Annotated in this window: 52 protein-coding genes, 1 tRNA gene and 3 pseudogenes (2 of these 56 only partly in view); 37 read left to right on the top strand and 19 right to left on the bottom strand. The window is 57.0% G+C overall.

The features are described 5' to 3' along the window. Together hpxA and puuE are read left to right on the top strand one after the other, a co-directional pair. On the top strand, nt 1–182 hold the 3' end of the coding sequence (hpxA, locus tag C1Y43_RS18365) for an allantoin racemase (RefSeq protein WP_021507303.1). It extends 550 nt beyond the left edge of the window; only the last 182 of its 732 coding nucleotides appear in the window; the start codon falls outside the window, past its left edge; the stop codon is at nt 180–182. Nucleotides 183–217: 35 nt separating this feature from the next. Then, a complete protein-coding gene (gene puuE / locus C1Y43_RS18360; RefSeq protein WP_104189168.1) occupies nt 218–1,171 on the top strand; it encodes an allantoinase PuuE in 954 nt (317 codons plus the stop codon). A gap of 74 nt (nt 1,172–1,245) precedes the next feature. On the opposite strand, the gene hpxZ is transcribed toward puuE, so the two are convergent. The 4 genes from hpxZ to C1Y43_RS18340 are packed head-to-tail and all read right to left on the bottom strand — an operon-like array spanning nt 1,246 to nt 4,809. Beyond that, nucleotides 1,246–1,629 (bottom strand): oxalurate catabolism protein HpxZ, encoded by a 384-nt coding sequence (gene hpxZ, locus C1Y43_RS18355; protein WP_058769325.1) that lies wholly within the window; start codon nt 1,627–1,629, stop codon nt 1,246–1,248. Between the two features lie 2 nt (nt 1,630–1,631). Then, complete coding sequence (locus C1Y43_RS18350; protein ID WP_104189166.1) at nt 1,632–3,029, bottom strand: AtzE family amidohydrolase; 1,398 nt, start codon at nt 3,027–3,029, stop codon at nt 1,632–1,634. Then, nucleotides 3,026–3,211 (bottom strand): oxalurate catabolism protein HpxX, encoded by a 186-nt coding sequence (gene hpxX, locus C1Y43_RS18345; protein ID WP_010616983.1) that lies wholly within the window; start codon nt 3,209–3,211, stop codon nt 3,026–3,028. The genes C1Y43_RS18350 and hpxX overlap by 4 nt, the downstream gene beginning before the upstream one ends. An 11-nt stretch (nt 3,212–3,222) precedes the next feature. Then, nucleotides 3,223–4,809, bottom strand: a complete 1,587-nt coding sequence (locus C1Y43_RS18340) for a gamma-glutamyltransferase family protein (RefSeq protein WP_104189164.1) — start codon at nt 4,807–4,809, stop codon at nt 3,223–3,225. Between the two features lie 192 nt (nt 4,810–5,001). Between C1Y43_RS18340 and hpxU the strand changes: the two genes are divergently transcribed. The 10 genes from hpxU (at nt 5,002) to katG (ending at nt 14,767) form a co-directional block, all read left to right on the top strand. Next, nucleotides 5,002–5,841 carry a MurR/RpiR family transcriptional regulator HpxU gene (hpxU, locus tag C1Y43_RS18335; RefSeq protein WP_021507298.1) on the top strand — a complete coding sequence of 280 codons (840 nt, stop codon included), beginning with the start codon at nt 5,002–5,004 and terminating at the stop codon, nt 5,839–5,841. Between the two features lie 194 nt (nt 5,842–6,035). Continuing rightward, nucleotides 6,036–6,821 (top strand): transporter substrate-binding domain-containing protein, encoded by a 786-nt coding sequence (locus tag C1Y43_RS18330; protein WP_031279673.1) that lies wholly within the window; start codon nt 6,036–6,038, stop codon nt 6,819–6,821. A 12-nt stretch (nt 6,822–6,833) separates the two neighbouring features. Then, nucleotides 6,834–7,502, top strand: coding sequence for an amino acid ABC transporter permease (locus tag C1Y43_RS18325; RefSeq protein WP_021507296.1), 669 nt, complete (start codon nt 6,834–6,836; stop codon nt 7,500–7,502). Continuing rightward, entirely contained in the window at nt 7,499–8,155 is a 657-nt protein-coding gene (locus tag C1Y43_RS18320) for an amino acid ABC transporter permease (protein WP_021507295.1), read from the top strand. Before C1Y43_RS18325 ends, C1Y43_RS18320 begins: the two co-directional genes overlap by 4 nt. Continuing rightward, nucleotides 8,136–8,867: an amino acid ABC transporter ATP-binding protein gene (locus C1Y43_RS18315; protein ID WP_104189162.1), complete on the top strand. Its 732-nt coding sequence runs from the start codon at nt 8,136–8,138 to the stop codon at nt 8,865–8,867. The genes C1Y43_RS18320 and C1Y43_RS18315 overlap by 20 nt, the downstream gene beginning before the upstream one ends. A gap of 21 nt (nt 8,868–8,888) precedes the next feature. Next, nucleotides 8,889–10,124: an alanine--glyoxylate aminotransferase family protein gene (locus C1Y43_RS18310; RefSeq protein WP_058769328.1), complete on the top strand. Its 1,236-nt coding sequence runs from the start codon at nt 8,889–8,891 to the stop codon at nt 10,122–10,124. Beyond that, nucleotides 10,121–11,380: an allantoate amidohydrolase gene (gene hpxK, locus C1Y43_RS18305; protein ID WP_058758022.1), complete on the top strand. Its 1,260-nt coding sequence runs from the start codon at nt 10,121–10,123 to the stop codon at nt 11,378–11,380. Before C1Y43_RS18310 ends, hpxK begins: the two co-directional genes overlap by 4 nt. A 12-nt stretch (nt 11,381–11,392) precedes the next feature. Continuing rightward, complete coding sequence (uraD, locus tag C1Y43_RS18300) at nt 11,393–11,887, top strand: 2-oxo-4-hydroxy-4-carboxy-5-ureidoimidazoline decarboxylase (protein WP_104189161.1); 495 nt, start codon at nt 11,393–11,395, stop codon at nt 11,885–11,887. Next, a complete protein-coding gene (gene uraH, locus C1Y43_RS18295) occupies nt 11,884–12,219 on the top strand; it encodes a hydroxyisourate hydrolase (protein ID WP_058758020.1) in 336 nt (111 codons plus the stop codon). Before uraD ends, uraH begins: the two co-directional genes overlap by 4 nt. A gap of 349 nt (nt 12,220–12,568) precedes the next feature. Further along, entirely contained in the window at nt 12,569–14,767 is a 2,199-nt protein-coding gene (gene katG, locus C1Y43_RS18290; protein ID WP_104189159.1) for a catalase/peroxidase HPI, read from the top strand. Between the two features lie 47 nt (nt 14,768–14,814). On the opposite strand, the gene C1Y43_RS18285 is transcribed toward katG, so the two are convergent. The 3 genes from C1Y43_RS18285 to fadE form a co-directional block, all read right to left on the bottom strand. Next, nucleotides 14,815–15,585 (bottom strand): amidohydrolase, encoded by a 771-nt coding sequence (locus C1Y43_RS18285; protein ID WP_104189157.1) that lies wholly within the window; start codon nt 15,583–15,585, stop codon nt 14,815–14,817. Further along, nucleotides 15,573–16,733: a pyridoxal phosphate-dependent aminotransferase gene (locus tag C1Y43_RS18280; RefSeq protein ID WP_104189155.1), complete on the bottom strand. Its 1,161-nt coding sequence runs from the start codon at nt 16,731–16,733 to the stop codon at nt 15,573–15,575. Before C1Y43_RS18280 ends, C1Y43_RS18285 begins: the two co-directional genes overlap by 13 nt. 184 nt (nt 16,734–16,917) lie before the next feature. Then, a complete protein-coding gene (gene fadE, locus C1Y43_RS18275) occupies nt 16,918–19,368 on the bottom strand; it encodes an acyl-CoA dehydrogenase FadE (RefSeq protein WP_104189153.1) in 2,451 nt (816 codons plus the stop codon). 229 nt (nt 19,369–19,597) lie between these two features. On the opposite strand from fadE, the gene lpcA reads away from it, so the two are divergent. Both lpcA and C1Y43_RS18265 read left to right on the top strand, forming a co-directional pair. Further along, complete coding sequence (gene lpcA, locus C1Y43_RS18270; protein ID WP_021507284.1) at nt 19,598–20,176, top strand: D-sedoheptulose 7-phosphate isomerase; 579 nt, start codon at nt 19,598–19,600, stop codon at nt 20,174–20,176. A gap of 48 nt (nt 20,177–20,224) precedes the next feature. Next, on the top strand, nt 20,225–20,992 hold the full coding sequence (locus C1Y43_RS18265; protein WP_021507283.1) for a class II glutamine amidotransferase: 768 nt from the start codon (nt 20,225–20,227) through the stop codon (nt 20,990–20,992). On the opposite strand, the gene dpaA is transcribed toward C1Y43_RS18265, so the two are convergent. Then, nucleotides 20,963–21,706 (bottom strand): peptidoglycan meso-diaminopimelic acid protein amidase, encoded by a 744-nt coding sequence (gene dpaA / locus C1Y43_RS18260; RefSeq protein ID WP_021507282.1) that lies wholly within the window; start codon nt 21,704–21,706, stop codon nt 20,963–20,965. The genes C1Y43_RS18265 and dpaA overlap by 30 nt on opposite strands. Before the next feature lie 244 nt (nt 21,707–21,950). Here dpaA and dinB point away from each other — a divergent pair, with 244 nt between their 5' ends. Next, nucleotides 21,951–23,006: a DNA polymerase IV gene (dinB, locus tag C1Y43_RS18255; RefSeq protein ID WP_058758014.1), complete on the top strand. Its 1,056-nt coding sequence runs from the start codon at nt 21,951–21,953 to the stop codon at nt 23,004–23,006. Between the two features lie 109 nt (nt 23,007–23,115). Here dinB and pepD read toward each other — a convergent pair whose 3' ends face one another. After that, nucleotides 23,116–24,576, bottom strand: coding sequence for a beta-Ala-His dipeptidase (pepD, locus tag C1Y43_RS18250; RefSeq protein WP_059011002.1), 1,461 nt, complete (start codon nt 24,574–24,576; stop codon nt 23,116–23,118). Between the two features lie 254 nt (nt 24,577–24,830). Between pepD and gpt the strand changes: the two genes are divergently transcribed. From gpt to crl, 3 genes are all read left to right on the top strand, one after another. Then, the gene (gene gpt, locus C1Y43_RS18245; protein WP_021507279.1) at nt 24,831–25,289 is read left to right on the top strand and encodes a xanthine phosphoribosyltransferase; all 459 of its coding nucleotides are present in this window, start codon (nt 24,831–24,833) and stop codon (nt 25,287–25,289) included. A 120-nt stretch (nt 25,290–25,409) separates the two neighbouring features. Then, nucleotides 25,410–26,657, top strand: a complete 1,248-nt coding sequence (gene frsA, locus C1Y43_RS18240; RefSeq protein WP_058769336.1) for an esterase FrsA — start codon at nt 25,410–25,412, stop codon at nt 26,655–26,657. A 109-nt stretch (nt 26,658–26,766) separates the two neighbouring features. After that, entirely contained in the window at nt 26,767–27,168 is a 402-nt protein-coding gene (gene crl / locus C1Y43_RS18235; protein ID WP_021313042.1) for a sigma factor-binding protein Crl, read from the top strand. A gap of 81 nt (nt 27,169–27,249) precedes the next feature. Here crl and ompC read toward each other — a convergent pair whose 3' ends face one another. Further along, the gene (ompC, locus tag C1Y43_RS18230; protein ID WP_021507277.1) at nt 27,250–28,332 is read right to left on the bottom strand and encodes a porin OmpC; all 1,083 of its coding nucleotides are present in this window, start codon (nt 28,330–28,332) and stop codon (nt 27,250–27,252) included. Nucleotides 28,333–28,578: 246 nt separating this feature from the next. On the opposite strand from ompC, the gene proB reads away from it, so the two are divergent. The 13 genes and pseudogenes from proB (at nt 28,579) to C1Y43_RS23690 (ending at nt 40,159) form a co-directional block, all read left to right on the top strand. Further along, complete coding sequence (gene proB / locus C1Y43_RS18225; RefSeq protein WP_058758012.1) at nt 28,579–29,682, top strand: glutamate 5-kinase; 1,104 nt, start codon at nt 28,579–28,581, stop codon at nt 29,680–29,682. A gap of 10 nt (nt 29,683–29,692) precedes the next feature. Next, entirely contained in the window at nt 29,693–30,946 is a 1,254-nt protein-coding gene (gene proA, locus C1Y43_RS18220) for a glutamate-5-semialdehyde dehydrogenase (protein ID WP_104189151.1), read from the top strand. A gap of 353 nt (nt 30,947–31,299) precedes the next feature. Continuing rightward, the gene (locus tag C1Y43_RS18215; protein ID WP_031279669.1) at nt 31,300–32,031 is read left to right on the top strand and encodes a S24 family peptidase; all 732 of its coding nucleotides are present in this window, start codon (nt 31,300–31,302) and stop codon (nt 32,029–32,031) included. Nucleotides 32,032–32,444: 413 nt separating this feature from the next. After that, complete coding sequence (locus tag C1Y43_RS18210; RefSeq protein WP_021507273.1) at nt 32,445–32,723, top strand: hypothetical protein; 279 nt, start codon at nt 32,445–32,447, stop codon at nt 32,721–32,723. 178 nt (nt 32,724–32,901) lie between these two features. After that, nucleotides 32,902–33,369: a glycoside hydrolase family protein gene (locus C1Y43_RS18205; RefSeq protein ID WP_021507272.1), complete on the top strand. Its 468-nt coding sequence runs from the start codon at nt 32,902–32,904 to the stop codon at nt 33,367–33,369. A 2-nt stretch (nt 33,370–33,371) separates the two neighbouring features. Beyond that, nucleotides 33,372–33,716 (top strand): hypothetical protein, encoded by a 345-nt coding sequence (locus C1Y43_RS18200; RefSeq protein WP_031279668.1) that lies wholly within the window; start codon nt 33,372–33,374, stop codon nt 33,714–33,716. Then, a complete protein-coding gene (locus C1Y43_RS18195) occupies nt 33,713–34,006 on the top strand; it encodes a hypothetical protein (RefSeq protein WP_058769339.1) in 294 nt (97 codons plus the stop codon). Before C1Y43_RS18200 ends, C1Y43_RS18195 begins: the two co-directional genes overlap by 4 nt. Continuing rightward, on the top strand, nt 33,954–34,157 hold the full coding sequence (locus C1Y43_RS23995) for a hypothetical protein (protein WP_125310414.1): 204 nt from the start codon (nt 33,954–33,956) through the stop codon (nt 34,155–34,157). Before C1Y43_RS18195 ends, C1Y43_RS23995 begins: the two co-directional genes overlap by 53 nt. Nucleotides 34,158–34,207: 50 nt before the next feature. After that, a complete protein-coding gene (locus tag C1Y43_RS18190; protein ID WP_021507268.1) occupies nt 34,208–35,953 on the top strand; it encodes an amylovoran biosynthesis protein AsmF in 1,746 nt (581 codons plus the stop codon). A gap of 198 nt (nt 35,954–36,151) precedes the next feature. Further along, a tRNA-Thr gene (locus C1Y43_RS18185) sits at nt 36,152–36,227 on the top strand. A 164-nt stretch (nt 36,228–36,391) separates the two neighbouring features. Beyond that, nucleotides 36,392–37,564, top strand: a pseudogene (locus C1Y43_RS18180) (tyrosine-type recombinase/integrase). A 37-nt stretch (nt 37,565–37,601) separates the two neighbouring features. Further along, nucleotides 37,602–39,257: an AAA family ATPase gene (locus C1Y43_RS18175; RefSeq protein ID WP_146068672.1), complete on the top strand. Its 1,656-nt coding sequence runs from the start codon at nt 37,602–37,604 to the stop codon at nt 39,255–39,257. Further along, on the top strand, nt 39,254–40,159 hold the full coding sequence (locus C1Y43_RS23690) for an HNH endonuclease (RefSeq protein WP_146068671.1): 906 nt from the start codon (nt 39,254–39,256) through the stop codon (nt 40,157–40,159). The genes C1Y43_RS18175 and C1Y43_RS23690 overlap by 4 nt, the downstream gene beginning before the upstream one ends. A 418-nt stretch (nt 40,160–40,577) precedes the next feature. Here C1Y43_RS23690 and C1Y43_RS18165 read toward each other — a convergent pair. The 3 genes and pseudogenes from C1Y43_RS18165 to C1Y43_RS18155 all read right to left on the bottom strand — a co-directional run. Further along, nucleotides 40,578–40,817, bottom strand: a pseudogene (locus C1Y43_RS18165) (phage polarity suppression protein); the annotation flags it as partial. 18 nt (nt 40,818–40,835) lie between these two features. Then, a pseudogene (locus C1Y43_RS18160) lies at nt 40,836–40,997 on the bottom strand (site-specific integrase); the annotation flags it as partial. A gap of 228 nt (nt 40,998–41,225) precedes the next feature. Further along, nucleotides 41,226–42,644: an aldehyde dehydrogenase family protein gene (locus tag C1Y43_RS18155; protein ID WP_104189147.1), complete on the bottom strand. Its 1,419-nt coding sequence runs from the start codon at nt 42,642–42,644 to the stop codon at nt 41,226–41,228. A gap of 104 nt (nt 42,645–42,748) precedes the next feature. On the opposite strand from C1Y43_RS18155, the gene C1Y43_RS18150 reads away from it, so the two are divergent. Next, the gene (locus C1Y43_RS18150; RefSeq protein ID WP_104189145.1) at nt 42,749–43,666 is read left to right on the top strand and encodes a LysR family transcriptional regulator; all 918 of its coding nucleotides are present in this window, start codon (nt 42,749–42,751) and stop codon (nt 43,664–43,666) included. A 9-nt stretch (nt 43,667–43,675) separates the two neighbouring features. Here the strand turns inward: C1Y43_RS18150 and C1Y43_RS18145 are convergent, their stop codons facing one another. Continuing rightward, nucleotides 43,676–45,574, bottom strand: a complete 1,899-nt coding sequence (locus tag C1Y43_RS18145; protein ID WP_158251389.1) for a flagellin — start codon at nt 45,572–45,574, stop codon at nt 43,676–43,678. A gap of 1,204 nt (nt 45,575–46,778) precedes the next feature. On the opposite strand from C1Y43_RS18145, the gene C1Y43_RS18140 reads away from it, so the two are divergent. From C1Y43_RS18140 to C1Y43_RS18130, 3 genes are read left to right on the top strand one after another with little or no spacing between them, the layout of a single operon-like run. Continuing rightward, entirely contained in the window at nt 46,779–47,756 is a 978-nt protein-coding gene (locus C1Y43_RS18140) for a glycosyltransferase family 2 protein (RefSeq protein ID WP_021507264.1), read from the top strand. A gap of 16 nt (nt 47,757–47,772) precedes the next feature. Further along, nucleotides 47,773–49,080, top strand: a complete 1,308-nt coding sequence (locus C1Y43_RS18135) for an oligosaccharide flippase family protein (RefSeq protein WP_021507263.1) — start codon at nt 47,773–47,775, stop codon at nt 49,078–49,080. Next, entirely contained in the window at nt 49,077–50,072 is a 996-nt protein-coding gene (locus C1Y43_RS18130; RefSeq protein WP_021507262.1) for a glycosyltransferase family A protein, read from the top strand. The genes C1Y43_RS18135 and C1Y43_RS18130 overlap by 4 nt, the downstream gene beginning before the upstream one ends. Before the next feature lie 166 nt (nt 50,073–50,238). Here the strand turns inward: C1Y43_RS18130 and C1Y43_RS23685 are convergent, their stop codons facing one another. Further along, a complete protein-coding gene (locus tag C1Y43_RS23685) occupies nt 50,239–50,484 on the bottom strand; it encodes a hypothetical protein (RefSeq protein WP_146068670.1) in 246 nt (81 codons plus the stop codon). Here C1Y43_RS23685 and C1Y43_RS18125 point away from each other — a divergent pair. Then, on the top strand, nt 50,472–51,761 hold the full coding sequence (locus tag C1Y43_RS18125; protein WP_021507261.1) for an HAAAP family serine/threonine permease: 1,290 nt from the start codon (nt 50,472–50,474) through the stop codon (nt 51,759–51,761). The genes C1Y43_RS23685 and C1Y43_RS18125 overlap by 13 nt on opposite strands. 99 nt (nt 51,762–51,860) lie before the next feature. On the opposite strand, the gene C1Y43_RS18120 is transcribed toward C1Y43_RS18125, so the two are convergent. The 3 genes from C1Y43_RS18120 to dbpA all read right to left on the bottom strand — a co-directional run bounded on the left by C1Y43_RS18120 (nt 51,861) and on the right by dbpA (nt 56,663). Further along, nucleotides 51,861–53,417: a methyl-accepting chemotaxis protein gene (locus C1Y43_RS18120; protein ID WP_031279667.1), complete on the bottom strand. Its 1,557-nt coding sequence runs from the start codon at nt 53,415–53,417 to the stop codon at nt 51,861–51,863. A 762-nt stretch (nt 53,418–54,179) separates the two neighbouring features. Beyond that, nucleotides 54,180–55,142, bottom strand: coding sequence for a chemotaxis protein (locus tag C1Y43_RS18115; RefSeq protein ID WP_021507259.1), 963 nt, complete (start codon nt 55,140–55,142; stop codon nt 54,180–54,182). 141 nt (nt 55,143–55,283) lie between these two features. Further along, complete coding sequence (gene dbpA, locus C1Y43_RS18110) at nt 55,284–56,663, bottom strand: ATP-dependent RNA helicase DbpA (protein WP_088516207.1); 1,380 nt, start codon at nt 56,661–56,663, stop codon at nt 55,284–55,286. A 391-nt stretch (nt 56,664–57,054) separates the two neighbouring features. Between dbpA and C1Y43_RS18105 the strand changes: the two genes are divergently transcribed. Then, nucleotides 57,055–57,252, top strand: a complete 198-nt coding sequence (locus C1Y43_RS18105; protein ID WP_010618157.1) for a hypothetical protein — start codon at nt 57,055–57,057, stop codon at nt 57,250–57,252. A 109-nt stretch (nt 57,253–57,361) separates the two neighbouring features. On the opposite strand, the gene C1Y43_RS18100 is transcribed toward C1Y43_RS18105, so the two are convergent. Continuing rightward, nucleotides 57,362–57,671: the 3' portion of an amidohydrolase family protein gene (locus C1Y43_RS18100; protein ID WP_104189143.1), read on the bottom strand. 1,052 nt of this gene lie beyond the right edge of the window; 310 of the gene's 1,362 nt are visible here — the last part of the coding sequence; its start codon lies beyond the right edge, outside the window; its stop codon occupies nt 57,362–57,364.

The raw sequence follows: 57,671 nt of genomic DNA, 5'->3' as shown, positions 1-57,671 counted from the left end.
GCATGGCGTCGCTGGCACAGGATCTGACTAAAGAGCTGGGCCTGCCGGTGATTGATGGCGTCAGTGCGGCGGTGAAAATGGTCGAGTCATTACTGGCGCTGGGCTTTGGTACCAGCAAACACGGCGATCTGGCTTACCCGATTAAAAAACCGCTCAGCGCGGCATTTCAGCACCTAAACTAAGGGCTGGTTGAGGACTGATGACAGGAACTTGCAGAATGAGTGATGTATCTGAAAAGAAAGAGTACAGCTTCAACAAAAATTATCCGCGCGATCTGATTGGCTATGCGGGCCAGCCGCCGCACGCGCAGTGGCCGGGTAAGGCGCGGGTGGCGGTGCAGTTCGTGCTCAATTATGAAGAGGGCGCTGAAAACAATGTGCTGCACGGTGACGCGGGCTCTGAGCAGTTTCTCTCCGACATCATCGGTGCCGCCAGCTATGCCGATCGCCACATGTCGATGGATTCCCTGTATGAGTACGGCTCGCGTGCCGGTTTCTGGCGCATTCATCAGGAGTTTCAGCAGCGCGGCCTGCCGCTGACCATCTTTGGCGTCGCGATGGCGCTGGCGCGGCATCCGCAGATTGTCGAGGCCATCAAAGCCGCCGATTACGATGTGGTCAGCCACGGCTGGCGCTGGATTCACTATCAGGGGATGGATGCCAAAACCGAGCGTCAGCACATGCAGCAGGCAGTGGACGTGCTCACCGAGCTATTCGGTAAAGCGCCCACCGGCTGGTATACCGGGCGCGACAGCCCCAATACGCGGCGGCTGGTGGTCGAGCAGGGCGGCTTCAGCTACGACAGCGATTACTACGGTGACGATCTGCCCTTCTGGACGCAGGTCACCTGTCAGGACGGCACGGTGAAGCCGCATCTGATCATTCCCTATACGCTGGAGTGCAACGACATGCGCTTCGCCACGCCGCAGGGATTCAACACCGCCGAGCAGTTCTATACCTATCTGCGCGATACCTTTGATGTACTGTATGAAGAGGGCGCGACGGCGCCGAAGATGATGTCGATTGGCATGCACTGCCGTCTGCTGGGGCGTCCGGGGAAATTCCGCGCGCTGCAGCGTTTCCTCGACCATATTCAGCAGCACGACAAGGTGTGGGTGTGCACGCGTCAGCAGATTGCCGATCACTGGATGAAGACGCATCCGGCTGCGTAAGCGGCCTTACCTTTCACGGATATCAGGTCGTTTTTGCCCTCTCTTGCCAGGAGAGGGCAACGCTCGCGCCTGCGTCAGCTCATCAAACTCACCTGCGCTGCCACGATGCGCCAGCCGCACGGCAGCCGTACCCAGGTCTGCTGCTGACGGCCGATCTTCTCTACGCCCTCGCGGGTGAACTCGGTGCTGCACACCGCATAGTCATCGCCAAAAGTGGTGATGACCGTATTGCGCAGCGTGCGATCGAGCCCCTTTGACGGACGCGCCGCGCGAAAGGCGCGAATCTCGTCAATCCCGTACAGATTCTCTCCCGCACCGAGTCGCACCGTACGCGCATCGTGCCAGAACAACTCGTCCAGCACGGCGACATCATTGCTCACCAGCGCCTGCTCGTAGCGGTAAAACGCGGCGGTGACTTCAGCCAGTATCGCCGGACGATCGATATGTTCAGGTGTCATCTTCAGGCATCCATAAAAGAGGTTTGTGGCAGCGTCACACCCTGCTGCTGCAGTGCCCAGGCGGCGCGCAGCGCCAGCTGTTCGTTAAACGGCGCAGCAATCAGTTGCAGGCCAATCGGTAAGCCGCTGGCGGTGAGCAGCGGTACGCTACACACCGGCAGGCCGAGGAACGAAATCGGCTGCGTGAGCATGCCCATGCTGGCGCGTGTCGGCAAATCCTGACCGTTGATGTGAATGGTTTCCTGGCCGATGGTGGTGGCGGTACAGGGCGTGGCCGGGGCGATCAGCACGTCGTAATGGTCGAACAGCGGCAGCACCTGCTGCTGGAAGTGACGGCGGAAACGCTGGGCCTGCACATACCACGCGGCGGGCAGCATCGCGCCAGCCAGCAGGCGTTCACGTGAATTCGGCTCAAAGCGTTCTGGCTGGGTGCGCAGCGCCGGCAGATAGTGATTGCCGCCTTCCGCGGCGGTCATGATAAACGCGGCCGAGCGCGCCAGTTCGGCCTGGGGCAGCGTCACTTCTTCTGTCGCGCCGAGCGCGCGGGCCGCTACCGCCACCGCCGCGCGCGCCTCATCGCTGCACCAGTCAGCAAAAAAGCCGCCCAGCACCGCGCTGCGCAGCTTTTCGCTGCCAGCAGAGAGCCTGTCACTGACCGGTTCCGCAGGCCGCGCCGCCTGAAACGCATCGCTGGCGTCGCCGCCCTGCAGCGCATCGTAGACCAGACTCAAATCTTCCACCGAGCGGGCAAACGGACCGATGTGGTCGAGGCTGGCGACAAACGGATGGCTGCCGCTGCGCGACAGACGACCAAAGGTAGGTTTCAGGCCGAAAATGCCGCACAGCGAAGCAGGCACGCGAATCGAGCCGTTGGTGTCGGTGCCGAGTGAAAAGTGCACCAGCCCGGCAGCGACGGCTGCAGCGGAACCGCCAGATGAGCCGCCGGCCACGCGCGACAGATCGCGCGGGTTGCGGGTAGCACCATAATGGGTGTTCTCGGTGGTAAAGCCGTAGGCGTAGGCGTCCATATTCAGCATGCCGGAGAGCAGCGCGCCGCTCTGCTGCAGCTTAGAGACCGCCCACGCATCCTGCTGCGCCACCGGCCGCTCGCTGAACAGGCTGGCACCGGCAAGCGTGCTGTGACCGGCGACGTCAAACAGGTTTTTTACCGCATAGGGAATGCCAGCCAGCACCGGCAGCGGCTCGCCGCGCTGACGCTGCTGATCCAGCCGATCGGCTTCCCGCAGCATGCGCTGCGCGGTGACGGCGGTCCAGGCTTTAATGGCCGGGTTATGCTGTTCAATGGCAGCCAGCGTCTGTTGTGCGATGTCGCGCGCGCTGAGATCGCCCTGCGCCAGTGCCTGCTGCAGCTGGCTTATCGATAAGGCTGCCAGCGTCATGGATGAAATACTCCCGCTACTTCCAGGCGATCATCCAGCGGCAGCGCCATCAGCGGCTGCGCCATCGCGGCGATACGGTTAAACTGCGTTAGCAGCTCGGCGCGGCGCGTGTCGTCCAGCTCCAGCGCCAGAATCTGCTCCATTTGGGCGATATAGGTTGCCCAGTCCGGTTGTGCACTCATGATTTTCTCCGTTAAAAACCGGCAGCGCTGCCGTTGCTGCGCGGATCAAACGCGCCTTCCAGCATGCCATTGTTGTGTCTGACGATGGCGCCGGCGTGGCCCACCACTTCACTGTATTCAGCCAGCAGTTCGACTTCATGACCGAGCGCGCGCAGTTGCTGCACGGTTTCAGGCGCGATGCGCGCCTCCAGCTTGAGGGAGTCCGAGGATTGGCCCCAGGTGCGGCCAAGCAGCCAGCGCGGTGCGCTGACCGCCTGCTGCAGCGGCTGGCCCTGAATGACATAGCGGGTAAAGATCGCCGCCTGGGTTTGCGGCTGGCCATCACCCCCCATCGAGCCGTACACCAGCGTGCGGCCATCTTTCAGGCGTGCCGCCGCTGGATTGAGCGTATGGAACGGCTGTTTGCCCGGTGCCAGCGTCAGCAGGTGATCCGGCTGCAGGCTGAACGCCGCGCCACGGTTTTGCCAGGTAATACCGGTGCCGGGCAGCACGACGCCGCTGCCAAATTCGTGGTAAATGCTCTGGATAAAGGAGACCGCCAGGCCGCTGCTGTCCATCACCCCCATCCACACGGTATCGCCCGGTCCGCGTCCGGTGCCCCAGGGCGCGGCGCGATCGTCCTGTACCTGCGCGGCCAGCGTGCCGAGATGATCGGCATTCAGCAGCGACTGCACATCAATCGCCATGTGACGCGGATCGGTGATGTGTTGATCACGCAGGGCAAAGGCCTGTTTGGTGGCTTCAACGATGCGGTGCACCGTCTGTGCTTCACTGGCGTCGGCCATCGCCAGACGATCGGTGATCCCGAGGATCGCCAGCGATACCAGCCCCTGCGTTGGCGGCGTCATGTTCCAGATATCGCCTTCGCTGTGCGCGAGGTGCAGCGGCGTGCAGCGCCGGGCACGCTGCCGGTGTAAATCGTCCAGCGTAATCGGCATGCCGAGCGCGCCCATTTCGCGCGCCAGATGGTGCGCCAGCTCACCGCGATAAAAGCTCTCCAGCCCTTGCTCGCTCAGCACGCTCAGCGTCTGCGCCAGCGCCGGCTGGGTAAAACGACTGCCGGCGGTGGGCGGTGCGCCATCAGGCAGAAAGGTGGCGGCAAAACCGGGCTGATGTTGCAGCTCATGCTGTTTTGCCGCCGTCGCTGCCGCCTGCGAGGCGGTGACCGGAATGCCATCGGCCGCATAGCGAATCGCATCGCGCAGCAAACGGCTCAGCGGCAGCGGCGTCGCGCCCAGTTCGTGCGCCAGCGTCAGCGCTTCCTGCCAGCCGCTGACGGTGCCGGCAACCGTCAGTGCCGCTTTAGGGCCGCGATGCGGAATATGGCTCTCACCGTGATAGAAGTCGGGGTGCGCCAGCGAGCCGGCAGCACCGCTGGCATCGATAGCAATTGGATCGCCGCTGGGTGGCACCACCAGCCAGAAGCCGTCGCCGCCAAGGCCATTCATGTGCGGATAGACCACCGCGATGGTCGCCGCGGCCGCCACCATCGCTTCCAGCGCGTTGCCGCCTTCACGCAGTACCGCCAGTGCGCTTTCACTGGCAAGGTGATGCGGCGTCACCGCCATGCCCATCGGGGCCATATTGCTTTGAATCATAATGAACTGTTCCCGGATTATTCTTTTGTAGCGGCGCGATTTGGCGCGCTGGATAGGGAAAACAAGCGCAACAAATTGCGCCGCTACCTGTCTGTACCATTGGTAAAGCAAGAGCCGTTCCAGTTTTGGTGTTACGCCAGCCTGGATCGATTTATGCTAGCGTGTGATGAAACGAAAGTTACAGGACCGATGATGAAACAGCTCGATGAACGCCTTCGCAGTCACTATCCGCAACTGTCGCCGCAGGAGCAGCGCATTGCTGACTTTGTGTTTGACCATTTTGATGATCTGATTAGCTATAACAGCGCTGAGCTGGCGCGGCTCAGCGGCGTATCAAAGGCCACGGTGAGTCGGCTGTTCAAACGCCTCGGCTATGAAAAATACAAAGACATGCGTGATGAGCTGCGCACCCTGCGCCAGAGCGGAATGCCGCTGACCGATAATCGCGACGCGGTGCAGGGCAACACGCTGCTGTCGCGCCATTACAAGCAGGAGATGGCGAACCTGACGCAGTGGGTCAACAGCATTGACGCCCGGCAGTTTAGCGAGGTGATTGCCGCGCTGGGCGCCGCACGGCGGGTGTTCATCATTGGTATGCGCAACGCGTATCCGGTGGCGCTGCACCTGCGTCAGCAGCTGCTACAGGCGCGTGCCCAGGTGCAGGTATTGCCACAGCCAGGCCAGACGCTGGGCGAAGAGCTGGTGGACATGACGCCGGAAGATGTGGTGGTGGTGATGGCGTTTCGCCGCCGGCCACGCATCATTCGTCCACTGATGCAGCAGCTGCAGCAGAGCGGCATCCCGGTGCTGGTGCTGTGCGAACCGCAGGCGCAGGGTATTCTCACCCTGGCGCGCTGGCAGCTGTGCGCACCGCTCGACAGCGTTTCCGCCTTTGACAGCTACGCCTCGGCAATGAGCCTGATCAACCTGCTGGCCAACGCGCTGCTGCACGAAATGCTGTCGCAGGGGCGTCAGCGCATCCATCAGATTGCCGATCTTTACCAGCAGCTCGACGAGCTGGAACACCGCTAAAGGGCACCGTTTTGGTGCTTTGCACCTTTTTTGATCGCGTATGCTAACGGGGTGATCCCCGTTATGATGCGCCCTTAACCGCCTTAAATCCTCCGCTTAGCCGCTGCGTTCGCTGCCCGTTGTGGTTGGCACATTAGTTGCAAATCAATTTATCAAGAATCTTTTGTTTCACCATTAACTCACCGGGGTGCATAATGAACAAAGTATTACTGGCAGTAGCAGGGGCAGCATTGCTGCTGGCGCAGGCAGGCAGCGCCATGGCCGATCAGCTGCAGGATATCCAAAAGCGTGGCGTGATTCGCGTGGCGGTGCCGCAGGACTTCCCGCCGTTTGGCTCGGTCGGTACCGATCTGCAGCCGCAGGGCTATGACATCGACATGGCGAAATACCTCGCGAAGCAGATGAAACTGAAGTTGCAGCTGGTGCCGGTGACCAGCGCCAACCGCGTACCGTATCTGCAGACCGACAAGGTCGACCTGGTGATCTCCAGCATGGGCAAAAACGCCGAGCGCGAAAAAGTGATCGACTTCAGCCGCGCCTACGCACCGTTCTTCCTCGGCGTGTTCGGCCCGAAAGGCGAGACGCTGAAAGATGCGGCGGCGCTGAGCGGTAAATCGATTGGCGTGACGCGCGGTGCGGTAGAGGACATGGTGCTGAGCGATGTCGCCCCGAAAGATGCTCAGGTGAAGCGCTACGAAGATAACAACACTACGCTGTCCGCCTATCTCTCCGGTCAGGTGCAGTATGTCGCCACCGGAAACCTGGTGGTCGCAGCGATTGCGCGCCAGAACGCGGAAAAAGCCCCGGTGCCGCAGTTTATGCTGAAAGATTCACCGTGCTTTATCGGCCTGAAAAAGAATGAGCCAGCGCTGAAAGAGAAAGTGAACGCACTAATTGAGCAGGGTATTAAAGACGGCACGCTGAACAAGCTGTCGGAAGAGTGGCTGAAAGCGCCGCTGCCTGCCAACCTCGGCGCATAACAGGAACGGCCAATGATTGGGCAACTTAACTTTGCAGATCTCTGGCCGCACTGGCCAGAGCTGCTGGCCGGACTGTGGGTCACGGTGCAGCTTACGGTGCTGGCGACGGTGGGCGGTGTCGGACTGGGTATTCTCGGCGCGGCGCTGCGCAGCGGCAAACCGGGCTGGGCCAGCCGCCTGTGGGGCATCTACGTCGAGCTGATTCGCAACACGCCGTTTGTGGTACAGCTGTTTTTTATCGTGTTTGGTCTGCCTAATCTCGGGCTGAAACTGACGGCCGGTGAAGCGGCGCTGCTGGCGATGCTGATTAACCTTGGCGCCTATAGCACTGAAATCATCCGTGCCGGTATCCAGGTCACGCCGCGCGGGCAGTGGGAAGCGGGGCGCGTGCTCGGGCTGAGCCGCACGCAAACCTTCATCCGCGTGGTGCTGCCGCCCTCGCTGCAGCGCATTTATCCGGCGCTGGTCAGCCAGTGCATCATTGTGATGCTCGGCTCGTCGGTGGTGTCGCAGGTCTCGTATGAAGAGCTGACGTTTGCCGCCAACCTGATTCAGTCGCGCACCTTTTTGAGTTTTGAAGTTTATCTGGTGACCACGCTGATCTATCTGGCGTTGTCGATTGCCATGCGTCAGCTGCTGCTGGCGCTGGGTCGCAAATGGTTTGGAGCGCAGCCGGCATGACAACGTTTACTGACTGGGACATCCTGCGCAACCTGCTGCTGGCGGCGCGCTGGACGATTTTGCTGTCGCTGGTGGCCTTTTTCGGCGGCACGCTGGTGACACTGCCGCTGCTGTTTCTGCGTCTGCTGCAGCGTCGCTGGCTCACCCGCCTGATTCGCTGTTATACCGAGCTGTTTCAGGGCACGCCACTGCTGATGCAGCTGTTTCTCGCCTTCTTCGGCGTCGGCCTGTTCGGCATCGACGTCGCGCCCTGGACGGCGGCGTCACTGGCGCTGACGCTGTATACCAGCGCGTTTTTACTGGATATCTGGTACGGCAGCATTCGCGCGCTGCCAAAAGGGCAGTGGGAAGCGTCGCGCTGCCTCGGCCTGAACTTTGGCCAGACGCTGTATCGCGTGGTGGCACCGCAGGCGATCCGCATCGCCATCGCGCCGACCGTTGGCTTTGCCGTACAGGTGATCAAGGGCACCGCGCTGGCATCGATTATCGGCTTTGTCGAGCTGACCAAAGCCGGCACCATTCTCAACAATGTGACGTATCAGCCCTTCAAGGTGTTTGGCCTGGTGGCGCTCGGTTACTTCCTGATGTGTTATCCGCTGTCGCGTTACAGCCAGTACCTGGAGAAAAAATTCAATGCCGCTCATCACCATTAATCAGGTCCAGAAGTACTACGGTGATAACCACGTACTGAAAGGGGTCGATCTGGATATCGACAACGGCGAAGTGATCTCCATCATTGGCCGCAGCGGCTCCGGTAAAAGTACCCTGCTGCGCTGCATGAACGGGCTGGAAGGTTATCAGGAAGGCAGCATTAAACTGGGCGGCATGACGATTACCGATCGTGAATCGCAGGCGCGTGAAATCAGCCGCTCGGTGGGCATGGTGTTTCAGAACTTTAACCTGTTTCCGCACATGACCGCGCTGGAAAACGTGATGCTGGCACCGCGCCGCGTGCTGAAAAAGAGCGAGGCGGAGTGCCGCACGCTGGCTACGCAGATGCTGGAAAAAGTCGGGCTCGGCGAACGCCTCAATTACTACCCGGCCAACCTGTCGGGCGGTCAGCAGCAGCGCGTGGCAATTGCCCGCGCGCTGGCGATGCAGCCAAAAGTTTTACTCTGTGACGAAATCACCTCGGCGCTCGATCCGGAGCTGGTGGGTGAAGTACTGAAAGTGCTGGAGCAGCTGGCCGCCGAAGGCATGACGCTGATTCTCGTCACCCATGAAATGAACTTCGCCCGCGACGTGGGCGACCGCGTGGTGTTTATGCATCAGGGACGCGTGTGGGAGCAGGGCGACAGCAAAACGCTGTTTGCACATCCACAAACCGCCGAGCTGAAGCAGTTTATTTCGACCGTGCGTCTGTAACCGAATAATAAGGAACCCCTCATGGATATCAGCCAGTTCTCGCAAATCAATCCGCCACAGCGTCTGCTGATGGGACCGGGCCCGATCAACGCCGACCCGCGCGTGCTGCGCGCCATGTCGAGCCAGCTGCTTGGGCAGTACGATCCGGCGATGACGCACTATATGAACGAGGTGATGGCGCTGTACCGTGGCGTATTCCGCACTGAAAACCGCTGGACCCTGCTGATTGATGGCACCTCACGCGCCGGTATCGAAGCCATCCTGCTGTCGGCGATTCGTCCGGGCGATAAAGTGCTGGTGCCGGTGTTCGGCCGCTTCGGCCATCTGCTGTGCGAAATTGCCCGTCGCTGCCGCGCGGAAGTCCATACCATTGAGGTGCCGTGGGGCGAGGTATTTACCCCGGATCAGATCGAAGATGCGATCAAAAAAGTCAAACCGCGCCTGCTGCTGACGGTGCAGGGCGATACCTCGACTACTATGCTGCAACCGCTGGAGCAGCTCGGTGCGATTTGTCGCCAGTACGGCGTGCTGTTGTACACCGATGCCACCGCATCGCTGGGCGGCAACCCGCTGGAAACCGATGCCTGGGGGCTGGATGCGGTCTCTGCCGGCATGCAGAAATGCCTCGGCGGTCCGTCCGGTACCTCGCCGATCACCCTGAGCCCGCAAATGGAAGCGGTGATCCGCCAGCGTAAGTGCGTGGAGCAGGGCATCCGTACCGACGCACATCAGGATGGCGTCGACGAGATGATCTACTCCAACTACTTCGATCTCGGCATGATCATGGATTACTGGGGACCGGAGCGGCTCAACCACCATACCGAAGCCACCTCGGCGCTGTTTGGCGCACGCGAATGTGCCCGTCTGATCCTGCAGGAAGGGCTGGATAACGGCATCGCGCGTCACAAGCTGCACGGTGATGCGCTGCTGAAAGGTATTCAGGGCATGGGGCTGGAAACCTTTGGCGATCTCACACACAAGATGAATAACGTGCTTGGCGTGGTGATCCCGCAGGGCATTAACGGCGACCAGGTACGCAAATTGATGCTGGACGATTTCGGCATTGAGATTGGCACCTCGTTCGGTCCGCTGCACGGCAAAGTGTGGCGCATCGGCACCATGGGCTACAACGCGCGCAAAGATTGCGTGATGCTGACGCTGAGCGCGCTGGAGTCCGTGCTGAATCACGTCGGTTTCCGCACCACTCAGGGCGCGGCGCTGCAGGCTGCCTGGGACCACTACGGGAGCCACGCATGAGTCATAGCCTGATGAGCGCCGGTGAGGCGCAGTCAGCGGCGGCGCGGGTGATGGCGCGCTGTGACGCGCTGGCAGCAATCAGTGAGAGCGAAGAGGGGCTGACCCGCGTCTATCTGTCGCCGGAGCAGGTGCGCGCCAACGCGCGCGTTGCTGAGTGGATGCAGGCGGCAGGTATGCACACCTGGCAGGATGCGGTCGGCAATATCTGCGGTCGCTATGAAGCGGCGGAGCCGGGCGCACCGGCGCTGCTGCTTGGTTCGCACCTCGATACCGTGCGCAACGCCGGACGTTACGACGGCATGCTGGGCGTGCTCAGCGCCATTGAAACCGTGCAGTGGCTGCACGACCATCAGCAGCGCCTGCCGCTGGCGATTGAAATTGTCGGCTTCGGCGATGAAGAGGGCACGCGCTTTGGCATCACGCTGCTTGGCAGCCGAGGCCTCACCGGCAGCTGGCCGGAGAGCTGGGTGTCACATCCGGACGGTAACGGTATTACGGTGGCGCAGGCGATGCAGGACCTCGGCCTGGACGCGGCGCTGATCCCGCAGGCGGCACGTGAGGTGAGCGACATTGTGGCTTATCTCGAACTGCACATTGAGCAGGGACCGTGTCTGGAACAGGACGATTTGGCGCTTGGTGTGGTGACGGCGATTAACGGCGCGCGCCGTCTTAACTGCCGCTTTGTCGGGGAGGCCGGTCATGCCGGCACGGTGCCGATGACGCACCGCAAAGACGCGCTGGCAGCAGCGGCAGAGTGGATGGTGTTTGTGGAACAGGCCACGCAGGATCAGGATGCGCAGCTGGTGGCCACGGTGGGCACGCTGAGCTGTCTGCCGGGCGCCGTTAACGTTATCCCCGGCGAGGTGCAGCTGTCGCTGGACGTGCGCGGACCGCAGGATGAACCGCTGGAACGTCTGCTCTCCAGCCTGCTGACCCAGGCGGAAGCCATTGCGCTGCGGCGCGGGCTCAGCTTCAGCGCTAACGAGTACTATCGCATCGCGGCCACCGCCTGTGATACGCGGCTGCAGCAGGCGCTGAGCCATGCGGTAGAAACCGTGCAGGGGCGCAGTCTGGCGCTGCCGAGCGGAGCCGGTCACGACGCGATCGCGATGGCTGAGCGCTGGCCGGTGGGCATGCTGTTTGTGCGCAACCATCGCGGTATCAGCCATCATCCGGCGGAATCGGTGCAGGTGGCCGATGTGGCGCTCGGCGTGCAGGCCTATCTGCAGGCGGTGTGCGATCTGGCGCGCAGCTAAAGGAGCCGCGAAATGGATCTGAACGATTTTAATCAGGCGAGCGCCGCGCAGGCGCAGGCGGCGATTGCCCACTGCGTGGCGATTCCCGCCTGGCAGCAGGCGCTGGTGGCGGCGCGGCCGTTCGCCAGCCTGACGGCGCTGTACACCACGGCGCAACAGCTGGCGCTGGCGTGGCAGGGCGACGCCTTGCAGCAGGCGCTGAGCGCCCATCCGCGCATCGGCGAAAAAGCGCAGGGCGCGGGCAAAGAGGCCGCGCTGTCGCAGCAGGAACAGGCAGCGATGCAGCAGGCTAACGGCGCGCTGCAGCTGGCGATGCTGGCCGGTAATGAGCGCTATGAGCAGCGCTTCGGCCGGGTGTTTCTGATTCGCGCCAAAGGGCGCAGCGGTGAACAGATGCTGGCGGAATTGCAGCGCAGGCTCAACAATGATGAAGAGACTGAGCAGCAGGAAGCGCTGGCGCAGCTGCGGGAAATTACCCTGTTACGGCTTAAGGAGAGCATCACATGAGCACCATCACCACCCATATTCTCGACACCGCGCTGGGCAAACCGGCGATTGGCGTCGCGATGTCGCTGGAGCAGAACAGCCCTGAAGGCTGGCTGCCGGTGGCCGAGGGCGAAACCGACAGCGACGGGCGCATCAAAGATCTCACGCCTGAACCGCTGGCGCCGGGCCACTATCGCTTAACCGCGGAGATCGGTGACTATTTCGCCGCCGACGGACGTGATGCGCTGTACGTCAGCGCGCAGATTGATTTTGTGATTGGCACCGCCGGCAGCCATTATCACCTGCCGTTCCTCATTTCCCCGTGGTCGTGGTCGACCTACCGCGGGAGTTAATCCAGGTCGCCATAAATGGCGTCCCTGTAAAAATCGTTATGCGGTTCCGTAGGGTGCGCATTCATGCGCACCGGCATGATGCTGTCAATTTTTGCTCACCTGTGTGACCGTTAGTCATGATGGCGACCCGGTAAGGTTGTGGTGCGGATACGTAGGGTGCGCATTGATGCGCACCGGTATAACCCGATCCATCATGAGGTGTACATCTGCGCCCTGAAATTCGTGCTCTCTATCACAAACCTCGCGCTTGAAAGCCAGTAACTATCAAAACCTTCGGTCCATCCAAATATATTCTGCAACACGGTGCGGTTATCTTAACCGGACAACGTGAAGCCAATGGAGCCGAGAAATGAGCACGCCCGAAAATAATGATAATGCAGCCGCCTCAGGAAAATGCCCCTTTCATCATGGAGCATCGGAAGAGAAAAGCGTTTTAGCGCGTGGCGCCGGAAGCGGGACCACTAACCGCGACTGGTGGCCAAACATGCTGCGCGTCGATCTGTTAAACCAGCATTCCAGCCGTTCTAACCCCCTCAGTGACACTTTCAACTACCGTGAAGAATTCAGCAAACTGGATTACGCCGCGCTGAAAGCCGACATTCGTGCGCTGCTGACCGACTCGCAATCCTGGTGGCCTGCCGACTGGGGCAGCTACATCGGCTTGTTTATCCGTATGGCATGGCACAGCGCCGGCACCTACCGCACCATCGACGGTCGCGGCGGTTCCGGGCGTGGTCAGCAGCGCTTTGCGCCGCTCAACTCCTGGCCGGATAACGTCAGCCTCGACAAAGCGCGTCGTCTGCTGTGGCCGGTGAAACAGAAGTATGGCCAGAAAATCTCCTGGGCGGATCTCTACATTCTTGCCGGTAACGTGTCGCTGGAAAACGCCGGCTTCCGTACCTTTGGCTTTGGTGCCGGTCGTGAAGATGTCTGGGAACCGGACATGGACGTGGACTGGGGACATGAGACCGAATGGCTGGCGCACCGCCATCCGGAAAGCCTGGCAAACGCGCCGCTCGGTGCGACGGAAATGGGCCTGATCTACGTGAACCCGGAAGGTCCGGAAGCCAGCGGCGATCCGCGCTCGGCGGCACCGGCGATTCGCGCCACCTTTGGCAACATGGGCATGAACGACGAAGAGATCGTCGCGCTGATTGCCGGCGGTCACACGCTGGGTAAAACGCACGGTGCCGCTGCGGCCAGCCACGTGGGCGTCGATCCGGAAGCCTCGCCGCTGGAAGCGCAGGGTCTGGGCTGGCACAGCAGCTACGGCAGCGGTGCCGGTGCCGATGCCATCACTTCCGGTCTGGAAGTGGTATGGACGCAAACCCCAACGCAGTGGAGCAACTACTTCTTCGAGAACCTGTTCAAATATGAGTGGGTACAAACGCACAGCCCGGCGGGCGCGATTCAGTTCGAAGCGGTTGATGCCGAAGCGATTATCCCGGATCCGTTCGATCCAGAGAAAAAACGCAAGCCGACCATGCTGGTCACCGACCTGACGCTGCGCTTCGATCCGGAGTTCGGGAAGATTTCGCGTCGTTTCCTCAACGATCCGCAGGCGTTCAACGAAGCCTTCGCCCGTGCCTGGTTCAAACTGACGCACCGCGATATGGGGCCAAAAGCGCGTTACATCGGTCCGGAAGTGCCGAAGGAAGATCTGCTGTGGCAGGATCCGTTACCGCAGGCCACGCATCAGCCGACGCCGGATGACATCACCGATCTGAAAGCGAAAATTGCCGCTTCGGGTCTGAGCGTCAGCCAGCTGGTCTCTGCGGCCTGGGCGTCCGCTTCCACCTTCCGTGGCGGCGACAAACGCGGCGGTGCGAACGGTGCCCGTCTGGCGCTGGCGCCGCAGAACGGCTGGGCGGTCAACGCCAGTGTCACCCGCGATGTGCTGCCGGTGCTGCAGAAGATTCAGCAGGAATCAGGTAAAGCGTCGCTGGCGGATGTGATTGTGCTGGCGGGCAGCGTCGGGATTGAGCAGGCGGCAGCGGCGGCAGGCGTCGCGGTGCAGGTGCCGTTCACGCCGGGCCGCGTGGATGCGCGTCAGGACCAGACGGATGTCGAGTCATTCAACGTATTGCAGCCGCTGGCCGATGGTTTCCGCAACTATCGCCGCGTGCAGGGCGGTTCTTCTACCGAAACCCTGCTGCTGGACAAAGCGCAACAGCTGACGCTGAGCGCGCCAGAGCTGACGGTACTGCTGGGTGGTCTGCGCGTGCTGGGCACCAACTTCGACGGCAGCGCGCACGGCGTGTTTACCGATCGCGTGGGCGTTCTGAGCAACGACTTCTTCATCAATCTGCTGGATATGCGCACCGCATGGCGCGCCACCGATGAGAGCGCTGAGCTGTTCGAAGGCCGCGATCGTCAGAGCGGAGAAGTGAAGTACAGCGCCACCCGCGCCGATCTGGTGTTTGGTTCTAACGCCATCCTGCGCGCGCTGGCGGAAGTTTACGCCAGCAGCGATGCGAAGCAGAAGTTCGTTAACGACTTCGTGGCCGCCTGGACCAAAGTGATGAACCTCGACCGGTTTGATCTGTAAGCAACTGACGTGAATAACGCGAACCCCGGCCTGGCCGGGGTTTTTTATTACTTCAGCGTATATTCATCGGCGTCGCGCCAGGCCGGGAAGCGTTCGCGATAGTCCTGCAGCGCCTCCAGTGATAACTCGGCGTCGAGGCGCGCGCGGGCGAAGGGTTCAGCGGCCGCGAGGATCTCACCCTGCGGCGAGATGATCCGGCTGTCGCCGCTGTATTGATGCTGATTGCCGTCACTGCCGACGCGGTTACACCCGGCTACATAGGCCTGATTCTCAATGGCGCGCGCCAGCAGCAGCGCCTGCCAGTGCAGCGCGCGCGGTGCCGGCCAGTTGGCGACGTACAGCGCCAGATCGTAATCATTCTGGTTGCGCGAAAACACCGGGAAGCGCAGGTCGTAGCAAATCTGCGGCAGAATACGCCAGCCGCGCCAGTGGAACACCTTGCGCGTTTCACCGGGCACATAGTGCTGGTGCTCACTGGCCATGCGGAACAGATGGCGTTTGTCGTACTGGTGCAGCGTGCCGTCGGGCTCCACCAGCAGGAAACGGTTTACCGCGCCCTGGTCGCTCTGAATCGCCGCGCTGCCGCCGACCAGAGCATTCAGGGCTTTGGCATGACCGTGCAGCCACGCCACTACCTGATCCTGCGGCAGCGAACTGGCCGCCGCCTCCATGGCGAAGCCGGTGGTAAACATCTCCGGCAGCAGGATGACATCGCGGCCCGTCAAGCCCTGCAATACCTCATCAAAATGGCGCAGGTTGGCCGCGCCATCCATCCAGCTCAGGGTTTCCTGTAATACGGTAAGTTTTAAAGCTGACATAAACGCTCCGCAGCGGCGTCGAGCGTCGCTTCCTGTTTAGCAAAGCACAGGCGAATGAGCTTGTGCGGGAAAGGGTCCGCGCAGAACACCGACAGCGGAATCGCCGCCACGCCTACTTCGCGGGTTAACCACTGGCAGAAACTGACATCATCCAAATCGGAAATGGCGCTGTAATCCACCAGCAGGAAATAGGTGCCGGCGCACGGCAGTACCTTAAACCGGCTGGCGGCCAGCGCCTGCATCAGACGGTCACGCCGGGCGCGGTAGAAGGCCGGCAGCTCATCAATATGTTCCGGCTGCTGGCGCAGCATATCGGCAATCGCCAGCTGCGCCGGGGTATTCACTGAAAAGGTGAGATACTGATGCACTTTGCGGATTTCGGCGCTGATCGCCGCCGGAGCGATGCAGTAACCCACTTTCCAGCCGGTCATATGAAAGGTTTTGCCGAAGGATGAGACTGCGATGGCGCGCTGACGCAGGTCGGCATGTGCCAGCACGCTGGCATGGCCCTGCTCATCAAAACAGATGTGCTCATAGACTTCATCGCTGAGCACATAAATTTCCTGTCCGGCGATCGCCTGCCACAGCGCGGCGTAGTCGCTGGCGTGCCACACGGTGGCGGACGGATTATGCGGCGTGTTGACGATCACCAGCCGGGTGCGCGCGCTGAGCAGGCTGCTGAAGGCCAGCCAGTCGACCTGAAAAGCGGGCGGCTGCAGCGCGATGCGTTTCAGCACGCCGCCGGCCAGCTGAACCGCTGGCGCATAGCTGTCGTAGCTGGGATCAAAGCAGATCACCTCGTCGCCCGGCCGCACCAGCGCGGTGATCGCGGCATACAGCGCTTCGGTTGCGCCCGCCGTCACGGTGATGTCGCTGTTGATATCCGGCCGATGACCGTACATATCTGCGGTTTTATCGGCGATCGCCTCGCGCAGCGGCAGGGTGCCAATCATCGGCGCGTATTGGTTAGCGCCTTCGCTGACGTGATGTGCCAGGCGCTGCTGCAAATAGCGCGGGCCGTCAAAATCGGGAAAGCCCTGTGACAGGTTGATGGCGTTGTGCTGGGCGGCAAGGGCGCTCATTTGGGTAAAAATGGTGGTGCCGAGCGCCGGTAGTTTGCTCTCGGGGATCAGGTTGGGCTGCGTCATTATCGGGTGCCTTAAGCGCGAATGTCGTTGCGGAGTAACCTTGTGCTGCAGCCACTATAAACAGGATGTTAACACTTGGCAATCGAGACGCTTAGACGTCTAAACGTGGCTGGCACATACGCTGAGTGCACTTATCCGCTGCCGCAGGCTATAAAAAAAGCCTCCGGCTGGAGGCTTTTTGCGGTTACGCCGCTTCGCTGGGGCGGGCGCTCGGTTTGGGTTTGCTGTCCGGTTTGGCCACCGCCAGCGCCTCGGGCGCAAAATCATCCACGTTAATGGCCTTCAGCCGGCTGGCTTCGGCCCGCGTCAGCACCTTCGCTTCACTCTCGTCAATCCAGCCTTCTTTCAGCGCGCGCTGGGCCAGCGCATCCAGCCGGGTGAAGGAGAAGTGTTTTTTCTGCTGCTGACACAGACGATCGTGAATCACTTCTGCCGCCATCACATCCTGCAGCGCCTGCTCCAGCTGACCGGCCGGGTTGTGCTCACTCGGCGTCAGATACTGGCCACGGCCCAGACGGGTGCGGGTTGCGGACGGCAGCTGCAGCATTTTGGCCAGCTTATGATCCAGTTTATCGGACGGTGCCGGGCAGTATTTGCCGCCGGCGAAAATCACCAGCCGCAGCGCACCCGCAACCAGGCGATTCGGGAAGTTGCGCAGCAGATCGTCCATCGCCACTTCCGCCTGATGCAGCGCATCCTGCACGCCCCAGTGCACCAGCGGCAGATCCGCCTCGTTGCGGCCTTCATCGTCATAGCGTTTCAGCGTGGCGGATGCCAGATACATCTGGCTCAGCACATCGCCGAGGCGTGCCGAAATACGTTCGCGACGTTTCAGGCTACCGCCCAGCACCGCCATCGACACATCTGACAGCAGCGCAAGGTTGGCGCTCAGGCGATTCAGCTGCTGATAGTAGCGACGGGTCGCGTCACGGGTTGGCGTAGCGCTGGTGCGGCCGCCGGTCAGGCCAAGCCACAGGCTGCGTACTTTGTTGCTGCCGACGTGGCCGATATGGCTGAACAGCGCGCGGTCAAAGGCGACGAGATCGTTCTTCGCGGCGGCGTTCATCTCTTCCAGCACCCACGGGTGGCAGCGGATTGCGCCCTGGCCAAAGATAATCATGCTGCGCGTCAGGATGTTCGCGCCCTCAACGGTAATGGCGATTGGAGCGCCCTGATAGGCACGCGCCAGGAAGTTATTCTCGCCAAGCATGATGCCTTTACCGCCGGCGATATCCATTGCATCAATGATGGCGCGCTGGCCGCGATGGGTGCAGTGGTATTTGACAATCGCTGACAGCACCGCCGGTTTTTCGCCCAGCATAATGCCGCTGGTGATCAGCGTCGCCGCCGCGTCCATCACGTAAGCGTTACCGGCGATGCGCGCCAGCGGCTCCTCAATCCCTTCCATTTTACCGATAGAGACTTTGAACTGGCGGCGAATGTGCGCGTAGGCACCGGTCGCCAGCGCCAGGCTTTTCAGGCTGCCGGTCGCGTTAGACGGCAGAGTAATGCCGCGTCCTACCGACAGGCACTCAACCAGCATGCGCCAGCCCTGACCGGCCATGGCCGGACCGCCGATGATGTAATCGATCGGCACAAAGATATCTTTGCCGCGCGTCGGCCCGTTCTGGAACGGCACGTTCAGCGGGAAGTGACGTCTGCCAATCTCAACGCCTGGCGTATGGGTCGGGATCAGCGCACAGGTAATACCCAGCTCTTCGGTTTCGCCCAGCAGATGATCGGGGTCGGAGAGCTTAAAGGCGAGGCCGAGCACGGTGGCAATCGGTGCCAGGGTAATGTAGCGCTTGTTCCAGGTCAGACGCATGCCCAGCACCTGCTGGCCCTGCCAGTCGCCCATACACACCACGCCGGTATCCGGAATGGCGCCGGCGTCGGAGCCCGCTTCCGGGCTGGTCAGCGCAAAGCAGGGGATTTCATCGCCGCGCGCGAGGCGTGGCAGGTAGTGATCTTTCTGCTCATCGGTACCGTAATGCTGCAGCAGTTCACCCGGGCCCAGCGAGTTCGGCACGCCGACGGTGATCGCCAGGATCCCAGACACGCCTGCCAGTTTTTGCAGCACACGCGCCTGCGCGTAAGCGGAAAACTCCAGACCGCCGTACTCTTTTTTGATGATCATGGCAAAGAAGCGGTGCTGCTTGAGGTAAGCCCACAGCTCCGGCGGCAGATCGGCCATTTCATGGGTGATTTCGAAGTCGTTAGCCATGCGGCAGGCTTCTTCTACCGGGCCATCCAGAAACGCCTGTTCGTCTTCGGTCAGGCGCGGCTGCGGATAGTTGTGCAGTTTCTGCCAGTCCGGTTTGCCGCGAAACAGATCGCCTTCCCACCAGGTGGTACCGGCGTCGATCGCCTCTTTTTCGGTGCGCGACATCGGCGGCATCACCTTCTGGAAGCTGTGCAGAGCCGGCTTAGAGAACATGCTGCGGCGCATCGCCGGCAGGTTGAAAGGCAGCAGAATAATGGCCAGCGGCAGCAGCAGCCACGGCGTCCACAGGCCGGTGGCGGCCAGTGCCGCGGTCCACAGCAGCACAATCGCACTGCTGAGCCGCAGTGAAATCTGATGGTAGAAGAGGGCGCTAATTAACACCAGCGTCGCGATGATCGAGGCAAGCAACATAATGAACCGCTCCGTAAGTTGTAAGAGGTCTGACCTGTTAGTGATAAGATTTAGAGCAGCGCACGAAATTTATCAATCTGTTTACATCGCAATTACAACCGAACTCACAAAATCGCGCCGGCAATTGGACGCCAGCGCGGCGTCGCGCTTTTCCCTGCTGCGGGCGCTTTGCGGCTCTGGCCCATTCCGTTAAACTTGCTGGGTCAATTTTCCTCTAAAGGACATCCCTATGTATCAGGACATTATTCGCTCAGAACTCAATGAAGCCGCCGATACGCTCAATAAGTTCCTGAGTGATGAAGCCAACATTCACGCCATTCAGCGCGCAGCCGTGCTGCTGGCCGACAGCTTCAAAGCCGGTGGCAAAGTGCTCTCCTGCGGCAACGGCGGCTCGCACTGCGATGCCATGCACTTCGCTGAGGAGCTGACCGGGCGCTACCGCGAAAATCGTCCTGGCTATCCGGCCATCGCCATTTCGGATGTCAGCCATCTCTCCTGCGTCAGCAACGATTTTGGCTACGACTATGTGTTCTCCCGCTACATCGAGGCGGTCGGGCGCGAGGGCGATGTGCTGCTGGGGCTGTCCACTTCGGGTAACTCGGCCAACATCATCAAAGCCGTAGAAGCCGCGCGCGCCAAAGGCATGAAAGTGATTACCCTGACCGGCAAAGACGGTGGCAAAATGGCCGGTACGGCCGATATCGAAATTCGCGTGCCGCACTTTGGATATGCCGATCGCATTCAGGAGATTCACATCAAAGTGATCCACATCCTGATGCTGTTAATCGAAAAAGAGATGGTTAAGTGATGACGTGCTCCTCCCGCGCCCGCGGGAGGTTCTGATAAGGCGGTTGCTATGTGCGAATTGCTCGGGATGAGCGCCAATGTCCCCACGGATATCTGTTTCAGTTTTACCGGTCTGGTGCAGCGTGGCGGTGCAACCGGGCCGCACAAAGATGGCTGGGGCATCACCTTTTACGAAGATAAAGGCTGCCGCACCTTTAAAGATCCGCTGCCGAGCTACAACTCGCCGATTGCCCGCCTGGTGCAGGAGTATCCGATCAAGTCGCACTCGGTGGTGGCACATATTCGTCAGGCCAATCGCGGACAGGTGTCACTGGAAAATACCCATCCGTTTACCCGCGAACTGTGGGGCCGCAACTGGACTTACGCGCATAACGGCCAGCTAAAGGGCTATCGCCAGCTGGAGACCGGGCATTTCCGTCCGGTAGGCGAAACCGACAGCGAAAAAGCGTTTTGCTGGATTCTGCATAAGCTGGCTGAGCGCTATCCGCGCACGCCGGGCAACTGGCCGGCGGTGTTTCGCTATGTGGCGGAACTGGCGACAGAGCTGCGCCAGAAGGGCGTGTTCAATATGCTGCTGTCTGACGGACGCTATCTGATGGCCTTCTGCTCAACCAATCTGTACTGGATTACGCGCCGCGCGCCGTTTGGCAAAGCGAAGCTGCTCGATCAGGATGTGGAGATTGACTTTCTGCAGCAGACCACGCCGAAAGACGTGGTGACGGTGATTGCGACGCAGCCGCTGACCGGTAATGAAACCTGGCACCGCATCGTGCCAGGTGAGTGGGCATTATTTTACCTGGGTGAGCGCCAGGAATGATTTCGACGCCGCTTCCGGCGTGGTCATGACCGGCGTGTTGTTCACCGCATACTGACCGGTTGCCGTCACGTTGACCGTTGGCGGCACGTGGTATTTGGCGAAGTAAGCATAGCCCGGCTGCAGTTCACGCCAGAAGCTGATGTAAGTCGAGTAACGATGACGCTGCATGTTGCTGTCGGTCATGCGGAACGGGAAGATGTTGACCTGCACATCCTGCTGACCGTTACGCAGCGCGGCGTTCACGTAAGTGAAGATCTCATCCATCGATGCGTTGGTCATGGCATAGCAGCCCACGGACACGCAATCGCCGTGAATCATCAGATAGTTACCGTTATAGCCTTTGGCGCGATCGTACTGATTCGGAAATCCGGTATTGATGGCGCGATAAAAACGGCTGTCCGGCTTAAGCTGATTCATCTTCACGTTATAAAAGCCTTCCGGACTTTTAAAATCGCCCTGACGACGTTTCGGCCCGAGGCCGCCGGAGAAGTTACAGATGCGATAGCTGTCCAGCAGACGATATTCATTACCGATTTTGCCGTACAGTTCCAGCGTACGCTCTTCCTTGAAGATCTGAATAAATACCGGTGTACCCAGTAATTGTTTCTTTAACTCTTTGCTCACCGGAGCCAGCGGCTGCATTGGCTCAGGCGTCATTGCCCAGCTCAGGAGCGGCATAAGAATCATCGCAAACAATAATGCGATTCTGCCCATTCTGTGTGTACCTTGAAGTGAAGAGGAACGCTGACGCAGTGCGTCACTGTATTGCATTATCGGAAATATCCGCTACCGCAGCGCAACATTATCATTGTCTGGCGTTTAATCAAGCCGGAGTCCGAGAAAATGGTGCAATCCTAAAGGGAATACGACCACAAATTTGTAAACTTTAATCGCACGCGCCACAAATATTGCCGTTGTTTTTCTCTGCTGTATACTTATCCAGTATCCGGAGGGGCGTATGCGCAAAATCATTCATGTCGATATGGACTGCTTTTTCGCGGCAGTGGAAATGCGCGACGATCCTTCATTACGTGATATCCCGATTGCCATCGGCGGCAGCCGCGTGCAGCGCGGCGTAATCAGCACCGCCAACTATCCGGCGCGGAAATACGGTGTGCGCAGCGCGATGCCGACCGCCACGGCGCTGCGCCTCTGTCCCCATCTGAAACTGCTGCCCGGCCGCTTTGACGCCTATAAAGAAGCCTCGCAGCAGATTCGCGCCATCTTTACCCGCTATACGCCACTGATTGAGCCATTGTCGCTGGATGAAGCCTACCTGGACGTCACCGACAGTGAACACTGCCAGGGATCGGCCACGCTGATGGCGCAGGCGATTCGCGCCGATATCCTGCGCGAAACCGGCCTGACCGCGTCCGCCGGCATTGCGCCGATCAAGTTCCTCGCCAAAATCGCCTCAGACATGAACAAGCCAGACGGCCAGTATGTGATCACGCCGCAGGCGATGCCGGACTTTCTGCTGACGCTGCCGCTGAGCAAGATTCCCGGCGTTGGCAAAGTGGCCACCAAAAAGCTCGAAGAGATGGGGCTGCGCACCTGCGCTGACGTACAGCAGGCCGATCTGGCGCAGCTGCTGAAGCGCTTTGGAAAATTTGGCCGCGTGCTGTGGGAGCGCAGCAACGGCATCGACGATCGCGACGTGGTGGTGGAGCGCGAGCGCAAATCGCTGGGCGTCGAGCGTACGCTGGGCGAGGACATCCATCACTGGGAGCAGTGCCTGGAGATTATTGATTTTCTCTACGCCGAGCTCGATCGCCGTCTCAGCGCGATCCGCCCGGATAAGCAGATTGCACGCCAGGGCGTAAAGCTGAAGTTCAACGATTTCCAGCTCACCACCCAGGAGCATGTCTGGCCGGTGCTGAATAAAGACGACATGATCGCCGTGGCGCGTCAGGCCTGGGATGAACGCCGCGCCGGACGCGGTGTGCGGCTGGTGGGGCTGCACGTCACGCTGGTAAATCCGCAGCTGGAGCGCCAGCTGGTGCTGGGGTTGTAATGGCTGAGCTGCCGCTGGACGAGAGCTACAGCGCGGTCGCCTGACGCGGCACCGTTACCGTAAATAAAAAATCCTGCCCGGAGGCAGGATTTTTTTTATCGCAACGGCGTTACGCTTTTTCCGGCACCACGTTCAGCAGCGCGGTCAGCAGTTTCCAGTACAGACCGACGCTGTCGATGTGCACCTGCTCGTCCGGCGAGTGTGGACCGGTGATGGTAGGCCCAATCGACACCATGTCCATGTCTGGATACGGTTTTTTGAACAGACCGCACTCCAGACCGGCGTGAATCACCTGAATGTTTGGCGTCTTACCAAACAGCGCTTCATAGGTTTTACGCGTCAGCGCCATGATGGGCGAGTCGGCATCCGGCTGCCAGCCCGGGTAACCGCCTTTCGGCGCGGTTTTCGCCCCGGCCAGCGCACCCAGCGAAGTCAGGGTTTCGACCACCCAATCTTTACCGGTGTCGATCAGGGAGCGAATCAGGCAGATGATCTCGGCGCTGTCCTGCTCCATGGTGACCACGCCGACGTTAAGCGAGGTTTCCACCACGCCTTTCGCCACGTCCGAGTTGCGAATCACACCGTTTGGCGTGCTGTTCAGCAGGTTGATGAAGCGATCGCGGCTGTCTGCGGTCAGCGCCTGGCCCTGATGCGCCAGCGGCTCGCTCAGCACGGCGACGTTCTTCTCTTTACTGCCCAGCTCATTCTGCAGCGTAGCCTGGAAGTGGGCGGCAGCAGACTTCAGCGCATCCACTTTATGGCTGTCGATGGCCAGCGTAGCGAACGCCTCGCGCGGAATCGCATTGCGCAGCGTACCGCCGGTGAACTCAATCAGACGGATATCCAGCTCAGCAGCGTGCACGGCAAGGAAGCGCGCCAGCAGCTTGTTGGCGTTGCCGAGACCGAGGTGAATGTCCGCGCCGGAGTGGCCACCTTTCAAACCTTTCAGCGTCAGCTTAAGGGTTTCAAAACCGGCAGGCACGGCCTCGCGGTTCAGCGGCAGGGTAGTGATAAAGTCGATACCACCGGCGCAGCCCATGTAGATCTCACCTTCCTCTTCCGAGTCGGTGTTGATCAGGATGTCCGCCTGCAGCCAGTTTGGCTGCAGACCAAAGGCGCCGTCCATGCCCGACTCTTCGGTCATGGTCAGCAGCACTTCCAGCGGACCGTGAGTCAGGCTGTTGTCAGCCAGCACCGCCAGCGCAGAGGCCATACCGATACCGTTATCCGCACCCAGCGTGGTGCCGCGCGCTTTCACCCACTCGCCATCAACGTACGGCTGAATCGGGTCTTTGGTGAAGTCGTGTACCGTGTCATTGTTCTTCTGCGGCACCATATCGAGGTGCGCCTGCAGCGCCACCGGAGTACGGTTTTCCATGCCTGCGGTAGCAGGTTTACGAATCAGGATATTGCCGACCTGATCGCGTTCAACCCAGAAACCTTGTTCTTTAGCCCAGCCAACAACGTATTCGGCCAGCGCTTCTTCATGGTAAGAAGGGTGCGGAATAGAGCAGATTTTTGCGAAGATATCCCACAGCGGCTGCGGGGAAAGTTGAGACAATTCAGACACAACGCGTCTCCTGTGTCAGCGCGGCGGACATACCGCTCGCACGCGGGTTTCCAGTGAAAGATCGCCGTCAGCACATCTGACGTGATGGGCCAGAGAATATCACTGTTTCCTGCCGGGTGCGCCATCGGGCGCGCTAAAAACCTGCAACCGATGTGACGGGTGCTGGTTTTTAACGCGTCAGATCCTTATAATCTCGCGCAACCTTTTCCCCCTTGCATATTTTTAAGCCAATCTCATTGGCCGGGATTCCTTTTATGAGCGAAAAATACGTCGTTACCTGGGACATGCTGCAGATTCATGCCCGTAAACTGGCCCAGCGCCTGCTTCCTGTGGAACAGTGGAAAGGCATCATCGCGGTCAGCCGCGGTGGTCTGGTTCCGGCATCGCTGCTGGCGCGTGAACTGGGGATTCGCTACGTCGATACCGTGTGCATCTCCAGCTACGATCACGATCACCAGCGTGAAATGAAAGTGCTGAAGCGCGCAGAAGGCGACGGTGAAGGTTTTGTGGTCATCGACGATCTGGTGGATACCGGCGGTACCGCGCAGGCGATTCGTGATATGTATCCAAAAGCGCGTTTCTGCACCATCTTCGCTAAGCCGGCCGGCCGCGCGCTGGTGGACGACTACATTGTCGATATTCCGCAGAACACCTGGATCGAGCAGCCGTGGGACATGGGCGTGGTGTACATTCCGCCGATTGTAAAAAGCTGATTGATGCAACGCAAACAACGCCCGGTTATGCCGGGCGTTGTGCTTTCTGCGCCTCGCGCCCGTGCGGCGGGTGCAGTACACTCTTAGCCATCTATGCGACTGCCGCAGGAGAAGCTTAAGATGGCCGAGAAAAATCTCAGCGAAGAACTGTTCAAACCCCGCTTCAAACACCCGGAAACCTCCTCGCTGGTGCATCGCCAGCACCACCCGACGGCGCAGGTGCACAATGCCCTGGAAGGCGATACCCAGCGCGGCTGGTATCGCATGCTGAATAAGCTGCTGTGGACGTGGCGCGGCCTGGCGCCGCAGGAGATCAGCGAAGTGCTGGCGCGCATTGCCGTCAGTAAATTTGAACACACCGACGAAACGCTGCTGGACACGGTGATTGGCTATCGCGGCGGCAACTGGAACTATGAGTGGTCGAAGCAGGCGGCGCTGTGGCAGCAGCGCGCAATGCAGAACGCCGATCACGATGAGGCCGGCCAGCAGTGGCTGCATGCCGCCAGTCTGTACAGCCTGGCCGCGTATCCCTACATTAAAGGCGATGAGCTGGCGGATCAGGCGCAGGTGCTGGCGAATCGCGCTTATGAAGAAGCCACCCAGCGCCTGCCCGGCGAGCTGAAATCCCTGACCTTTCCCATCAGCGGCGGCAGTCCGGTCACCGGCTTCCTGCATATGCCGGCGCAGGCCAGCGCGCCGTATCCCACCGTGCTGCTGTGCGGCGGTCTCGACTCGCTGCAGAGCGACCATTACCGGCTGTTTCATGATTATCTGGCACCGCGCGGCATCGCCATGCTGACGCTGGATATGCCGTCGGTGGGTTTCAGCAGCAAATGGACGCTCAATCAGGACACCAGCCAGTTGCATCAGCAGGTGCTGCGCGAGCTGAGCAACGTGCCGTGGATTGATCACACGCGCGTGGCGCTGTTTGGTTACCGCTTCGGCGCCAACGTGGCGACGCGGCTGGCTTACCTTGAGGTGCCGCGTCTGCGCGCGGTGGCGTCGCTCGGGCCGATGGTGCATCACGTGTTTGTCGATGCGCAGCGCCAGCAGCAGCTGCCGGATATGTATATGGACATGCTGGCCAGCCGGCTGGGCATGTCGTCGACCTCCGACAGCAATCTGCGCATCGAGCTCAACCGCTATTCGCTCAAAGTGCAGGGCCTGCTGGGTCGCCGGACGCCGGTGCCGATGCTGGCCGCTTACTGGCCCAACGATCTGTTCAGCCCGGAAGAGGAGGCGCAGCTGATCGTCAACTCCTCGGCGCAGGGCAAGGCGCTGGCGATTCCCGCTACGCCAGTGTTTGCCAGCTTTGACAAGGCGCTCAATCAAATTTGCGACTGGCTGGCAAAACAGTTGCAGCGCTAACTGGCGAAATACGCAGACTCTGCTACAACTTATCTTCGGGAAAATACGTGCGGTGGCGTTTTGCCGCCGCGCTGCGTTTTATACGGTTTATTTGAGGGAGAGAGTTAGCATGACGTTACCGAGTGGTCACCCCCGTAGTCGCCTGCTTAAGCGCTTCACCGAATTGGGGCCGTACATCCGTGAAGGACAGTGTGAAGAGACGCGTTTCTTCTTTGATTGCCTGGCGGCGTGCGTCAACGTCAAACCGGCGCCGGAAAGCCGCGAGTTCTGGGGCTGGTGGATGACGCTGAACGCCTATGAAGATCACTTCACCTACGAATACCACTTCGGCCTGTTTGATAAAGACGGCGACTGGAGCGTGGCCGCGATCAAGGGCAAAGAGAACAATGAGAAAGTGGAGAGCACGCTGCGTAATTTCCACGAGCGCCTGAAAGCCACGCTGCATGAGTTTAAGCTTGATCTCAGGCCCGCGGCGGGGTTCAAAGAAGAGCCGGTTAAACTCAGCGCCTGAACCTGAGTCAGACCTGAATAAGAAAGAGCCGGTGATGAGCCGGCTCTTTTTTTGCAGACACAGACAGGGTAATGCTGACGCTTAGAACTGGTAGGTCAGACCGACCGCCACCACGTCATCGCTGTTGATGCCCAGCGGGTTGTTGTCATCCAGCTGGTTGATTTTGTAGTCAACCATGGCCGACATGTTTTTGTTGAAGTAGTACGTCATCGCCACGTCGACATATTTCACGATGTCCGCATCGCCAATGCCTTCAATGTCTTTGCCTTTGCTCTGCACGTAGCCCAGCGATGGACGCAGACCGAAGTCGAACTGATACTGCGCAACCACTTCAAAGTTCTGCGTTTTATTCGCCACGCCGCCTGTGATTGGCGTCATGTTACGGGTTTCAGAGTAGGTCGATGCCAGGTAAATGCTGTTCGCGTCATATTTGATGCCCGCGCCCCAGGCTTCCGCTTTGTCACCACGGCCCAGACGGGTCGCCACGTCCTGCGAGTTGGTACGGTCAGCAGAGGAGATCGCACTCATCAGGCTGACACCGCTATCGCCGAGGGTGTAACCCAGTGACGCACCGTAACCGTCGCCGTTCTGCTTAGGAATCTCTGAACGGCCGTTGGCGCTGGTGGAATCGTTCTTGCCCTGATACTGCACCGCGAAACGCAGGCCATCAACCAGACCGAAGAAATTGCTGTTGCGGTAAGTGGCGACGCCAGAAGTACGGCCCAGCATGTAGGTGTCGGTGTAGGCGCTGTCGCCACCGAATTCTGGCAGCACGTCGGTCCATGCCAGCACATCGTAAACCACGCCGTAGTTACGACCGTAATCAACAGAGCCGTAGTTACCAAACTTCAGACCGGCAAAGCCCAGACGGGTTTTGTTACCGATGTTAGCGTCGGTGTTGGTTTCTGCGCGGTTACCCTGGAACTGATATTCCCACTGACCGTAGCCGGTCATCAGGTCGTTAATCTGCGTCTGCCCTTTGAAGCCCAGACGGATGTAAGTTTTGTCGCCGTCAGCGGCTGCGTTGTCGCTGAAGTAGTGCATGCCTTTCACACGACCGTACAGATCCAGTTTGTTACCGTCTTTGTTATAAACTTCTGCGGCTTGTGCGGTTGAGGCCAGAGCCAGCGCGGAAACGATGAGTGCCAGTGTGCTTTTCTTCATTTTGCTATCAATCCCAATGAGTAAAATTTGTTGTACCCGTGAAAAGGTTTGTAAAACACGGGACGTTTTACCGACTGGCAATGAAGGATTTATGACATTTTTTCTGATTTCTTGTTAATCGCGAACTTTTGGTCTACCCGCTTGTCAGGCGTTTTTTGTGCTTTTCCCCTTGCCGCTGTTGGCTTCCTTGCTGACTCCTGTTAAAACGTCCCTTCGCAGATTTTTTTCTTACATGGCAGGAAAAACATGAGTGGCAGTCAGACCCTGGTGGTCAAATTGGGTACCAGCGTCCTCACCGGCGGATCGCGCCGGCTGAACCGGGCGCATATGGTGGAGCTGGTTCGGCAGTGTGCACAACTGCACGCCGCCGGTCATCGCATTATCATCGTCACCTCAGGCGCGATTGCCGCTGGTCGCGAACACCTTGGTTACCCGGAACTGCCACCGACCATCGCCTCAAAGCAGCTGCTGGCTGCGGTGGGGCAGAGCCGTTTAATCCAGCTTTGGGAGCAGCTGTTCTCCATCTACGGTATCCATATCGGGCAGATGCTGCTGACGCGCGCCGACATGGAAGATCGTGAACGCTTCCTCTACGCGCGCGATATGCTGCGCGCGCTGCTCGACAACCATATCGTGCCGGTGATTAACGAGAACGACGCGGTGGCAACTGCGGAAATCAAGGTTGGCGACAATGACAACCTGTCCGCGCTGGCGGCAATGCTCGGCGGTGCCGATAAACTGCTGCTGCTGACCGATCAGCCGGGCCTGTTTACCGCCGATCCGCGCACCAATCCCGAAGCAGAGTTGATCAGCGATGTGCATCAGATTGATGATGCGCTGCGCACGCTGGCTGGCGGCAGCGTCTCCGGTCTGGGCACCGGCGGCATGGCCACCAAACTGCAGGCGGCGGATGTCGCCTGCCGCGCCGGCATTGACGTCATCATTGCGGCCGGCAGCCGCCCTGATGTCATCGGGGATGTGCTGCACGGTAAACCGGTCGGGACGCGTTTCCACGCGCAGCAGTCGCCGCTGGAAAACCGCAAGCGCTGGATCTTCGGCGCGCCACCGGCGGGCGAGATCACTATTGACGACGGCGCGCTGGCGGCGGTGCTGGAGCGCGGCAGCTCGCTGTTGCCGAAAGGCGTCCGCGAGGTGCAGGGCAATTTCTCACGCGGCGAAGTGATCCGCATTCGTAACCTGCAGGGGCGCGACATCGCCCACGGCGTCACGCGCTATAACAGCGATGCGATGCGCATGATCGCCGGTCATCACAGTCAGGAGATTGGTGAGATCCTCGGTTACGAATATGGCCCGGTTGCGGTGCACCGCGACGATATGATCGTCAGTTAAGGAGCGGATGATGTTAGAACAGATGGGTAAAGCGGCGCGTGAGGCGTCGTACAAACTGGCGGAGCTCTCCACCGAACAAAAAAATCAGGTACTGCTGACCATCGCCGATCGGCTGGAAGCGGAAAGTGCCGACATTCTGGCGGCCAACCAGCAGGATCTGGCCGATGCGCGCGATAACGGCATGAGCGCGGCGCTGCTCGATCGTCTGACGCTCAATCCGCAGCGTCTGAAAGGCATTGCGGACGACGTGCGTCAGGTGTGCCGTCTGGCCGATCCGGTTGGTCAGCTGATTGACGGTGGACAGCTCGACAGCGGTCTGCGCATTGAGCGACGCCGCGTGCCGCTCGGCGTGATCGGCGTGATCTACGAAGCGCGCCCTAACGTCACGGTCGATGTGGCGTCACTGTGCCTGAAAACCGGCAACGCGGCGATTCTGCGCGGCGGCAAAGAGACTTACCGCACCAACGCTGCCACGGTGCGGGTGATCCAGAACGCGCTCATCGAGCATGGTTTACCGGCAGCAGCGGTGCAGGCGATTGAGAACCCGGATCGCGAACTGGTGAATCAGCTGCTGAAGCTCGATCGCTACGTTGACATGCTGATCCCGCGTGGCGGTGCCGGGCTGCACAAGCTGTGTCGCGAAAATTCCACCATTCCGGTGATCACCGGCGGTATCGGCGTGTGCCATCTCTATCTCGACGAAACCATGGAGACGGACGCCGCGCTGGAGGTGATTGTTAACGCCAAGAAACAGCGTCCCAGCGCCTGTAACTCGCTGGAAACCCTGCTGATTCATCGCGATCAGGCCGAACGCTTCATTCCGGCGTTTCTGCAGCGTATGGCGCAGGAGAACATTGCGCTGCACGCCGACGAAAACGCGCTGGCGCTGCTGCAGCAGGGCCCGGCCAGCGTGGTGGCGGTGCAGATGCACCAATTCGACGATGAGTGGCTGTCGAACGATCTGAACGTCAAGCTGGTGGCGGACCTCGATGAAGCGGTCGCGCACATCCGCGCGCACGGCACCCAGCACTCCGACGGTATTCTGACGCGCAGTATTGGCAACGCCAATCGCTTCGTGAATCAGGTCGACTCATCGGCGGTGTACGTCAACGCCAGCACCCGCTTTACCGACGGCGGCCAGTTCGGTCTCGGCGCTGAAGTGGCGGTCAGTACGCAGAAACTGCATGCGCGCGGTCCGATGGGCCTCGAAGCGCTCACCACCTACAAATGGATTGGCTGGGGCGACGATACCCTGCGCCGTTAGTTTTCTCTCCGGCATCATAATGGGCACCTGACGCGGTGCCCTTTTTGATCGCTTTCGATCCAGTTATTTCCAGAGCTTTTCGTTTTATTCCTGTCATCTGTGGCGCGCCTGCGGCTTTTCGCCCATTTTTTGCTGTGGGTGCTGGTCTCAGCGTTACAGAACAATCCTGAAAACCCCTGTCAGAACAAGCTGTCAGAGATTCATTACTGGTTTCCATCAGGGCGAAGAGGATAATGATCGTCCAGCTTTATTGATAAAAGCAGTTGGGTAGTAAACTAGCGGTAATATAAAATGAACTGGTAGCAAAAATGAAAATAACATTCAGTCTTTTACTGATGGCAGACTATTAACTGATGGTTAAAAAAGAGAGTACGAGACAAGCTTTTACTGCCAGGCTGATTGCCGCATGCGAGAGCGCGGGAATTGTCGGACATGGACGGAACAAACAGGTCGCTCAGGCACTGCAACAACGGGGATGCAGGATCTCAACTCCAGGGGTCTGGAAATGGTTTAACGCGCAATCCATTCCGGATGACAGTAATCTGCTGGCGCTCAGCCAGCTGTTAGGCGTGCGCGTGGAGTGGCTACAGTTCGGCATGGAAAAACCGGATGTGGCGCTTGCCCGTCAGCGCCTGATCGATCCGCAGCACATGTTCCGCGTCGAAAGTCTGGATATCGGGCAACGCAGCGCACAGGGTATTGTCGCGCGCGACGAACTGGTCGAGACCATTCAGGCAATTGAATACGGTCTGGATGAGGCGCGCGTGCTGTTTAACGGCCGCCCGGCCGAAAATATCCGGCTGATTGCCCTGAACAGTGACTCCATGGCCGGGACTTTTGCTCCGCGCGATCAGCTGTTCGTCGATATCAGCGTGCACCGCTTCGACGGTGACGGCATCTATCTGTTCAATCTCGACAACCAGCTCTACCTCAAGCGGCTGCAGTTACAGCACAAGAAGGTGGCGGTGATCTCCGACAATAAGCGCTACGAGACCTGGTATCTGACGCTGGACGAAGCGGCGTCGCTGCAGGTGATTGCCCGCGTCATCATGAGCCAAGCGCGTGACTATCAGATTCTGGGCTGAGCAGCAGTGTGCTAACCGGCAAAAAAAATAATCCGGCTGAAATCAAAAATTTAACTGTCGGTAAATAAAAAATTAACTGTCAGTGTTTGCCAATGCATTAGAACCTGTTAATAATTTGACCATAGATGGACGACATCTCTGCTCCCGGATGAGCCCGCTCTTAAACAATTGAGGCGCTGCACAAGCGCGAGACAACCCACCCAAAGTCAGTGAATTTTGGGATGGGGTGGATACGCACTTAGCAGCGTCGTCAGTTGTCCTCTGCTTTCACTCTCCTCTGCTTACGCCTGGCCGTTTTTTACGGCCGGGCAAGCCAGTTGCGGGTGATTGCAGAGGGGCCACGGACGTCCCGGTCTGTGCCGAATCGCCGTGCTCACCACCCCATCGCCAAAGACTCATTCACAGGAGGAGTTATGGCGATTATTCAATATGGCAAATCAGTCTTTAGCGGAAACGCGCGCACCCGTCGCCACCGGCGGCGTCAGCCGCTCAGCCGCCTGAAGCGCAGCATCGACAGTGCCCTGGGCCTGGAGTGTGATGAGATCACCCTGCGCACCGCCGAGCGCATCTGCCAGCGGGAAATCCGCTCCCGGGTAGACCGCGCAGTACTGGCGCCCACGCGGCCCTGCAACGACAACCCCAGCTTTGATAACTGCTGTTTGCCCCACGTTCATCTGTACGCCGTGCGTTAATTCTCTGCTGTTTTCCCAGTTCTGAACGGAACGTTTCACCTTTCCTCACTGTTTAGTTGCGCTTGAGCGTTGCGCTTAACGGCTGCCTGTCGCCCGGCGCAACCGATCAGCGAGATTTATGTGTTGTGGTTATTTGCGCAGCTTTTCATGCCGTTGCGCCCGTCAAAGAGGAACCGTTATGAGCCAAATCATTGCCATTTTGAATTTCGAAGAGGGATACCGCGAAGCGCCTTACCTCGACACGCAGGGGTTTCCCACCGTTGCGGGCGGTATTCGCATCGGGCCGAAAGGCGCGTCGCTCAGCCACTATATCTTCCGCGTGCCGCGCCGCGTTGGCGACGTGTGGAAGCAGTGCATCGTTGAGGGCAAGGTGCAGGAGATGCAGCAGCGCGCGCTGGTGCAGCAGGCACTGAGTCAATGCAACGAGGCGCGCAGCGATGTGCTGATCAGCATGGCCTATCAGATGGGCGTCGACGGTCTGGCGCTGTTTCGCGGCATGCTCACCGCGGTGACGCAACGCGATTTCGACGCGGCGGCGAACGCCATGCTCGATAGCCTGTGGGCACGGCAAACTGCGGGGCGCGCCCGGCGTCATGCCGAAGTGATGCGCACGGGCACCTACGACATTTATCGGGGGCTGTTATGAACATGCGCTGGCTGTTGTTCGTTATCGCCGTGCTGGCGGCCATCATCCTGCTGCTGTTGCTGCAGCGCTTCACCACGCTGGAGTTTGTTAAACACGCGCGCCTGCTGTTTAAAACCTGGTCGGTGTGGCTGGCGTCGCTGGGTTCGATGCTCAGCGCCTGGGTGCAGTCGTTTCCCTCGTCAGCGCTGGATGCATGGAACGCGCTGCCGGCGGATATCAAAGAGATTCTGCCGCACAACTATCTCGGCCTGATCGGTGCCTTCATGGTGGCGATGGGCGTACTGGCGCAGTTCGTGCGTCAGAAGAACCTGGTGGAGCAGAGAAAAACGCTGGAGGACAAACCATGAGCTTTCTTCTTTCTCAGCTTGCCGGCAGCTGGCACTGGCTGGCGGCGATTGGCGGCGTGATTGCCGCGCTGATTGCCAGCTACGCCGGCGGCAAAAAAATCGGCAAGGTGCAGCAGCAGGCGAAAGCTGATGTTGCGCAGGCCGAAAAGACCGCCGCGCAGGCGGTTGAAGTTAATCAGCAGCAGCAACAGCTGCGTGAGGAGGCCAGACGTGTGGAAACCCGCAACGGTAATCTTGATGACGCTGCTGCTCGTGACAAGCTGCAGCAGTCGAAATACCACCAACCCTGAGGCGCCCGTCGTTATCGACTCCGCCTGTTCGTTATTTTCCCCGATTTACACCCACGGCAATGACGCCGAACGCATGGACATTCGCACCGTGCGCGCCATCAACAACCACAACGATCTCTGGGACCAGCACTGCCGCCCGGCGGCGCACTGACGCTGTTCTCTCGCTTTGTATTGCAAACCTGAAATGCCGAGGAGGCTAAGATGATCGAAGTTAATTCTTTTGCTGAACTGCGTACCACTGTGCCGGCCAAAAACGGCGACCTGGCGTTCCTGCGCCGCTACAACCCGGACTCTACCTTCCGTGGCGGCGGTGATTTCACCGGCTTTATCGGCACCACCACGGCCGCCGATGACGGCGGTACGCTGGCGGTCGGCAATGGCTTTTACTGGAAACGCGTGATCAACGATCCGGCTGACGTCAACGTCTACCACTTTGGCGCGAAAGGGGACGGTTACGCCAACGATACCGACGCCTTTAACCGCATGCTGGCATGGACGCAGGGTTACAGCGGTAATATCCGTGACCTGCCGGTGCGTTTCCCGGGCGGTAAATTCCTGATCAACCCGATCGACATCAGCGCCACCGAGATCGCCTTTTTTGGCCTGCAGGGGGATGACGTGGAGCTGGGTTCGCTGCCGCGCACCACCATCATCTCCGACAAAAGTGCCAACACGGTGTTCAAAGTGAAGGCACGGCGGACCGCGATCAAAGGCATCACCTGGCACGGTCAGGCATCGGCCGACGTCACCACCAACAAAGGTACCATTACCGCCGAGATGTGTACCAACGTGCAGCCGTTCTTCGAAAACACCTGCATCGAAGGCACCACGTTAAATATTTACTGTTTCCGCGCGCAAAACAGCGGCGGCACGGTGATTAAAGCGCTGGATACGCTCGACAGTAAATTTGACCAGATCTACACGCTGTGGACCTATGGCCGGGTGTTTGACATTGGCTGGTCGAACTCGCCAAACGGCAAGTGGGACCACTCAACGGCTATCGAGATCTGCAACTGTAACTTCCAGACCGGCTATGGCGACGCCACGCTGTACATGCCGCGCGTGACGCAGGGCATCATGCGTAACGTGTGGATTGAGCACACGCGTAATCCGGGCGATCTGTCGGACGGTGCCTGGAGCATTGATACGCTGAACATTGAGGATTGCGGCACGCCGTTCAATCTCAATAATGCGCGCGTCATCATGCGCCAGATTGGCCTGCAGTCCGGGGCGAAAATCTCGAACGATATGGCCGGCACGCGCTGGCTGTCGACTTTTGACTACGGCTATCGCCGTGAAGAGCATCACGGCACGCTGATCACCGGCTCATTCCGCGCGGGCTACTACAGCGGCCACAAAGTCACCAACAATACCGACACCGATAACTGGTATCGCCTCGGCCAGCTGTTCTTTCCGACGGCGAATCAGCAGTGGGTGATGGAGCTGATTGGTAAAGCCGACGCCACCCAGCCAACCGGAACGGCCGCCTCGCCGGTCAATCTGGCGGGCACCGGGAAAACGTGGATTAACCTGCAGCGGCTGGAAACGGTATGGGCTGACGCCTGCCATATGGGGCAGCCGGCGGTGCTGGATATTCGCTACAGCCGCGTCGGCACCACGTATGCCGTGGTATGGGTGAAGCTGCGCGCCAACAGCGGCGACACGCTGATTAACCTGAAGACCACCGGTCCGACGCGTTTTGAAGCTGGCTCCTGCTCGCTGTTCCAGCCTGACTTCTCGGTGGTGACGGATACCACCAAAATGGGCACCCTCAAACCGGCGGCGCGCTTTGGCCTGCACAATGGCGTCGCGGGTATTGGGGCTAACGAGAAAGGCGTGCTTACCGTCGCGACGGCAGCAGGTACGCCGACCAATAAAACTACGCCGACGGGCTTTGTGCTGGTCAATATCAACGGTGTCGATCGTAAGCTTCCTTATTACGATTGAGGCCAGCACCTTTTGGCGAGGCTGCGGCCTCGCCTTTTTTTGTGCCTGGCGCGAGAGGGCAGTGTTCGCGGCGGTTTTTCCGCGTCAAAATCGTAAGGCCAGCCCGGGTGATGCTGAAAAACGCAGCACTTAACCGGCACCATCTTGACTCATCCCCCCGATTTTTCTATGTTTACTCCCCTTAGTTCCCGCCTTAATGCCGGTATAGCTCAGTTGGTAGAGCAGCGCATTCGTAATGCGAAGGTCGCAGGTTCGACTCCTGTTTCCGGCACCAGTTTAACTTCCTCAAATGTCCGGGTTAATCGATAAAGTCACTGTTTTACAATGAATTAACTACTTTTTTATTCCGTATTAATCCACAACCTTCCAGTAGAATCCGGTACTAAATATGTATAGGATTGTGTATATTTTCTTGTTCGATTTTGAAATCCTTTACACATGCCTTTAAACGATATGCAAATTCGACGCGCTAAGCCTGAAGATAAACCCTATACGCTTGGGGGATGGTCAAGGCTTGTCATTGCTTATAGAACCTAATGGGAGCAAGAGCTGGCGGTTTCGTTATCGCTATGCCGGTAAACCCAAAATGATCTCGCTTAGTGTTTACCCAACGATCACCTTGCCGATGCTCGTACCCGTCGTGATGAAACTCGAAAACTTGTGGCAGAAGGAAAGAACCCAAGTGAGGTTCGAAAAGAGCAAAAGCTAGCTCTGCAAACAAAGTCAGAGAACGCCTTCGAAAAAATAGCCAGAGAGTGGCATCAGCTTAAATCTGCTAAATGGTCAGCGGGATATGCATCAGACATCATAGAAGCGTTTAAGAGCGACATTTTCCCTTATGTCGGAACAAGGCCAGTGGGAAAGATTAAACCGCTAGAGTTGCTGAACGTTCTGCGTAAAATTGAGAAACGTGGTGCGTTGGAGAAAATGCGCAAAGTGCGGCAGCGTTGCTCCGAAGTGTTTCGCTACGCAATTGCAACGGGTAAGGCGGAGTAAAATCCTGCGGCTGATCTCTCCAGCGCTCTCGAAGTACACCAATCCAATCATTTCCCATTCCTAAAAGCTGATGAGATAACTGATTTTCTGCGTGCCTTAGAGGGGTACTTCGGGAGTAAGCTTGTCCAGATTGCAAAGAAATTACTGATGATTACGGGCGTGAGAACCATCGAATTACGTGCGGCCTTATGGTCAGAATTTGATCTGGATAACGCAATTTGGGAAATTCCCGCTGAAAGGATGAAAATGCGCAGGTCACACCTTGTGCCATTATCGACTCAAGCGTTAGATTTACTCAGTGAACTAAAAGTCATGACAGGGAGCTATCGTTATGTTTTTCCAGGACGTAATAATCCTAACAAACCGATGAGTGAAGCGAGTATAAATCAGGTTATCAAGCGTATTGGTTATAACGGGAGAGTTACAGGGCATGGGTTTAGACACACTTTATCCACGATTTTACATGAAAAAGGCTTTTCCTCAGAGTGGGTTGGGATGCAGTTAGCGTATACAGATAAGAACAAGATTCATGGCACTTATAATCATGCTCAATATCTAGAGGACCGTAGACATATGATGCAGTCTTATGCTAGTAGCATGATTCCTAAGGGGTAAAGGTTAAATAAATCATTATAAATGAGAGGTGCTTTTTGTGATAACTGTAAAAGATATTGGTTTTGGTGCCTCAGGCGATTTTAAATGCTCGCTGAGTATTCGTAGGATTAAACGTGTTAATAAAAATATTAACGATAAAAAGATATTTGTTGTAGACGCTGTTATTGCAACATTATTTTTAGAGGACTATTTGAATTATTATCTTGATGACGACATGAAAGTTCCTCTCAGGATGCTTTTGATTGGTGAAATAAATAAAGAGAATGAGATTTCAAATCTACTTGAAAGCAGTGGTGGGATGTCGTTATTTAGAATTAAAAAAGAATTCAAAATTGATTATGTAACCCAAGTTTCTGAGGATGCATATAGATATATAAATAAAAATATGAATAGTGAGGATGCTTTGTTGCTTTTAAAAGCCTTAAACGACTTGGGGACTCATCTTAATATATATAAATCACGCTCATTCGCAAATAAATATGTAAACGATAACATTATCAGTTTGCTTCTTGATAATACATTCAGTACATATGCATTTCAAAATGGATATAAACATATTATCAACAATGAGGGGGTTGTATATGAAATAATGCGACCCAAAAACCTTGCATATTTGGATGAATATTTTTATAAGGTTGGTTTCCCACTGACTAATAGCGTTGATATTAATATTCCGTTTCATGTCCTCATTGGTAAGAATGGAAGTGGAAAAACTCATATTTTATGTAATCTAATAAAAGACAAGGTCTTTGGGCGATCTATTCGTGGCGACGATGAAACTGTTTATAGTAGATTGGTTGTTGTTTCGAATACAATAAATGATAAATGTTATAGGCCATCGGCTATTACGCGAGACAAAAGTCGGCTTAATAATTATCACTTTATTTCATTAACTTCCGAGAAATATTTTAATAAATTCTTCCCTCGTGGAAGTAAATTAACATTGCTATCTTTAGTTGAGAGGGTTGTCAAAAGAGATGTTACTAAAGAAGGTTTTTTTAAACAGAGTGAGTTACTAGATTCTGTAATAAAAAAAATAATACCAGATTTTACATTCTCCATAAAAACCAACCTTCACAAATATTACTATAACAGTTTTTCGGAAATGATAAGACGTGAGGGTTTAGCGGGTTTTTCAGCAAATATAGATCTTGTAACTGGAGTTGAGGTTGAGTATTATTTGCCTGATGAGGAGATTGTTTTTTACAAAGACGATTTTCCTTTTAGCTTTAGTTCAGGTCAGTTGTCATTTTTAATTGGTATGTTTTCGATTATATCAACAATTGAAAATAATAGCCTTGTTATCATAGAAGAGCCGGAAAATTATTTGCACCCAAGTCTTCTCACTCATTTTATTAATTCTGTTACACATGTTCTCAGGGACACTAATTCAATTGCTTTAATTTCAACACACTCTCCTCTTGTGCTAAGAGAGACTCCTTCAGAACAAATTACCATATTGCATAGAGGTAATGGTAAAACATACTATAAAAAGACAAACATTGAAACTTTCGGTGCTGATACACATCAAATTATGATAGATGTATTTGGTGATTTATACTCGAATGCAATTTTTCGAGAGGAAGTTAAACGGATGGCAGATAGTTATTCTATTCCACAAATAATCAAGAAATTCTCTAATTTTTCTTCTGACACTCTGAACAAAATTTTAATGGAGAAAAAGAGCAAGTGAGAATTTTAACAAAGCCTAAAGATATTGACTCTATTCTTAGTAATATTGATATATCTTCAGCTGTCCGCGCATTTCTTTCATTTGATGAACCAGAAGGAATTTCATCTTTACGTAAAGATGAAGCCAGTCTCATGGCCGAACTAATAAAGTATGATTTCGAGATGAAGCAAAATGGTTACTTAAACCATGACGCTATAAGGAACCTTATCAAACATAAGGCTGCTTTGGAATGGATTTATTCCAATCCAAGCATGAAGAGAAAGACAGCTTTTATTGATGCCATTCGAGATGCTTATGTTGATGAGGAAATTTTATGCCCATATTGCGGTGTGTCACCTTGCCGAACGCTGGACCATTACTACAGTAAAGCACTATTGCCACAGTTTTCTTTTTTGCCAGAAAATTTAATTCCATGTTGTGGTGATTGCAATAGAGATAAGGGTTCAAAAAAAGCTTTTAGTAAATGGAGAAGATTTTTCAACCCCTTTTATGATGATTATTCTGTTTTTGAAGTCGATGAGCCTTTGTTGATTGTCATATTTAAAGAGAATCCTTATCCAAATGTAGATATGAATTATGTAATAACAGCTAATCATAGCCTTCCATATTTAATAAAAAAACATATTAACTATCATATCAGTGCCGCGTGTATAGCAAATGGGCATGGCGAATCAATATCTAACTCATTCTGGAGAGTAGCGCAGGATTTGATAAACTATCGAAAGCTGTTGAATGCTGGGGATATTTCTCAGCAAGTTTACCACTCTCTTTTGAATATGCATATAAAAAAGAATGAAAGCTTATCATATGATTGGGAATTTATAGTTAGATATTCTTTAGTGAAGATACACATTAACTCATGGATTTATAGAAGTAATTCACCAAAGCTTGATTTGACATAGTTAAATATATCCTACATTAAAGGCGCGCAATGCCCCCACTGCCACGCCTGATCGCCTCATGGGGCGGTTTGCATGCAGGTGCATGGCGAGGCTCAGGCTGCCTCAAGGCTCGCCATGCTGTTTAACCTCTCCACCCTACCTATCGACATTCCCACGACCCTGCGCAGAGCAGTGACGCGCTCAGGCCGCGAAATTAAATATTATTAAATAAATACTCTACCGCTGGCTGGCGCGCAGTGCTCTCCCCGCCCCGCCTGCCTGTTTAAGGGGGCGCTTTTAATGCAGGCGCATGACCGGCCTCAGGGCGCGCCGGTGCTGGCGCTGGCGGGGGATTCAGTGTCGGTAAAAGGCATGCAAAACCATGCACCTTATGAATGCATGGCTTTTATACATAAAAATGGAGGGATTTTTAAGCGGACTACTGCACGGCCAGTTCTGCACGACAGCGGGTATAATTCAGGTTCTGTGCAGGTGTGAATTTTTCACGACTATCATCGCGCGAAGCCGCGTTAGGCCTGAATCCGATGGCCGTTAAAATGTCATTATCCTGCTCCGAATAATTAATTTTTTCACCGGCGACCAGCCAGAGCTGTAGCGCCTCCCTCAGATAGTCGAGTGAGTGCTGCATGGCGCAGCGCTGAACGGCGGGATATTGCCCGGAATCACCGGTTTTCTAAGGAACTATAGGCAGTGCTTCCAGGCGTCTAGTTCTGGCGTTCTTGGGTTGGGGTTTGCGAATGGCTTCTACAGGGTTAAGTAGGCTTTCCATACTCCTTTCTTTGCGCGAAACATTGAATACGTGAGAAAGTAACGCCAAACGCCTTAAAACGGTCGCAGGTTCGACTGCTGTTTCCGGCACCAGTTAAATCGATCCCTTATCAAAAATTGTTACCGTCCCGGCTCAGCTTGGATGACAGATTTGTGCCCTAAATACCCATAAACATGGCGATTTTTGCGTGCGCAGAAAGGTGATGGGCGTCAGGATAATCACAATCTAAAAGAGGCGCATTGCTCTGGCATTACACCCTGCGCCGCAGTGCTATTCACTGCAGCGCTCACCTCATCCTCAACCAGCAATCAGCGCCCTTGGTTCCAGAAACGCGCTGATACCCGCCTGACCCATTTCCCGGCCGATGCCGGAGTGGCGGAAACCGCCGAACGGCGCGCGCGGTTCGTGAGCCAGCGTGTTGATCATCACGCGGCCAGCGATCAGCTGTTCTCCCACGTTGCGCGCATGCTGTTCATCCGCCCCGATCACCAGTGCCGACAGGCCGTAATCGCTGTCGTTGGCCATGGCGATGGCTTCGGCTTCATCGCGGTAGGTCAGGATGCTCAGCACCGGGCCAAAAATCTCTTCGCGCGCCAGCGGCATTTCATTGGTGACATCGCTGAACAGCGTCGGGCGGATATACCAGCCGTGGTGCAGTCCGTCCGGGCGGCCGCTGCCGCCGGTCAGCAGGCGCGCGCCCTGTTGTTCGCCAAGCGCAATATAGTGCTGCACGCGCTGCCACTGTTTCTCGTTGACCATCGGCCCGATGGTGGTGCGCGCGTCAGCCGGATCGCCGGAGACCTCCGCAGCGACTGCCGCCGTCAGCGCCTGTTCGAACTCGGCCTTGCGCTGCTCCGGCACCAGAATGCGCGTGCCGGCAATACAGGCCTGGCCGCTGTTGATAAAGCCAGCCTGAACCGCCAGCTGGGCTGCCTGGGCGGCATCGGCATCCGGCAAAATCAGCGTCGGTGATTTACCGCCCAGCTCCAGCGTGACGCGTTTAAAGGTGTCGGCGGCGCTGCGCAAAATCGCTTTGCCGGTGGCGGTCGAGCCGGTGAAGGAGATTTTCGCCACCTGCGGACTGCGGCTCAGGGCTTCACCGACGCTGGCACCGCGCCCGGTGACGATATTAAACACTCCCGCAGGCAAACCGGCGGTGTGCAGCGCCCTGGTGATCACCTGAGTCTGCAACAGGCTGAACTCGCTGGGTTTGATCACGGCGGTACAGCCTGCGGCAATCGCGGTCGCCAGTTTATGGCAGATAAAGCCGGCGTTGCTGTTCCATGGTGTGATCAGGCCGGCAACGCCGAGCGGCAGCATCTGCACCTGCGCGCGGCCTGCCTGTTGTACAAACGGGTAGCGTTTCAGCTCTTCAATGACCTGCAGAATCACGTCAGCCGGATAGCGGCTCATCCACTCGGAGCGTGCGGTGGGCGCGCCGTACTCCTCAAGGATCGCCGCGCGCAGCTCGCTTTCGGCTCCGTTAACCGCATGGTACATCTGTTCCAGCAGGGTGATGCGCTGCGCCACCGTGGTTGCGGCGAAGGCGGGAAACGCCGCCGCTGCCGCCGCAATCGCGCGTTCAGCATCCTGCGCATTGGCCAGACGCGCTTTACCGATTACGCTGCCGTCGGCAGGTTTGATAATATCCAGCCATTCATCGCCGTCAGGAGTGACAAACTGGCCGTTGATATAGATGTGTTCAATCATGTGCATGGCTATGCTCCTTTGCATGTTGCGTGGCGGCAAAGTAGCACGCACCACCGGCGGCGATAATCCGCCTCCGCCTGCAAAGGGTATTGCGCGAAACGGAATAATAGATGAACCGGACAGGTCTGACTGAACTGGAAATTGTGCTGGCGGTCGCGCGGCGCGGCACCTTTAAAGCGGCGGCCAGCGAGCTGGAGATGTCGCCTTCGGCGGTGACCAATGCGGTTGCCGCGCTGGAGAAACGGCTGGGCGTGCGGCTCTTCAACCGCACCACGCGCAGCGTCGCGCTGACCGATGCCGGACGGCGTTTCAGCGAGAAAATTGTGCCAGCGCTGGCGATGATCCGCAGCGCGGCTGAGGAAGCCGGCAGCGATCCGGGCGATCCGGCCGGCATGCTGCGTCTCAACGTGCCGCCCGAGAGCAGTGCGCTGTGGTACGCATCGATATTGCTGCCGTTCCTGCAGCGCTATCCACGCATTCGCGTCGATATTTACAGCCAGAAAGAGCGGGTGGATATCGTGGCCGACGGCTTCGATGCCGGTATTCGGCTGGCAGAGGACGTGCCGGGCGATATGATTGCCGTCAGGCTGACGCCGGAAATGCGCATGATTGTGGTGGCCGCGCCAGCCTACCTCGCACACGCGGGCACACCGCAGACGCCAGAGGCGCTCGGGCAGCATCAAACCCTGTGTATGCGCATGGCGGACGGCAGCGTTTACCGCTGGGAGCTGAGCCAGCAGCAGCAGCGTTATCGGCTGCAGGGCGAGCCGCGTATGGCGGCCAGCGACATGAGCGCCATCCACCAGGCGGCGCTGGCGGGTCTGGGCATTGCCTGCATGACGGAACAGCAGGTCGCGGCGGATGTGCAGGCGGGCCGACTGGTGCACCTGCTGCCCGGCTGGCAGGTGCCTCTCGGTGCGCTGTGCCTCTACTATCCGGGACACCGGCTGGTGCCGCCGGCGCTGCGGGCGCTCAGCGAATTTGTGCGTGAGCAGCGTGATGCTTCTGCCTCATCTGAAGCCGGATGACGTCCTTTATCAGGCGTTCAGTAACTTCAGCACCTGCTGCGGCAGCTGATTAGCCTGCGCCAGCAGGGCGCTGCTGGCCTGCTGCAGAATTTGCTGACGCGACAGGCTGGAGACTTCCGTAGCGTAATCCGCATCCTCAATACGGGAGCGCGATGCCGCAATCGCGGCGGTGGCGTTGCCCTGCAGCGTTTGCGCCGAGAGCAACCGGTTAGCAACGGCGCCCAGGCGGGTACGCTGACTGTCGATTTGCCCGATGGCGCGATCCAGCGTGGCGAGCGGATCGTCCGGATGCTTCAGGCGGATCTCTGAACCGGTCTCGGCCACGCGCAGCGTCGTAAAGTTGGTGGAGGCATCCGTCACTGACGACAAAGCCGCCTGGAAGTAAATCTGCACGTCACCCACGCCCTGCAGGGTTTTCAGCATCAGGTTGCCGCTGCTGTCACTGCGGACGAAGGTGGCGGTTTTATCCAGATTGCCGTTCGGCACATCCATGTAGTAATTGCCGTCGGCGTCGAGTTTCAGCACATCATTACTGCTGTTGCCATCGACATCGGTATAGCGCACATCCACATTGGCCGGATCGAGCGTGATGTAAGAGGTGCCGGTCACGCTGTTTACCGCACTGAAGCTATTAATGCTGCTGGCGCTGGTCGCGACGATGCTCAGGGCATTACTGGTGCCATCCGAGGTCGCGCTGACGGCGGCGTTATAATACTGGTAGTTACCACCGCCGTTATCCACTTCCATTACATACTGCCCGCCGCTGGTGCGCAGCAGACGGCCATTGCTCACCGCGTTGCCGCTGGCATCGCTGAAGCTAAGGCTGGCGGTGCTGGTGTCGATCGCCGGCGTGTCGGTCACCGTGGTCGGCAGGGTCGCGAAATCACTGTCGGTTTTGGCGGCACCGCCGGTCATGCGTGCCGTTACCGCGCCGCTGCTGCCAAAGCTGAGCGTGGCCGGATACCAGCTGTTGTTCTGCTCAATATAATACTGGCCATTATCCTGCGTTAACGTGGCTGCGGGCGTGGTGCTCAGCGCGCTGCCGCTGCTGTCCTGAAAATTAACCGCCGGGATGGTGCGCGACGCAATGCTGCTGACGTTGCTGTACAGCGGCGCCGGATTGCTGCGGCTAATCGAGACGTTACCGGCAGCCGTGGCGGTGTCCCAGCGCGCACTGACGGCGGCCAGATAATAGACCGGCTTGCCGTCGGCGTCGCTGCTCTGCACGTACTGGCGGTTATCACCACTGCTGCGCACCAGCTGCGGTGAGCCGCTGGCGGGCACATAATTCACGGTAATCGCCGGGTTGCTGAACGCCATATTGGTGGCGAGGCCGGTGAGGGTGGTGACATTGGTCACTTTGCCGCTGATGCCGCTGATCACCAAATCCTTAAGTCCCAGCGCCTCCACGCTGAAGCCGGGTGCCGACAGGTCGAGACTGATTTTCTCGTTGTCATTAGCGCCCACCTGGAATCCCAGCTTACCGGCGCTGCCATCCAGCAGCCTGATGCCGTTAAAGCTGCTGCTGGTGTTGAGCCGGTCAATCTCTTTCAGATTGAGGTTAATCTCCGCCTGAATGGCGTCTGAGTCGCTCTGCGAATTGGTGCTGTTTAATCCCTGAACCGCCAGCTGGCGAATCCGCTGCAGGCGGTTATTGATCTCATCCAGCGCGCTTTCCGCGGTTTCGACCAGTGACAGGCCGTCACCGGTATTACGCTGCGCCACCGCCAGGCCGTTCTGCTGGCTGCTAAAACGGTTACCAATCGCCTGACCTGCCGCATCGTCACGCGCGCTGGTGATGCGCATACCCGACGATAAATGGCGGATCGCATCGCCCAGCGCCGCGCCACTTCTGGCAGATTGCTTGCTGGCGTTGAGGGCGGACAGATTGGTTTGCAGGCTGATCATTTCCGGGCTCACTGATAAATACACTGATAGCGTTATCGGCATTTACCGGCTTTCTTTATAAAAATATTTGGCCTAAGTCACGTCAGCGAAGCGCTGATTGTTAAAATAAGCAGCATGAAATCGCGCTAAGTTGAGTTTGTGCTGCGGTAAGGATCTGTATTTTTTCGCACGGCGCTAATTTATAGAGGCAGCGCTTGACGACTACTAAAAATAGCAGGTCAGCAGAATGAATAAAGATTATTACTGCTTAAGCGGGACGGCGAGGGCGTAACCCATTGCGATAACAACCGCTTAGGATGCTACTGGACTTATCCGCCGGTTTCCCTGCTCTTATTCCTGGTCAGCAGCGCGCGCCGCCCTTATCAATCGCCGCGGTTGCGCTTTATCCATGCTAATCAGTCAGCTCGAAATAAGGTGGCGGGGCGGGTGAGTAAATTCCGTTTTGGTCTGGAAGGCATTGACCTTATAACTGCGCCTGGTAAGAATGCGGTAAAAGTTTTGAATCAGATCGCAATTTTTGGCCTTGTGCCATTTGCAGTCCGGCTGCGATAGCCGGACTGAATTAACGCCACTTGTACCTCGCGCCGCGCAACACACATCGCGGTGTAATAAAAGTGCAGGGCATACAGCAAATATCGTTAATGTCGTGACGCTCGTTGGGAAGGCCCGTCGAAAGATGCACCTTTTCAACCACGGTCGGCAGTTCCCATTCTCCTGATGCGGCAAAAAATAGCTGGAGAGGTAGCGCCGATCAGGATAACGAATAAAACCTCTATCTGATAAATGTTTTACCCGGCAGCAACGCAATAAATACGTTGCTGTGCAGGAAGCGTTGGGGCTAACTGGCTGATAAATCACTGAACTCTGCGGAGTGCAGCGCCCCTTCTTTACGCCTGAAAATGCACCAAAGAGAATTTCAGCACGCTGGTCGCTGTAAGCCAGGGGCGGTAGCCTGCGGTTTTTACCCTTTAAATCGCCAGATAAACCTGACCTGAATATATAGCGAAATTCTTATCTGGCGCCAGCAAAAAAAAGACGTATTCCGGCGGTCATATTTTGCTGAGGAAACTCTGAAAACAGCGGCGTATTAATGTTAAGCCGCATGAAAGCATGGGCCGTTAAACGTTAAGTATTAACGGTTCAGTATCGATTTTTATTTTGTCACGGCGGGTTCAACCCCCAATAAATTATGTTTTGAGGTCATATGCAAACTCCCGTTAACGACGTGCTGATTAGCGTCATTGTGCCGGTGTATAACGCCGCAGCTTATCTGGAAAGATGCATCGACAGCCTGTTGCAACAGGATGAGGTTCGCTTTGAGGCCATTTTTATTAATGACGGCTCCAGCGATGACTCGCTGGCGATCCTGCAGCGTTACGCCGGTTATCCGCAGTTTCACCTTATCAGCCAGGCCAACGCGGGCGTCTCGGCGGCGCGCAACCGGGGCATTCGCGCCTCGCGCGGCCGGCTGCTGTGTTTTTTAGACGCCGATGACTTTCTGCCGCCCCAGGCCTTCTCGACGTATGTGCGGCTGATGAGTGATGAAACGGCGATGGTGGTGGGCGAGTCACAACACTTCAACCCGGACGGCGCACCGCTGGATTTTCCCGCCAACCGTGAACAGGCGCACGCGCTGCCGGTGTCGGCGGCGATTAACGATCTGCTCTATTACCATCCGCGCCACGGTATCTGCGACAAGGTGTTTCGCGGTGATGTCATTCGTCAGCACCGGCTGCGGTTCAACGAAGAGATTGCCAATTTCGAAGACCTGCTGTTTGTCATGAATTACCTGCATCTGCAGCAGGATCGCCAGGTAGTGATGACGCAGCGGGTGGTTTATCACTATGTCAAATCCACGCACTCCGCCACGCGTTCGGCGCTGCGGGAAAAACATTTCTCTTTTGCCCGCTCGTTCAGCGGCATGAAAGCATTTTTATCGAGCCAGCATTATCGCTGTTATTACCACCTTTATTTAAAAGTCACGGCGTCTTACATCCACAAAGGGCTGCACAGCGACAGCCTGAGCCGTGCCTTTATTGATGAATACATCACGCTCTATCGCCGCAGTTTCCGCAGCTGGTGCTCTGCCGGACCGCTACTTAATCCGTGGAGCCTGTATTTTGCGCTGTTTTTCATTAGCCCGCGCCTGGTTTCACGGCTGCGCCGGCTGGCAGAGAAATAATCGCACCGGAGGCGTTGTGAAAGACAAATTAAAAAACTCCATGTGGATGATTGCCGAAAAGCTGATTGCGGTATTCGGCCTGATCTTTGTCACCTCCTACGTGGCGAAATACGTCGGGCCCACCACCTTCGGCATTATCTCCATCGCCATGCTGGTATTTCAGTTTATTCAGACCATCGCACTGATGGGCAGCGATGTGATTTTGCTAAAACGCATCGCGCAGAATCATCACTCCGGCCTGCGCCTGATGATGGCGACCTTCCTGCTGGTGCTGGTGCTGTATTGCGTGCTGTCGATTGTCGGCATGGCGATTATGGAAGAGGAGTGGAGCGCCGACGCGCTGGTCTTTATCTGCGCGGCAGCCATTGCCTGCCTGTTCTCATCCATTGACCTGGTCAATATTTACAACGAAGCGAGGCTCAACGCGCGTCTCAATGTAATTGCCAACGTCATTGGCCTGACGATCAGCCTGACGGTGCGCTTTCTGATCTCCTATTACCAGCTGGAACCGGCCTGGCTGGCGATTCCGATTGTGCTCGCCACCTTTATTCCTTTCACCATCAAGTTAACGCTGTTTCTGCTGTATGAGCGGCGTGCACCGCTTCCGGCGCTGCGCCACGTGAAAAAGTATTCGCGCTACATGCTGGTGTCCGGCATGTCGCTGATCTTCTCTGCGATTGCCGTTGCGCTCTATACCCGCGTGAATCAAATCAGCGTCTCTTATTTTCTCGGCGTGAAAGAGGCGGGCATTTTTTCCGTGGCGCTGACGTTGTCGACCGCCTGGGTATTTTTACCCAGCGCGCTGCTGGCGTCGTTTTATCCGGCATTTTTTGCCGAGCGGAATGACCAGCAGGCGATCGTCAAAGCGCAGAAACTGCATCTGCTGGTGATTGGCGTTTCCGCTGCGGTAATTGTGGCGATCTGGCTGCTGTCGGGCTGGTTTATTCGTGACTTCTACGGTGAGCAATATCTTGATGCGGTCGCGCCGACGTTATTACTCAGCCTCGGTGCGATGTGCGCGGTGCTGAGCAGCGTCATGGATCGTTTCATCATTAAATATAACGGCTATCGCTATCTGGTGAAAAAAACCTTCGCGGTATTAGTGATTTGCGTGCTGTCGTCGCTGCTGCTGGTGCCACATTTCGGTTTAACCGGTGCCGCCATGAGCGTGGTATTAACCGAGTTTTTATCCTTCTCCCTGCTGAATTACTTTTTCCCGGCACAGCCGGTCATGCGTATTCATCTGATCTTTTTCAACCCCAGGAAACTATGGCAGCTCTTTAGCACTATCAAAACCTCAGACAGTAAAGAGAGTTTATCATGAATGAAAAAACGCTATTTAGTATTATCATTCCCGTTTATAACGCGCAAAACACTATCCGGCGTACGCTGCAAAGCGTATTAAATCAAACCTTCAGTAGCTATGAAATAATTGTTGTCAACGATGGCAGTCGCGATAACAGTGCCCGGATTTTGCAGGAGTTTGCTCACTATCCGCAGGTTACGGTGCTTAATCAAATTAACGCAGGCGTCAGTGCGGCACGCAATAGCGGGCTGCAGCAGGCCAGCGGGGAATATGTCCTGTTTCTCGATGCGGATGACTGGGTTGACGATAACTTCCTGATGAGTTTCAAACTCAATCTCAATGCCTGGCCGGCCGAATCGGTGGACTTAATGGTTGGCAATCTCAACGACAACCGTATCGGCAAAGTCTCGCAGGCGGGATTCTTCAGCCAGCAGGATATTCCTTACGTGCTGGGCGAGCTGGAGATGAGTGACAACATTGGCTATCTGCATAATAAATGTTATCGCCGCCAGATTATTGACGATCTTCATCTGCGCTTCATGGAAGGCGTCTCGATGAGTGAGGACCTGCTGTTTAACCTGAAGTTTTTCAGCTGCGTCAGTAATTTTCTCATTACCCCAGGCGCGGCTTATCATTATGAGGATGTGGCGGGATCGCTGTCGAAACGTAAAGTGCAGTACAGCGAACTGAAAGTGCGTAAACAGTCGCTTACCGATTTGTACGATTCGATTGTGGAAAAGTACGCGTCGGGTAATCTCGACCATTTTTTAAAAGCAATCTCGAAACGCGTGCTGGCACTGGATATGCAGATTGTCACCGCTATGTATCACGCCTCGTTTTCACCTGCCGATATTGCGCAGGAAATTAATCAAATCAAGCGCGGAAAATATTCTAAAGGTATTTTTACGCTGCTGAATAAAAATGAAAAACTGAAGTACATGATTATGAATTTGAATACTATCACAGCGTACTATTTCCTTTATGCCCTCTACAGAATGCGGGCATTCTGATTTTCAATTCTCCCGGCGTTATCCTCTGGCGAAGTACAGCATTGCCCGAGGCTAGCTGCCGGGGGAGTTTCCTCCTGAGCGCTCTGCTGCTGGCAACATCCCCGCACTTCATTCTCCCGCTCACGTCCACTTCGCGCTGTGTCTTGCACTCCTGACGCTTCTCAGGTCAAATAGCGCCCCAGGCAATCGATTGCGTGCGTGTTTCGTGCGTTATTGTTGCTTTTATCGCCATTTCGCGCATTTTTACCGCCTTTGTGATGCATGTCTTGCGTTGCTGCAATCCACGCCGGGCAAAAACGGGTAGCATAGGCGCGTTTTGTGAAGCGACCGCACGCTGCAGGCCGCCGCGAATTTTTAGCCGTCGTTCCGGCTGCATTTGAGACAATTTTGGAGAGACAGATGGATAACTCACAAACCGGTACCCTCGGTACGGTGGAGGCGGCAGCAACCGGCTGGCGCAAGAGTGATACGGTGTGGATGCTGGGCCTGTACGGCACCGCGATTGGCGCAGGGGTGCTGTTTCTGCCGATTAACGCCGGCGCGGGTGGGCTGATTCCGTTACTCATCATGGCGATTCTCGCCTTCCCGATGACCTTCTTTGCGCACCGTGCGCTGACGCGCTTTGTGCTCTCCGGCAAAAATCCCGGTGCGGATATCACGGACGTAGTGGAAGAGCATTTCGGTGTCGGCGCCGGTAAGATCATCACGCTGCTCTACTTCTTTGCCATCTACCCGATCCTGCTGATGTATAGCGTGGCAATCACCAATACCGTGGACAGCTTTATTGTGCACCAGCTCGGGCTGGTATCGCCGCCGCGTGCGCTGCTGTCGCTGATTTTGATTGCTGGCATGATGACGGTGGTGCGCTTCGGCGAGCAGATGATTGTCAAAGCGATGAGCGTGCTGGTGTTTCCGTTTGTGGCGGTGCTGATGCTGCTGGCTGCGTATCTGGTGCCGCACTGGCACGGCGCGGCGCTGGAGACCTTATCGTTTGCGCAAAGCGGCAGCGACAGCAGTATCTGGATGACGCTGTGGCTGGCGATTCCGGTGATGGTGTTCTCCTTCAACCATTCGCCGATTATCTCGTCTTTTGCCGTGGCGAAACGCGCCGAGTACGGCGCCGGCGCGGAGAAAAAGTGTTCACGCATTCTGGCCAGCGCCCATCTGATGATGGTGGTGACCGTGATGTTCTTTGTGTTCAGCTGCGTGCTGAGCCTGTCGCCCGCCGATTTACAGGCAGCAAAGGCGCAGAACATCACCATTCTGTCCTATCTGGCGAACCACTTTAACGTGCCGATGATTGCCTGGATGGGGCCGATTGTCGCCATCGTGGCGATCACCAAATCGTTCCTCGGCCACTATCTGGGCGCGCGTGAAGGCTTTAACGGCATGGTAGCGAAGTCGCTGCGCAGCCGCGGTAAAACCATCACGCCGCAGAAAATGAATCGCCTGACCACGCTGTTTATGCTGCTGACCACCTGGCTGGTTGCCACTCTGAACCCGAGCATTCTCGGCATGATTGAGACGCTGGGCGGGCCGGTGATTGCGATGATTCTGTTCCTGATGCCGATGTACGCTATTCATAAAGTCCCGGCGATGCGCCAGTACAGCGGCAAAATCAGTAACCTGTTTGTGGTGCTGGTGGGGATTCTGGCGATTTCATCCATCGCTTATTCGCTGATGAATTAACAGCAGGACGCGGTGCGCCGGACCCGATGCGCACCGCCAAGACAACGCCTGCGACACTGAACGGCCCCGTCTGACGCATGCAGATCGGGGCTGTTTGTTTTAAACCGCAGCGGTTTTAAACACGCTCATCGACTGCGCCAGACGATCGGCCTGCTCCTGCAGCGCCTGAGACGCAGCGGACGCTTCCTGCACCAGCGCGGCGTTCTGCTGCGTCACCGCTTCCATCTGCGTAATGGCCTGATTGATTTCACTGATGCCGCTGCTCTGTTCGCTGCTGGCGATGGTGATTTCGCTCATGATCTCCGCCACGCTGCTTACGCTATTGACGACCTCACCAATGGTCGAACCGGCGTGCGTCACCAGACGGCTGCCTTCATCCACCTTCGCCACTGAGTCTTCAATCAGCACTTTGATCTCTTTCGCCGCGGAGGCAGAACGCTGCGCCAGGTTACGCACTTCGGTGGCGACGACGGCAAATCCGCGACCCTGTTCACCGGCGCGCGCCGCTTCGACCGCCGCGTTGAGCGACAGGATGTTGGTCTGGAAGGCGATAGAGTCGATCACGCTGATGATGTCGACAATCTTCTTCGAGGAGAGGGCAATCGCCTCCATCTTCACAATCACCTGCTCCATCACTTCACCGCCTTCTTTGGCGACGCCGGAGGTTTTCGCCACCAGCGAGTTGGCTTCGCGCGCATTGTCGGCGTTGTGCTTCACGGTAGCGGTCATCTGCTCCATCGCGGAGGCCGTCTCTTCCAGCGAGCTGGCCTGCTGTTCAGTGCGTGAAGAGAGATCGATGTTGCCGCTGGAGATCTGGTTGGACGCCACGGCGATGGTGTCGGATCCGGCGCGTACGTCGGAAACAATGGTCAGCAGGTTATCGTTCATCGCCTGCAGAGCCTGCATCAGCGCGCCCGTTTCATCTTTGCTGCGTATTTCAATGCGCGAGCTGAGATCGCCGGCAGCCACTTTGCTGGCGATGGTCACCGCTTCATTCAGTGGATGCACAATCGAACGGGTCAGCAGCCAGCCCATCACCACGGCAGCGAGAATGGCGAGCGCGGAGAACACCAGCGTGACTTCAATCGCCGTGGTGCCATCGTCGATAATGCCGGCACCTTCCTGCTGGAGCTGCGAGGACTGGGAATCAGCAAACGCCACCGCCAGGTCGAGGTAGGCATTCTGCACGGCGGTAATTTTTTTCAGCACGTAGTAGCTGGCGTCATCGGCTTTACCGGCCCGCACCAGATCCAGCACCTCATTTTTCTGCTGTTCAAACTGCTGACTGGCAGCCTGCAGGCTGGCAATTTTCTTCTTGCCCACGGCGGTAATCTGAATCGCTTCGATCTTCTTCATCGCCGCGTTGGTGCGGGCGGTGGCGTCTGCCAGTTGCTGAAAGCGCTGCACGTTGAACTGTGGTCGGGTGGTATCGATGACGATGCCGCGCAGGTATTTGATCTGATCGTTGACGCCATCGCGCACGTCAAAGCCGAGGCGCACTTTTACATAGCGATCTTCCACAATCGAGGTAATGCCGCTCTTGATGTTGTTAATCTTCATGATTGAGGTAATACCAATCACCACCAGTAGTGCCACCACTAAACCAAAGGCGATGCCCAGGCGGACGCCGACCTTCATATTCTTTAAGCTCAACATTGGATCTCCCCGCAATGCCAGAATGCTGTTGTATTAAAACGGAAACGCAGACGACGGGTCTGCAATATGTCGGTGATGTATAAAGGAAAGATTTTTTGCCATTGCGACGAGACGGGTCTGGCGCCACCAGCGCAGGCGCTAAAGTTATCGGTTGCTAATGTTTTAACTTTAATTTTTTAGGGATTTGTCACAAAACGGTTAAGAGGGCTTAAGGTTGATTAATCACTGGTCGTAATTAGGTGGCATCACGGCCTATGTCGGTGCGCAAAATTGCGCACCCTACAAAAACGCGCAGAGGCGGCAGGGTCACCATTGATGGTGACCTGAGACGCGCAACTGAAAGGCATCGCGCAATAAATTGCGCCGCTACCACCCGTGCGGTTATCAGCGGCATCACATGGAAGGAATATCAGTTACCCGTGCGGTTATCAGCGGCATCTTATGAAAGGAATATCTGCATGATAAGTCGCGCCATCATGATTCATTGCGGATGGGATATCTGCATTATCCCGTCGCACAAACCGTAGCGGCGCGATTCATCGCGCATTTCATTTAACGCACCGTGGCGGAATGCGCAATAAACTGCCCTCTGCAAAAAAACACGCAGAGACCCTGTAGGGTCACCATTCATGGTGACCTCAGACGATTAATAGATCAGTAAGACAGGATAAATACGCCGTTACGGTAATGCTGCTGAAGGCAGGCGAGCGGGCACAAAAAAGGCGCGAACATCGCGCCTGAGGGGATAATCGGGGCAAGCGCTTAGCGCTTCTTCTCCAGCACGCGATAAATCACGCTGGAAAGCTCGTTGATTTCAAACTTAGCGACGTAACCGTCAGCGCCCACTTTGCGCACGTGATCTTCGTTGGCGCTGCCGGAAAGCGAAGAGTGAATCACCACCGGAATCTGCCGCAGCGCGTCGTCGCGCTTGATGTTGCGCGTCAGGGTAAAGCCGTCCATCTCCGGCATTTCGAGGTCGGTCAGCACCAGCGCGATTTTGTCGTGAATCGACTCACCGTTAGCCTGCGCTTCTTTCTGCATCTCGCTGATTTTAATCCACGCTTCAAGCCCGGTATTGTGCATGATGGCCGGAATGCCCATGCTTTTCAGCCCCTGTTCCAGCAGCTGACGCGCCACTTTGGAGTCTTCAGCAACAATCGCTACCTGGCCGGGTTTAAGGTTGAAATTCTTCGCCGTCTCTTCGCTCGGCTCAACACCACGCACCGACGGAATGATGTCATACAGAATCTGCTCGACGTCGAGCACCAATGCCAGATTGTTGCTCTGACCGTCGGTGTCCAGACAGGCGATGCTGGTGATGTTACGGCTGCCGATGCCCGCTTCCGCCGTGTGCACCTGATTCCAGTCGAGACGCACAATGTTCTCCACCGATTCCACAGCAAATGCCTGGGTGCTGCGCGCGTATTCGGTCACCAGCAGCAGGTTGAGGCCGGTTTCCGGTTTGCAGCCAGTTACTGCCGGCAGGTCGATCACCGGAATAAACTGGCCGCGAATACTGGCCATGCCGAGCAGCGGTGAATTCATGCCGGCGGCGCGGGTAATCGTCGGCATCGGCACAATTTCACGCAGTTTAAATACGTTGATGCCGTACAGCTCAGACTTGCCTTTCAGCCGATCGGAACCCAGCCGGAACAGCAGCAGTTCGAACTTGTTAGAAAGCGCAAGGTTAGCGCGTTCATCGATCTCTTTCTGAAAATTATCCATTGTGGCCTCGGGGCAGAATCTGGGCGGAGTAAAGGGCAGGGCAATAGCGCCATGATTAACTTATCGGCAGCGGGGGAAAAAAATGAAGGGAAGGGCGATGAAAATTTAGCGTAAGGGCGATCGCCCTCACGCTCACGACAGTTACTTCAGCAGAATCGCGCGCACGCTTTTGCCTTTGATCTTGCCCTCTTTCAGCTTGATCAGCGCTTTCTTCGCCTGCGCGGCGTCGATGGCGACATACGCATGGGTCGGGGTGAGATCGATTTTACCGATCTGATCGCCGCTGAAACCGGCTTCACCGGTCAGGGCACCCAGAATATCGCCGGGACGCATCTTGGCTTTGCGCCCACCGTCAATGCAAAGCGTCATCATTGCCGCCGGCAGCGGCTGTGCGCCTTTGCCTTTCAGCGTGCTGGCCGGCTGCCAGTTGAGCTTCTGCTGCAGGTAATCTTCCAGCGCATGAGCGCGCACCATTTCGTCGGCCGCCACAAAGCTGACCGCCAGCCCCTGTTCGCCGGCGCGGCCGGTACGGCCAATACGGTGGATGTGCACTTCCGGATCCCACGCCAGCTGGAAGTTAACCACCAGCGCCAGCGATTTAATGTCGAGGCCGCGCGCGGCGACGTCGGTGGCGATCAGCACGCGGATGCTGCCGTTGGCAAAGCGAATCAGCACGCGTTCGCGATCGCGCTGTTCCAGATCGCCGTGCAGCGCCAGCGCGCTGATCTGGCGATCGTTGAGCGCGGCCGCAATCTCATCGCATTCCCGTTTGGTGTTACAGAACACCACGCAGGAAGCCGGTTGCTGCTGGCTGAGCAGGGCGCTGAGCAGGTTGATACGCTCGCTGGCGCTGGTTTCAATAAACTGCTGCTCAATCGCCGGCAGTTCCGACTTCGCTTCGGTCGCTACCGCCAGCGCATCGCGCTGGAAGCGCTGACTCAGGCTGGCAATGGTATCGGGCCAGGTGGCGGAGAACAGCAGCGTCTGACGCGAATCCGGCGTAAAGCCAATGATGGCTTCCATATCGTCGCGGAAACCCATCTCCAGCATGCGATCGGCTTCGTCCAGCACCAGGCTCTGCAACTGACTTAAATCGAGATTGTCACGCTTGAGATGATCGAGGATGCGCCCCGGCGTGCCGACCACAATATGCGGCGCATGCACCAGCGAATCGCGCTGCGCGCTCATTGGCTGGCCGCCGCACAGCGTCAGGATCTTGATGTTGCGGGTGAAGCGCGCCAGCTGACGCAGCACGTTGCTGACCTGGTCGGCCAGTTCACGCGTCGGGCACAGCACCAGCGCCTGGGTATGAAAACGCCCGCTGTCGATGCGGTTCAGCACGCCAATACCGAAGGCGGCGGTTTTGCCGCTGCCGGTTTGCGCCTGCGCCCGCACATCGCGTCCGCTAAGGATGGCCGGCAGGGAAGCGGCCTGAATCGGCGTCATGGCGTCGAAGCCCATCTCGCGCAGGTTGTCGAGCTGGCTGGCAGGCAGTTGCGTCAGGGTAGAAAAAGCAGTCACAGGAGCATCTCAGGTAGTAGCAGGAATAGCGGCGGCCAGTCTGGCAGAAAGGCGGCCTATCGGCAACGGCAATTGCGGTAATAATAACGTTGTGAAATTAGTCAGTCGTTGCGCTTTGTCAGGTCAATGATGAGGTGCAACTATCGCAAAGTTTTAATGAATGTTCCGAATTTCACACCAGGCAGCACGAACGGTAAAAACGCTTTTTCGAGGGAAAAAATGATATTAGCGGCAGGTAAGCGGCAATATCGCCGCATGTTACGGCTATTTTCAGTAAGATTTCGCTTATATGTTACCTGTTACGCGGAAAATCTGAGTAAAAATCCTAACCGCTTTGCTTTATATTTAGCGCGCCATTTGGCAATTAATAATTACTTCAGAGGTCACCTCATTGAGTCACTATGTCCAGGGACAAAACGAAGACGTTCTGAAAATCGTCGGCCGCGCCGTGCTAACGCTGCATCTGCATGGAGAGACGTTATCCTCCGATAAAGTCAGCTCCATGATTGCCTGTTATGCGGAAGAAGAGCCTGTTAATGACGATGAGCACCAGCGCCTGTATGCGCTGGCGATTCAGATGTTGTCTTAAATCCAGCATTATCATCGGGCTTGCCGCGCCGGTGTCACCTTCCAAAGCCTCCTGCGGGAGGCTTTTTTCTGGCCGGGTCTGGCGTGCTGGTGCTGGCTGCGATGCGCCTTCAGGCGCTGAATACCGGCGTGCCGCGCTGGAACGTAGCGCGCACCGGCGCAATGCGCGCCACGGCTTCCGCCGAGCAGCTGGCGTCGACCAGCATCATACTGGCTTCATCCTGCAGCTGTGGCCACTGGCGCGCACCGCTGTTGGCAAGCGGCAGAATGCCGCCGGTGGCGATATGCAGCGCGCGGCTCAGGCCAAACTCATCCGATCCGCGATACAGCTGGGCATACAGATTGGCTTTCTCCAGCATGCTGCCGGTACCGAACGGCGACCAGTGATCGATCACGCTGTCGGTGCCGGTCATCACTGTC

Source organism: Pantoea sp. ICBG 828, from assembly GCF_002928355.1.
GTDB lineage: Bacteria > Pseudomonadota > Gammaproteobacteria > Enterobacterales > Enterobacteriaceae > Pantoea > Pantoea dispersa.
This window is presented reverse-complemented; position numbering and strand designations above follow the sequence as displayed.

Bases quoted from the DNA above. Each gene is read 5' to 3' on its own strand.
- puuE (WP_104189168.1), top strand. From the start codon at position 218: ATGAGTGATGTATCTGAAAAGAAAGAGTACAGCTTCAACAAAAATTAT.
- hpxZ (WP_058769325.1), bottom strand. From the start codon at position 1,629: ATGACACCTGAACATATCGATCGTCCGGCGATACTGGCTGAAGTCACC.
- C1Y43_RS18350 (WP_104189166.1), bottom strand. From the start codon at position 3,029: ATGACGCTGGCAGCCTTATCGATAAGCCAGCTGCAGCAGGCACTGGCG.
- hpxX (WP_010616983.1), bottom strand. From the start codon at position 3,211: ATGAGTGCACAACCGGACTGGGCAACCTATATCGCCCAAATGGAGCAG.
- C1Y43_RS18340 (WP_104189164.1), bottom strand. From the start codon at position 4,809: ATGATTCAAAGCAATATGGCCCCGATGGGCATGGCGGTGACGCCGCAT.
- hpxU (WP_021507298.1), top strand. From the start codon at position 5,002: ATGAAACAGCTCGATGAACGCCTTCGCAGTCACTATCCGCAACTGTCG.
- C1Y43_RS18330 (WP_031279673.1), top strand. From the start codon at position 6,036: ATGAACAAAGTATTACTGGCAGTAGCAGGGGCAGCATTGCTGCTGGCG.
- C1Y43_RS18325 (WP_021507296.1), top strand. From the start codon at position 6,834: ATGATTGGGCAACTTAACTTTGCAGATCTCTGGCCGCACTGGCCAGAG.
- C1Y43_RS18320 (WP_021507295.1), top strand. From the start codon at position 7,499: ATGACAACGTTTACTGACTGGGACATCCTGCGCAACCTGCTGCTGGCG.
- C1Y43_RS18315 (WP_104189162.1), top strand. From the start codon at position 8,136: ATGCCGCTCATCACCATTAATCAGGTCCAGAAGTACTACGGTGATAAC.
- C1Y43_RS18310 (WP_058769328.1), top strand. From the start codon at position 8,889: ATGGATATCAGCCAGTTCTCGCAAATCAATCCGCCACAGCGTCTGCTG.
- hpxK (WP_058758022.1), top strand. From the start codon at position 10,121: ATGAGTCATAGCCTGATGAGCGCCGGTGAGGCGCAGTCAGCGGCGGCG.
- uraD (WP_104189161.1), top strand. From the start codon at position 11,393: ATGGATCTGAACGATTTTAATCAGGCGAGCGCCGCGCAGGCGCAGGCG.
- uraH (WP_058758020.1), top strand. From the start codon at position 11,884: ATGAGCACCATCACCACCCATATTCTCGACACCGCGCTGGGCAAACCG.
- katG (WP_104189159.1), top strand. From the start codon at position 12,569: ATGAGCACGCCCGAAAATAATGATAATGCAGCCGCCTCAGGAAAATGC.
- C1Y43_RS18285 (WP_104189157.1), bottom strand. From the start codon at position 15,585: ATGTCAGCTTTAAAACTTACCGTATTACAGGAAACCCTGAGCTGGATG.
- C1Y43_RS18280 (WP_104189155.1), bottom strand. From the start codon at position 16,733: ATGACGCAGCCCAACCTGATCCCCGAGAGCAAACTACCGGCGCTCGGC.
- fadE (WP_104189153.1), bottom strand. From the start codon at position 19,368: ATGTTGCTTGCCTCGATCATCGCGACGCTGGTGTTAATTAGCGCCCTC.
- lpcA (WP_021507284.1), top strand. From the start codon at position 19,598: ATGTATCAGGACATTATTCGCTCAGAACTCAATGAAGCCGCCGATACG.
- C1Y43_RS18265 (WP_021507283.1), top strand. From the start codon at position 20,225: ATGTGCGAATTGCTCGGGATGAGCGCCAATGTCCCCACGGATATCTGT.
- dpaA (WP_021507282.1), bottom strand. From the start codon at position 21,706: ATGGGCAGAATCGCATTATTGTTTGCGATGATTCTTATGCCGCTCCTG.
- dinB (WP_058758014.1), top strand. From the start codon at position 21,951: ATGCGCAAAATCATTCATGTCGATATGGACTGCTTTTTCGCGGCAGTG.
- gpt (WP_021507279.1), top strand. From the start codon at position 24,831: ATGAGCGAAAAATACGTCGTTACCTGGGACATGCTGCAGATTCATGCC.
- frsA (WP_058769336.1), top strand. From the start codon at position 25,410: ATGGCCGAGAAAAATCTCAGCGAAGAACTGTTCAAACCCCGCTTCAAA.
- crl (WP_021313042.1), top strand. From the start codon at position 26,767: ATGACGTTACCGAGTGGTCACCCCCGTAGTCGCCTGCTTAAGCGCTTC.
- ompC (WP_021507277.1), bottom strand. From the start codon at position 28,332: ATGAAGAAAAGCACACTGGCACTCATCGTTTCCGCGCTGGCTCTGGCC.
- proB (WP_058758012.1), top strand. From the start codon at position 28,579: ATGAGTGGCAGTCAGACCCTGGTGGTCAAATTGGGTACCAGCGTCCTC.
- proA (WP_104189151.1), top strand. From the start codon at position 29,693: ATGTTAGAACAGATGGGTAAAGCGGCGCGTGAGGCGTCGTACAAACTG.
- C1Y43_RS18215 (WP_031279669.1), top strand. From the start codon at position 31,300: ATGGTTAAAAAAGAGAGTACGAGACAAGCTTTTACTGCCAGGCTGATT.
- C1Y43_RS18210 (WP_021507273.1), top strand. From the start codon at position 32,445: ATGGCGATTATTCAATATGGCAAATCAGTCTTTAGCGGAAACGCGCGC.
- C1Y43_RS18205 (WP_021507272.1), top strand. From the start codon at position 32,902: ATGAGCCAAATCATTGCCATTTTGAATTTCGAAGAGGGATACCGCGAA.
- C1Y43_RS18200 (WP_031279668.1), top strand. From the start codon at position 33,372: ATGCGCTGGCTGTTGTTCGTTATCGCCGTGCTGGCGGCCATCATCCTG.
- C1Y43_RS18195 (WP_058769339.1), top strand. From the start codon at position 33,713: ATGAGCTTTCTTCTTTCTCAGCTTGCCGGCAGCTGGCACTGGCTGGCG.
- C1Y43_RS23995 (WP_125310414.1), top strand. From the start codon at position 33,954: ATGACGCTGCTGCTCGTGACAAGCTGCAGCAGTCGAAATACCACCAAC.
- C1Y43_RS18190 (WP_021507268.1), top strand. From the start codon at position 34,208: ATGATCGAAGTTAATTCTTTTGCTGAACTGCGTACCACTGTGCCGGCC.
- C1Y43_RS18155 (WP_104189147.1), bottom strand. From the start codon at position 42,644: ATGCACATGATTGAACACATCTATATCAACGGCCAGTTTGTCACTCCT.
- C1Y43_RS18150 (WP_104189145.1), top strand. From the start codon at position 42,749: ATGAACCGGACAGGTCTGACTGAACTGGAAATTGTGCTGGCGGTCGCG.
- C1Y43_RS18145 (WP_158251389.1), bottom strand. From the start codon at position 45,574: ATGATCAGCCTGCAAACCAATCTGTCCGCCCTCAACGCCAGCAAGCAA.
- C1Y43_RS18140 (WP_021507264.1), top strand. From the start codon at position 46,779: ATGCAAACTCCCGTTAACGACGTGCTGATTAGCGTCATTGTGCCGGTG.
- C1Y43_RS18130 (WP_021507262.1), top strand. From the start codon at position 49,077: ATGAATGAAAAAACGCTATTTAGTATTATCATTCCCGTTTATAACGCG.
- C1Y43_RS18125 (WP_021507261.1), top strand. From the start codon at position 50,472: ATGGATAACTCACAAACCGGTACCCTCGGTACGGTGGAGGCGGCAGCA.
- C1Y43_RS18120 (WP_031279667.1), bottom strand. From the start codon at position 53,417: ATGTTGAGCTTAAAGAATATGAAGGTCGGCGTCCGCCTGGGCATCGCC.
- C1Y43_RS18115 (WP_021507259.1), bottom strand. From the start codon at position 55,142: ATGGATAATTTTCAGAAAGAGATCGATGAACGCGCTAACCTTGCGCTT.